Origin of the sequence: Pseudomonas parafulva NBRC 16636 = DSM 17004 (genome assembly GCF_000730645.1) — a bacterium.
In the GTDB taxonomy this organism is placed as follows: domain Bacteria; phylum Pseudomonadota; class Gammaproteobacteria; order Pseudomonadales; family Pseudomonadaceae; genus Aquipseudomonas; species Aquipseudomonas parafulva.
In genome coordinates, this window is the sequence record NZ_BBIU01000003.1 from 56,358 (window position 1) to 111,169 (window position 54,812).

The window sequence follows — 54,812 nt, forward strand, 5'->3', positions numbered from 1 at the left end:
TGGCTCGCTATACTTGTCCACATTCCTGCACCTCTTCGGAGTAGCGCCATGCTCAAGGCTGCGATTGTGCTGATGCTGTTGGCCACGGTTGCCAGCCTGTTCAGTGGCCTGGTGTTTCTGGTCAAGGACGATGAAAACTCCTCACGCCTGCTCAAGGCACTGACCGTGCGGGTCACCCTCGCAGCACTGACCATCGGCTTGGTGGCCTGGGGGTTCATCAGTGGTCAGCTGGTTTCACATGCCCCCTTTTAAGTGCCGGCCTTCAAACCACATACACAAAGATGAACAGCGCTACCCACACCACGTCGACGAAGTGCCAATACCAACTGGCCGCCTCGAAACCAAAGTGTTTTTCCGGGCTGAAATGCCCACGCAGAATGCGCACGAACATCACCAGCAGAATGATCGTGCCCAGGGTCACGTGGGCGCCGTGAAAACCGGTGAGCATGAAAAACGTCGCGCCATAGATGCCGGAGCCCAAGGTCAGCCCCAGTTGCGTGTACGCCTCGTGGTACTCGTAGGCCTGCAAGGCAATGAAGCTGGTGCCTAGCACCAGGGTCAGTGCCAGCCACAGTTTCAGCGCAGTGCGGTGCCCCCGGCGCAGGGCATGGTGGGCCAGGGTGATGGTGATGCTGGAACTGACCAGCAGCACCGTATTGATCAACGGCAGGTGCCACGGGTCAATGACGCGCTTGGGGGGCGGGAACAGCTTGGGGTCCGGCGTGTGCAGCAACGGCCAGGTGAATTCGAAGCTTGGCCACAGCATGTGCGCCACCCCCTTGGCGCCATCGCCGCCCAGCCAGGGCCCGGCCAATACCCGCACGTAGAACAGCGCACCGAAGAAGGCCAAAAAGAACATCACCTCCGAAAAGATGAACCAGCTCATGCCCCAGCGGAACGAGCGGTCCAGCTGCGGGCTGTAGAGGCCGGCCCGGCTCTCGCGCACCACAGCACCGAACCAGCCGAACAGCATGTAGGCCAGCAGCAATGCACCGATGAAGAAGATCAACGGCCCATGGGAGCCAGCGTGCCCGGCCTTGATGTCATTGAACCAGGTACCCAGCCCGAACACCGTCACCAACAGCCCGAGCGAGGCGATGATCGGCCACTTGCTCTGCGCCGGAACGTAATAGTGCTGGTGGTTTGCCATGACGGTGCTCCTTCCCTCAGCGGGCGCGCCCTGGGTCACCCGCCGAGGCCTGGGCGACGGGCGGGTGACGGGCGGTGATGTCGAACAAGGTGTAGGCCAGGGTCAGGTGCTTCACGCCGGTAGGCAGGTCACGGTCGACGATGAAACGCACTGGCATCTCGATGCGCTCACCGGGCTGCAATACCTGCTGGGTAAAGCAGAAGCACTCGGTCTTGTGGAAATACGCTGCAGCCTCGGCCGGGGTGATGCTGGGAATGGCCTGGGCGCTCATCGGCCGGTCGGTGGGGTTGTGGGCAATGAAGATCATCTGGTTCACCGCACCCGGGTTCACCTGCAACTGGTCGTCGCTGGCGTAGAAGTCCCAGACCATGTCACTGGCATTGGTGGACATGAACTGCACCCGCACCGACCGGGTTGTATCAGCCAGCTGGCTACCCTCGTACTGCCCGCCGGTCTTGCCATTGATACCAAAGGCCTTGCACATCACGTCGTAGAGCGGCACCAGGGCAAAGCCAAAGGCGAACATCACCACCGTCAGCATCAGCAGGCGCAGCACCAGGCGTTTGAGCGACAGGCCGTTCATGGCGATGGGTTACTCCACGTCAGGTGGCGTCTGGAAGGTGTGGTAGGGCGCAGGGGAGGGGATCGACCATTCAAGCCCCTCGGCCCCATCCCAGGGTTTGGCAGGGGCCGGCTCGCCGCCCCGTATGCACTTGATGACGATGAACAGGAAGAACACCTGCGTGGCGCCAAACAGAAACGCGCCAACCGAAGACACCATGTTGAAGTCGGCAAACTGCAGGTTGTAATCCGGAATACGCCGCGGCATGCCGGCCAGCCCGACAAAGTGCATGGGGAAGAAGGCCATGTTCATGCCGATGAACGACAGCCAGAAGTGCAGTTTGCCGAGGGTTTCGTCGTACATGTGGCCGGTCCACTTCGGCAGCCAGTAATACGCCGAGGCGAAGATGCCGAAAATGGCGCCGGGCACCAGTACATAGTGGAAGTGCGCCACCACGAAGTAGGTGTCGTGGTACTGGAAGTCGGCGGGGGCGATGGCCAGCATCAACCCCGAAAAGCCGCCGATGGTGAACAGGATGACGAAGGCAATGGCAAACAGCATAGGCGTTTCGAACGTGAGCGAGCCCTCCCACATGGTACTGACCCAGTTGAACACCTTCACCCCGGTAGGCACCGCAATCAGCATGGTGGCGTACATGAAGAACAGCTCGCCCACCACCGGTATGCCCACCACGAACATATGGTGCGCCCACACGATGAAGGACAGGAAAGCAATGGCGCCTGTGGCATACACCATGGAGGTGTAGCCAAACAGCGGCTTGCGGGAAAACGCCGGGATGATCGAACTGACCGCGCCGAAGGCCGGCAGGATCATGATGTACACCTCGGGGTGGCCAAAAAACCAGAACACGTGCTGGAACAGCACCGGGTCACCGCCACCGGCAGCGCTGAAGAAGCTGGTGCCGAAGTGGATGTCCATCAGCATCATGGTCACCACGCCGGCCAGCACCGGCATCACCGCGATCAGCAAAAATGCGGTAATCAGCCAGGTCCACACGAACAGTGGCATCTTCATCAGGGTCATGCCCGGTGCGCGCAGGTTGAGGATGGTGGCGATCACGTTGATTGCCCCCATGATCGAACTGATCCCCATCAGGTGGATGGCGAAGATGAAGAAGGTGACGCTGGCCGGTGCATAGGTGGTGGACAAGGGCGCATAGAAGGTCCAGCCAAAATTGGGCCCGCCGCCAGGGGTGAACAGGGTCGAGACCAGCAACAGGAACGCCGCCGGCAGCAGCCAAAAGCTGAAATTGTTCATGCGCGGCAGGGCCATGTCCGGGGCGCCGATCATCAGCGGGATCATCCAGTTGGCCAGCCCCACGAAGGCGGGCATCACTGCACCGAACACCATGATCAACCCGTGCATCGTGGTCATCTGGTTGAAGAAGGCCGGCTCCACGATCTGCAGGCCGGGCTGAAACAGCTCGGCGCGGATCACCATGGCGAACGAGCCACCCAGCAGGAACATGGTGAAGCTGAACCACAGGTACAGGGTGCCGATGTCCTTGTGGTTGGTGGTGAGCACCCAGCGCATCAGGCCCTTGGCCGGCCCATGCGCATGGCCCTGGGCGTGGTCATCGATCACTGCACTCATGTCCTGTCTCCTGCAACCTGTTGGTCGCCAAGGCCCCGGCGGTTCATTGCGCTTGCGCTTGCTTGATGGCCAGCACATCCTGCGGCGTGACCATGTCGCCCTTGTTGTTGCCCCAGGCGTTGCGCTCGTAGGTGACCACTGCCGCAATGTCCACTTCGGAGAGCTGCTTGCCAAACGCCGCCATGGCAGTGCCCGGCTTGCCGTTGAAAACGATATTGAGGTGGCCTTCCTTGGGCCCGGTGGCAATTTTGGAGCCCTTCAGCGCCGGGAACATCGGCGGCAAGCCCTGGCCCTCGGCCTGGTGACAGGCCACGCAGGTGGTGTGGTAGACCTTGTCGCCGCGCGCCGCCAGCTCTTCGAGCGTCCACTGCTTGCTGGTCAGCTCCTTGAGCTTGGCCGCGTCGGCCTTGCGCTCACTCAGCCAGGTGTCGTAATCGGCCTGGGACTTCACCTCCACCACCACCGGCATGAAGCCGTGGTCCTTCCCGCACAGTTCGGTGCACTGGCCACGGTAGATGCCGGGCTTGTCGATGCGGGTCCAGGCCTCGTTGACGAACCCGGGTATGGCGTCGCGCTTGACGGCAAAGGCGGGCACCCACCATGAATGGATCACATCGGCAGCCGTCACCAGAAAGCGCACCTTGGCACCCACTGGCAACACCAGGGGCTGGTCCACTTCGAGCAGGTAATGTTCGTCTTTGGGGGCGTTGTTGTGAATCTGCTCGGCAGGGGTGGCCAGGTTGCTGAAGAACTCCACGTCCTGGCCCAGGTACTTGTAGTGCCACTTCCACTGGTAGCCGGTTACCTGGATATCGATGTCCGAGTCGCTGGCGTCGTAGATATGCAACAGGGTGCGCGTGGCCGGGATGGCCATCGCCACCAGAATCAGGAAGGGGATGACCGTCCACAGGATCTCGACCCGGGTGTGCTCATGGAACTGTGCCGGCTGCTGGCCGGTGGAGCGGCGGTGCAGCACCATGGACCAGAACATCGCGCCGAACACCACCAGGCCGATGATCACGCAGATCCAGAAGATGGTCATGTGCAGGCTGAAGACGGCGTTGGACACTTCCGTCGCCCCAGGGTGCATGTTCACGGTCCAGGCCCCATTGGCCCGCCCCAGAACCGACCACAACAGCAGACCCATCCACGCAGATGGATGTCGCATCATTGCGGGTTCCCCTACTTGTTCTTGTTTTTCCGGAGGCAGGGCCTGCGGCAAGAGGGAACGGCGGTCAAGACTGCCTGGCTTCGACGACCGAGCCCCAGCTGAAAGCAGTCGGGCCTCATCAACGAATCACGTTCTACGGGAGTATAGACAGCAGCCGATGGGCCGCAACGAGGGCCCGGCCCGCCGAGGGGCGCTCAGCCCGTATCACGTGTGCTTGAAGGCCTAAAGCCCGGTGGTTGGCCCTGTATATGCTGAGCAAAACACAGATTGGATCCCTTTATAACAAATGAATCTTAAGTATTTTGAATATCCAGCTAAGTTAGTGTCTTCCGTTTGAAACGTTTTGTCCCTGGAGTTGTCATGAACATCGCTGCTGTACGCGAGCAGGTGAGCCAAGCCCATCAACATGAAGGCCAGACCGGCCAGCTGAAACAGCGCCTGGCGCTGCAACTGCCGCACCTGCATCCCTCCATCCAACTGCCGGAGCAGGACGCCCAAGGTACGTTGGCGCGCTTCGTCGGTGCCTACATCGACCAGGTGCCGGAGCTGCTGGAAGCCGCCCACGAAGTCGCCCGCGAGGCCGGCATCGAATCGCAGATCAAACCCGTATTGAAAATTGCAGAAGCCTATTTCCTGCAGCCACCCAGCGTGATGCAGGGGCATGTGGGCCTGGATTGCCTGCTGGACGAAGCCTACCTGGCGCACCGCCTGGTGGAAGAGGTCAATGACCTGTACATCCGCCACTTCCAGCAGCCGCTGATCCCGGTCGACACCACCGTGGCCAACCTGATCGCCCACCAACTGATTGGCGAGGCCTTCGCCAACCAGCTGGACGAAGTGGTGCACCACTCGGTAGACGAGATGCTGGATGACGAAAGCTTTGCCGCAGAGTCGGTGGAAAGCTACCGCCACAAACTCAGCAGCCCGGAAACCGGCGCCGCCTGGAAGCGCTGGCCGTGCCTGTCGCGCCAACTGGGCGTGGAACTGGGCCAGCCGGCCTGAGCCATCGCCCCCCTGCTGGCTGGCCCTTCGCGGTGTTACCCGCCGAGGGCCAGCCCACGGCTAAGCCCCAACCCCTGCGGTAGTGCGCAAGCGCCCCTCCACCCGCCGCTTCAGGCGCCTGTGCTCGATGCGCAGCCGTGAGCCATTGGCTGCATTGCTGCGGCTCCAGTCTTCAAGCAGTTCCAGGCATGAGTGGTCGATGTAGCTGAGGTTGCCCAGGGGCACATGCAATGTTGTGCCTGCCGGTACGCTGTCCAGCACCTTGGTCAACGCCGGCACCTTCAGGAAGGTGGCCGCGCCGCTGAGCCGCAGCTCCATATGGCCGGCCTTGGGCAGGCTCACCAGGTTGATCTTCAGCCGCGCGGCCTTGAAGGCCAGCTTCAGCAAGGTCAGGGCAAAGCCCAGCAGCACGCCGGTGAGCAGGTCGGTGAAGATGATCGCCAGCGCGGTTGCCGCGTAGGTGAACATCGGCATGCGGCCATAACGCCCCAGGCCGCGGAACGCCTTGAAGTCCACCAGCTTGACCCCGGTGAACACCAGTACCCCAGCCAGGCTGGCGACGGGGATCTGTTGCAGCACACTGCTCAGCACCACCACGAAGGCCAACAGCCAGATGCCGTGCAGAATCGCCGAGGCCCGCGTTTGGGCACCAGCCTGCACATTCGCCGAGCTGCGCACGATCACCCCAGTCATTGGCAGCGCCCCCAGCACACCACACAGCATGTTGCCGATGCCTTGGGCGGACAGCTCGCGGTCGAAGTCCGAACGCTGGCCGCTGTGCATGCGGTCCACGGCCGCAGCCGAAAGCAGCGTTTCGGCGCTGGCGATAAAGGCCAGGGCAAAAGCGGCCACCAGCAGGGCAGGGTCGGCCAGCTTCATCAGGTCATCGGGGCGTATCCAGTCGATCGCTTCCGACAGGTCGGCGGGCACCTGCACACGGTTGACCGGCAGCGCCAGCCACATGCTGATGGCAGTCATCGCCGCCACCCCCAGCAACGCCCCGGGGATAAACCGCAAGCGCTGTGGCCGAAGCCGTTCCCAGCCCCACATGATGAGGATGGTGCCCAGGCCCAGGGCACCGGCTTGCCAACCCATGCCGGCGCTTTCCAGCGGCAGGGCAGCGGCCACCGTTGCCGGGAACTCCAGCAGGTTCTGCAGGCCCGACGGCTGGGGCGCGGTGTCGAACATCACATGCACCTGCGACAGCACGATCAGCACGCCGATGCCCGCCAGCATGCCGTACACCACAGCAGGCGCCGTAACCCGGAACCAGCAACCCAGGCGCAGACGCCCGGCCAGCAGTTGCAATACCCCCGCCAGCAGCAGGATCGGCCCTAGCATGGCCATGCCATGCTGGCGCACCAGCTCGAACACCAGCACCGCCAAGCCTGCCGCAGGCCCGCTCACCTGCAACGGCGAGCCGGCCAGAAACCCAACGACGATGCCACCGATGATGCCGGTGATCAGCCCCTTGGCTGGCGGCATGCCCGAGGCGATCGCGATGCCCATGCACAGCGGCAACGCCACCAGGAAGACCACCACCGAGGCCAGCAACTCACGCGGCAAGGCCGCTTTCAGCTGTGTAATGTTCACCGTATTTCTCCTTTCTCGATCACATGGCCATTCCGCTGGCCATGGGCACGTTTGGGCCCCGACATGCGCGCAGGCGCGGGCTGCCAGCAGACAATGCCGGCACGCCAGTCAGGGAATTCAAGGCAGCCGAAGGCCGCGCCGCACGCCCGCAGGGTGCAGCCGGCTATTCAAGGCTCAGGGGTGTCAGGGTCGCTTAGTAGCGGCCTCTCGGAGTGGCGCAGGGGACGGGCTCGCCGGCCGCCAGGGGCATGAAGCTGTCGCTGGCCGCGTCATAGGCTTCGATCTTGCTGGTTTCGATGTCGTAGACCCAGCCGTGGATATACAGCTGGCCTGCGGCAAGGCGCGATGCCACCGAGGGGTGCGTGCGCAGGTGATGCAGCTGGGCGATGACGTTTTCCCGGGTCAGCACCTGCATGCTTTCGTGCTCACTGCCACACGAGCAGTTGTTCTCGACAACCGTGCGGGCCACCTCGGCATGGCGCAGCCAGGCGCCAACGGTCGGCATCTTGGTCAGCGACTGGGGGTTGAGCACGGCGCGCATGGCGCCACAGTCGGAGTGGCCACAGATGATGATGTGGTGCACTTTCAACGCCATCACGGCGTATTCGATGGCGCTGGATACACCGCCGTTCATCTGGCCATAGGGCGGCACCACGTTGCCGACGTTACGGGTCACGAACAGGTCGCCGGGCGAGCTCTGGGTGATCAGCTCGGGGACGATGCGCGAGTCGGCACAGGTAATGAACATGGCGCGCGGTGTTTGCGCCGTGGCGAGCTTTTTGAACAGCTCTTGCTGCTCGGGGAAGACGTCATGGTGAAAGCGCAGGAAGCCGTCGACGATGTGCTTGAGGGCAGCATCGGCGCTTTCCGCGGGGACCTGCGGTACGGCCTTGGATGGGTCCTTTACAGGCATGATTCATCCTCTTGACGGTGAGTAGGTAAACCCAGTTTACCGGTGAAAGATTCTGGCTATGCAGGGATTTAGATGACAGGCATTTGCCATAAATCACAGTCGGTGTGGACTGATTTCCTACGCTAGCGGGGAAAACTTAACTGAAACTTAATTCGGAGGCTCTAGAACGGCTGTTCCAGATGAAAAGGCGGGAGGTGGATAATATCAAAAAAACATCAGCTGCCAAGTGTCATTAGTGTAATTCCGTGCAAGCATTAGCCAGGCTGCGACTAGCCGTCAGAACAGTGCCATTTGAGCGCCCGGCACCGAAAAGGCAGTGCAGTCCAACGCCAGGCCTTCGCGCCCGTCGAAACCCAAGCGCCCCATGGCCCTGGCGAAACGCTGGGCCAGCAAGTCGGCAAAAACCCCCTCACCCCGCATCCGCGTGCCAAAGCGGCTGTCATACAGTTCACCCCCTCGGCTTTGCCGAATCAGGCTTAGTACATGGCTGGCACGCTGCGGGTAGTGGTCCTGCAACCACTGCTCGAACAACGGTGCCACCTCCAGTGGCAGGCGCAGCATCATGTAGGCAGCACTTTGTGCACCGGCCTGCCTGGCAGCCTCCAGCAGGTGCTCCAGTTCGCTGTCGTTGATCATCGGGATGATCGGCGAGCACAGCACCCCCACGGGGATACCGGCCTCGCGCAGCACCCGTATCGCCCGCAGCCGTGCATTCGGGGAGGCGGCCCTTGGCTCGAGTACCCGCTTGAGGTCGGCGTCCAGCGTGGTGAGGCTGATCATCACCCGCACCAACCGCAGGCTGGCCATTTCTGCCAGCAGGTCGAGGTCTCGCAGGATCAAAGCACCCTTGGTGACGATGGTGACCGGGTGGCGAAAGCGCAGCAGCACCTCCAGCAGCCGCCGGGTGAGCATCTGCTCCCGTTCGATGGGCTGGTAAGGGTCAGTGTTGGACCCCAGGTTGATGGGTGCGCAGACATACCCCGGCTTGCTCAACTGCTGCGCCAGCACCTCGGCGGCGTTGGTCTTGGCAATCAGCTTGGTTTCGAAGTCCAGCCCGGGGGAGAGGTCCCAATAGGCATGCGAGGGCCGGGCGTAGCAGTAGATACAGCCGTGCTCACAGCCCCGGTAGGGGTTGATGGAGCGATCGAAAGGCAGGTCGGGGGAGGTGTTGCGGCTGATCACCGTTTTGGCGATTTCTACCCTTACCTCCGTGCCTTGGGTTGGCGGCACTTCCTGGTGCCAGCCATCATCCTCCATCACCGACTGGTGGGAAGCGAAGCGGTTATGCGGGTTGCACGCGGTGCCCCGACCCTTTTGCGCTGATGGAGGAATCATGACAATAACCCTTACTGTATTTATATACAGTAATCGGATAAGTTGGCGGTGACCACCCCCTCTCGTCACTCCACGCCATGCCACCGAAGATACGGCTGCACACTTGGCTTGCGCCCCAGAAACACCTGCAGCCCCTCATGCAAGGGGCGTGAGGCGCCGGGGGCGATCACTGCCTGGTGAAGTGCCTGGCCGGTGGCGCGATCAAGCAGGCCCACCTGCTCGAAGCGGGCGAAGATGTCCATCGCACAGGCGTCAGCCCAGAGGTAGGCGTAATAACCCGCATCATAGCCAGTGACCAGGTAATCGAACGCGTGAGCCGGGTGTTCAAACGCGGCAAGTGGCCAGTAGCTACATTGCTCGCGGGCGTGCCCAAGCCGCTGGCGCACGGTTGTGCCGTCATTCGGGTTGGCATGCAGATCCAGGTCGAACAATGCCAGGCTCAGGTCGCGTGCTGTTTCGCCGATGGCTTCACGCTGGTAGCGCTCGATGCAGCGCTGCATCCGCCCGTGGCTGATGCGACGGTCATCAAGGTGATGCGCCGAAATACCCACCAGGTAATCCACGTTCCAGACCCAGCGCTCGAACAGCTTACCCAGCAGTTCGGTGCCGTCGGTGCCCAGCTCGCTGACACTGGACAGCACCTGGTTGCCCGTGCGCACCAGCAGGTGGTGCAGGGCATGGCCAAATTCATGGAACACTTTGCGCAAGGCGCGGTGGTCCAGCAGGGGCTCGTCACCCTCGGGGGGCGATGGGATGTCGCTGTACATCATCACCACGGCTTGCTGGTAGATACCCTCGGCATCCACGCGGCGGTTATGCACATAGGTGGTGTACACGGCGTCGGGTTGCTTGCCAGGGTGCTGAACGGCGTCGAGGTAGAACAGGCCGAGCAGCGCATGGTCCTGCCAGGCCTCGAACGTGAGCACGCTCGGATGCCAGGCAGGCAAGCGCACGGCGCGCAGTTCCAGGCCGAACAACTGCTGCGCCAATTGGAGCAAAGCCCGGACCACCGCGCTGAGCGGGAAGAACTCGCGCACGGCGTCGTTGGACAGCACCCGGGCAGCGTTTCGGGCCTGCGCCTGCAGAAAATCCCTGTCCCAGGGCTGGGCTTGTTCAAGCCCCGCTGCCTGGGCCGCAGCCTCAAGCGCGGCACGCCAGCGCAACACGGCAGGTGCGATGCCGCCCGCCAGCGCCTGTAGAAACTGGCGCACCTGTTGCTCCGGGCCTGCGCTCTTGCGCTGCAGGCTCAGCGTCACGTGGCTGCTGAAGCCGAGCAGCTGCGCCCGCTCATGACGCAAGGCTGCCAGACGCTGCAAAACGCTGGCGTTGTCTTTTTCAGGGTCGGTGTGCACACCGCGCTCATGGTAAGCGCGGTAGACACGCTCGCGAACAGTCCGGTCGAGGGCCTCTTCCAGCACCTTGTCGGTGGCCCAGGCTTCACATGGGATCAACCAGCCTGCGCTACCGTTTTGCTGGGCTTGCAGCGCCAGCTCGGCCAGGCCCCGTTCGGCAATGCCACGCAGTTGGTCGACGCTATGGATCAGCAGCCCCGGCCTCGCCATGTTGCCCAGGAACGCTTCCTCCAGCGCCGTAATCTGCTCTTGCAGTTGTTGCAGCCGTTGCTTTCGCGGCGCCGACAGGGAAGCCCCGTTGACGCGAAACTTTTCAAGGTGCCAGCGCAACGTAGCCCGTTGCTGCGCGTCGAGGTTGAGGCCCACGTTGCTGGCAGCCAACCGGTCGTAAAGCGCAAACAGCCGGCCATTGCCATACCGGGTATTCAGGGCTGCATTCATGTTGAGGTAGAACTGCAAAATAGCGTCGTTCCACGCCGCATCCTTGCCTATCAACGGCGAGGCCGCGTAGAACACGCCCAGTAGCTGTGCATCCAGGCCGTCGACCGCCAGGACCAGATCGTCCCACGTGGGTAGGGCCTGCTGGTGTTCGATGACGTACTCAACGCCCAAGGCATAGGTATGCAGCACATGGTCAAACGCGGCCTGCATGTTTTCGAGGGTGATAGCGTGATAGTCGACAGCGGTACCGCTGCCTTGCAGAAGGGGGTTGCTCATGGCACTGACTCGCTCGTTTTCAGGAGCGTGCCAGCGTGCAGCGGGGCAAGCGGGGAAGGGCGCGATTAACTACTACCCGGGCGTTGCGCCCGGGCAGTACGGCGATCATTCAGCAGGCTTTTTCAGCTTGGGGTTGGGGAAGAACTGCACGGTCTGGACCTTCGCCGGCGCCGCCTTGGGCGCCTGGTGGTTCACCCGAGTGCCCAGCTCCCTGGGCACCGACAGGCCCTGCTCGTTGAGGGTGTCGGTAAAGCCACAGGCCACGCACTCACGGTGAGGTACGCCGTCTTCGTTCCACATCATCAGCTTATCCGGCTCGCTGCAGGCCGGGCATACCGCCCCGGCAATGAAGCGCTTCTTGGTCTTGTTCACGGCATCCTCACTCATGCGGCCGCTTCTTCAGTGAGGCCGCTGTGGCGCAGCAGCGCATCGATGGATGGCTCACGGCCACGGAAGTCGACGAACAGCACCATTGGCGCACGCGAGCCACCCCGGGCCAGGATCGCCTCGCGGAAGGCACGGCCGGTTTCGGCATTGAACACGCCTTCTTCCTCGAACCGCGAGAACGCATCGGCCGACAGCACTTCAGCCCATTTGTAGCTGTAATAGCCCGCCGCATAGCCGCCGGCAAATATGTGGGCAAAGCTGTTGGGGAAGCGGTTGTACGCAGGCGGGCGCATCACCGTGACTTCGTCGCGCACACCTTCGAGCACCTGCAGCACCGTGCGGCCGTCGCCATGGCTGGCGTGCAGCTCAAAGTCGAACAGCGAGAACTCCAGCTGGCGCACCATCATCATGCCCGACTGGAAGTTCTTGGCCGCCAGCATCTTGGCCAGCAGGTCCTGGGGCAGGGCTTCGCCGGTTTCGTAATGGCCGGAGATCAACGCCAGGCCCTCAGGCTCCCAGCACCAGTTTTCCATGAACTGGCTGGGCAGCTCCACGGCATCCCAGGCCACACCGTTGATACCCGACACACCGGCATGCTCGATGCGGGTCAGCAGGTGGTGCAGGCCATGGCCGAACTCATGGAACAACGTGGTGACTTCGTCATGGGTAAGCAACGCCGGCTTGCCAGGCGCCGCGGGGGTGAAGTTGCACACCAGGTTGGCCACCGGGCTCTGCAACTGGCCACCTGCGGTGCGGCGGCGGTCGCGGGCACCGTCCATCCAGGCGCCCCCGCGCTTGTTGGCGCGGGCATACAGGTCGAAGAAGAAGCGGCCCACGTGCTGGCCGTTTTCCTTGATCTCGAACAGGCGAACATCCGGGTGCCAGGTATCGAAGCCCTTGAGTTCGGCGATTTCAATGCCGTACAGGCGCTGCACGATGCTGAACAGGCCACTCAGCACCTTGTCGATCGGGAAGTAAGCGCGCAGGGCTTCCTGGGACACGCTGTAGCGCTGCTCGCGCAGTTTCTCGCCAAAGTAACCGGCGTCCCAACTGGCCAGCTCGGGGCAACCCTGCTCGGCCGCGTAGGCCTTGAGCTGGGCGAGGTCCTGGGCGGCGAATGGCTTGGAGCGCTTGGCCAGGTCGCGCAGGAAGCTCAGCACCTGGTCGCTGGACTCGGCCATTTTGGTGGCCAGGCTCAGCTCTGCGTAGTTCTTGTAGCCCAGCAGCTCGGCCAGCTCCTGGCGCAGGTCGAGAATTTGCTGCATCACCGGGCCATTGTCGAACTGGCCAGCGTTCGGGCCCTGGTCCGAGGCACGGGTGCAGTAGGCGGCATACAGTTCTTCGCGCAGTGCGCGGTCGCTGGCGTAGGTCATCACCGCGTAGTAGCTGGGGAACTCCAGAGTGATCAGCCAGCCATCGAGCCCCTTGGCCTGGGCAGCCGCAGCCATCTGCGCCTTGGCAGAGTCGGTCAGCCCGGCCAGGGCCGCTTCGTCGGTAACATGCTTGCTCCACGCCTGGGTGGCATCGAGCAGCTGGTTGGAAAAGCGGCTGCCCAGCTCGCTGAGCTTGCTTTGCACCTGGGCGTAACGCTGCTGCTGGTCTGCAGGCAGGTCGATACCCGACAGGCGGAAGTCACGCAGCGCATGCTCGAGGATGGTTTTTTGCGCCACGTCGAAGCCGCCGGCCTCAGGGCTTGCAGCCAACGCCTGGTAGGCGTCGAACAGGGCACGGTTCTGCCCCAGCTCGGTGGAATAGGCGCTCAGCGCCGGCAGGCACGCCTCATAGGCCTCGCGCAGCTCCGGGCTGTTGCACACCGCATTCAGGTGGCTGACCGGGCTCCAGGCCGCACCCAGGCGGTCGTTGAGTTCGTCCATGGCCAGTACCAGGCCGGCCCAGGTGGGGTTGCTGCCCTGGGTTTCCAGGATCTGGGCAATAGCTGTACGGTTGTCGGCCAGGATCGCTTCGATCGCCGGCAACACGTGTTCGGCACGGATTTGCGAGAAGGGCGGCAGATCGTGGGATTGCAGAAGCGGGTTGTTCGCAGTCACGGTTTGGATACCTTGGCAGAAGAAACACTGCCCCATCTTAATTACAATCGACGCCGACCGCAGCAGGCAGCCAGCCTATCGGCACAGATGAGGGAGGCTATCATGGCCATTCGAAGTTTCCGGCAACATACGCCAAGGCTCGCCGCCAGGGCCTTCGTGGACCGCTCGGCGGTGGTGCTGGGGGACGTGGAGATCGGTGAGGACAGCTCGGTGTGGCCCATGACGGTGGTCAGGGGCGACATGCACCGCATCCGCATCGGCGCGCGCACCAGCGTGCAGGACGCCAGCGTGCTGCACATCACCCACGCCGGCCCGTTCAACCCGGATGGCTTCCCGCTGATCATCGGCGACGAAGTCACCATCGGCCACAAGGTCATGTTGCATGGCTGCACCCTGGGCAATCGCATTCTGGTGGGGATGGGCAGCACCATCATGGACGGTGCCATCGTCGAGGACGAAGTCATCATCGGTGCCGGTAGCCTGGTGCCACCGGGCAAGCGGCTGGTCAGCGGCTATCTGTACATGGGTAGCCCGGTGAAGCAGGCACGGCTGCTGAACGATCAGGAGCGCGCGTTCTTTTCATACAGCGCGGGCAACTATGTGAAGCTCAAGGACCAGCACCTGGCCGAAGGCTACGACCAACCCGAATGACCACCTCGCAGGTTTACCCGCGACAAAGCCATACAGCACACAAGCGGAACGGTATACATGCACCAGCAAAACATCCTGTTTGACCTCGACGGCACCCTCACCGACCCGCGCCTGGGCATCACCCGCTCCATCCAGTACGCGCTGGCCAAGCTGGGCATCGATGAACCCGACCTGGTGCGCCTGGAGCACTTCATCGGCCCGCCGCTGCTGCAGGCATTCATGCAGTTTTATGAATTCGACGAGGCCAAGGCCTGGGAGGCGGTCAACTTTTACCGGGAACGCTTCCGCGTGACCGGGCTATACGAAAACCAGGTGTTCGAGGGCGTGCCCGAGTTGCTCGAGGCCTTGAATGCGCAGGGGCGAACCCTGTTCATCGCCACTTCCAAACCCTGGGAGTTCGCCCGCGAAATTGCCCGGCACTTTGCGTTCGACCGCCATTTCAAAGTGATCTACGGCAGCGAGCTGGACGGCACCCGCACCAACAAGGTCGAGCTGATTCGCCACCTGTTGGACGAAGAAGGCCTGGACCCGGCACAAACGCTGATGATCGGCGACCGCAAGCATGACCTGATCGGGGCACGCAGCAACGGGGTGCAGGCCGTGGCGGTGGGGTATGGCTTTGGTAGCCAGCAGGAGCTGATGGCCGAGTCGCCTGCGTTCCACTTCGCCACGCTGGCCGAGATGCATCAGGCGTTCGTCAAGGCCTGAGCGGCGGGCATGAGTTGCTGTAGTGCGGCTGTTCTGGCCGCTGCAGGCAGGCGTGCCAGGTGCTCGACTTCCAGGTAAAAACGGGCCCAGTCGCCGTTCACCTTCTGGAACAACGCGGTGAACGCGGGCACCCACTGGTCATACAGCCCAAACGGCAGGAGCTTGGCGTTGTTCAGCGGGGCGTATACCCAGGCGTCGTAGCGGGTGTCGCCTGACCACTGGCTGTCACGCAGTTGCCGGTATTCGCGCCTCAGGCGCTGGAATTCGGCCTGTTTGGCCAAGCGCTTGTGCACATCGTCCAGCGGGCCCCTGTAAATGGCCTGCAGGCGCTCGCGGCTGGCCAGCACCAGGCGGATGAACTGCTCGCGCTGCTGTCCCTGCGGTTCGCCATCGGCCGCAAGCCCCCTTGCCAGCCGCCACTGGCGCGTGCCTTGCTGCTCGACGAAGGTCGCAAACGACTCGTTGAACGCCGTGTCATCCTGCACGTAGACACGCTGGTGGGCCAGCTCGTGGAAAATCAGCGTGGCCAGCCGCTCATCGCTCCAGCCCACCATGGAGGACAGGATCGGGTCGTCGAACCAGCCCAGTGTCGAATACGCCTCGACGCCGCCGACATACACATCCAGGCCCTGCTCGCGCATCAACGCCGCCGCTCCACGGGCGGCGCCCTGGCGATAGTAGCCCCGGTAGGCCACGCAGCCCGCGATTGGAAAACAGTGGGTAACGGGTTGCAGGGAGAGCTCGGGGGTGGCGAACACATTCCATACCACGAACGGGCGGCCCAGGTTGGCGTACACCCGGTAACTGCGGTTGTCGGGCAAGTGCAACTGCTGGCTGGCGAAGTCCCGCGCCTGCTGCGCGTGCAGCAGGCGGGCGCGCAATGCTGCAGGTGTGGCGGGGTCAGCCACCACCTGTGCCACCGGCTGGCGCGCACGCAACAGCGCCAACTGCCCCTCGGCCAGTTGGCCGTAATAGCGGGCACTGGTGCAGCCGTTCAGCAGAGCAGCTGCCAACAGCGGAACCAACAGGGTGAAAACGCGGTCGAGTGGCCCAGGGCCTGAGCGCTGCAAATGTGAACGTTCAACCATCCTGATTCACTCACGGCCTGTTTGCCTGAAGACTATCTCGCCAAAGGGGAAATTCGCCATGCGTGCACTATGGGTTGCTGGGTCACTGCTGATGGTTTCGGCATGCTCCACCTTGCCGGACCCTGACCCGAACCAGGCCTGGATCGACCTTGAACCCCGCAAAGATACGTCCCTGGATGCGCTCCAGGTAGATGAGCGCGACTGGGCCGACAGCCGCTACTTCGAAGTGCAGCCCGGTAACCATGAGCTGACCGTGCGCTATCAGTTCCCGGTCACGCCCAGCAATATCGGGCCTGTGAAAGAGCCGCTGTGGCGTGATTGCCAAATCAAGCTGGCATTCAACGACTTCAATGCCGGCCAGCGTTACCAGTTGCAGGCGGGCAGCATTGGCTTCAGGCCGTGGATCAAACTGTATGACCACCAGCAAAAACTGGTAGGCCAAGGGCTGCCAGCGGGTTGCCAACGTACCTGAAGCGCGCAACGGCGCTATGCTTAGAGCCTGTACATTGCAAATGAGAAACCCGCCATGCGCCAGCCCATGATGCTGATCGCCCTCAGTGCACTGGGCGCTTGCGCCAGCCCACTGCCCCCGGTAGACCCCAAGCAAGCCTGGGTCGACTTGTACACCATGACCCCTGGCAGGGTCATCATGGCTGATCGGCTCGATGGCAAGCGCCTGGACGATGGCCGCTACTTCCAGGTAACCCCCGGCAAGCACGAACTGGTGGTGCGCTTCGATTACGAGATTTACGCAGGCGGCTTTACCACCGACCCCAGGGAACGAACCTGCTACCTGACCGTGCGCTTCAACGACTTCAAGGCGGGGGAACGCTACCGGCTTGAAGCGCGGGCACCAGTGATGGAGCCGCAGGTACTGCTTTATGACGCCAGCCGCACAGTAGTGGTGAACAAGCCGAGCCAGGTCTTTTGTATCCCCTGACCCAAGGCATGGCCGCCGCGATAACGTACGCGGTTACTGATCGTTCTTTTGGTAGATGATCTTCTGGGTGCCGCCGTTACAGGTCCCGACTACCATGTTGGGGTCTTGCACCTCGCTGTTCGGCACGATTTCAAGCGTGTACGACGCAACGCCCTGCGCCTGGATCTTCGCTTCAATCTCGGCTTTCAGCTCTTCGCAGGGCTTTACCGCTGCCAATGTGCAGGTTGCAGTTAAAGAGGCGAGAACAGCGACTGCGAGGCGAATCATGGGGGCGGCTCCTGTAGTGGCAGCGATGCTGCCGAGGGTTGCTAGATTACCGCAAACCGCCCCCGATTCATGCATCAGCCAACCAAGCTGGCATCCAGGGTAATTTTTGCGTTAAGCACTTTGGATACCGGGCAACCGGCCTTGGCCTTGTTGGCGATTTCCTCGAACTGCTCGGCACTTGCACCGGGCACCTTGGCCCTCAGTACCAAGTGAACAGCCGTGATCGCATAACCATCCGGCTGCTTGTCCAGCGTGACTTCTGCAGCGGTGTCGATACGCTCAGGCGTCAAACCTGCGTCGCCCAACATCATCGACAGGGCCATCGAGAAGCAGCCCGCGTGCGCAGCGCCGATCAATTCTTCCGGGTTGGTGCCCGGGGTATCTTCGAAGCGGGTGTTGAAACCGTAGGGGTTCTGCTTGAGGGCGCCGCTTTCGGTAGAAAGCAGGCCTTTACCGTCTTTCAGACCACCTTGCCAGATCGCCGATGCTGTCTTTTTCATGATGCCTCCTGGTCATTGGTTACATACCTAAGGGTTCAGAGGCACGCTGCTGCGTGAGAGTTCAGCGCAATCTGACCGCAGGCATTGAATCCAACGATTGCGCCCATACACAGTCAATAAGGCTTCTGGCCAACCAATTTTTGCGGAGGCTCCATGACGCAGTTGCGTGATCTGAACATTTCCACCCTCGACCTGGTACCGGTACGAGCCGACGCTGGCCCAGCCCAGTCGTTGCGTAACTCGCTGGACCTGGCGCAGCACGTCGAGCGTTTTGGCTACAACCGTTTCTGGGTAGCCGAACACCACAACATGGACGGCATCGCCAGTTCGGCCACCTCGGTGCTGATCGGTTACCTGGCGGGCGGTACTTCGCGCATCCGCGTGGGGTCTGGCGGCATCATGCTGCCCAACCATGCCCCATTGGTGGTGGCTGAGCAGTTCGGCACGCTGGCCAGCCTGTACCCGGGGCGCATCGACCTGGGCCTGGGCCGCGCGCCGGGGTCCGACCAGATGACCGCCTATGCGCTGCGCCGCGACCGGGCCGGCAGCGCGGACGACTTCCCGGAGGACGTAGAAGAACTGGCACGCTACCTGGGCCCGCGCACCGACGACCAGAAGGTCATCGCCGTGCCAGGGCATGACACCGAAGTGCCCATGTGGCTGCTCGGGTCCAGCTTGTTCAGTGCCCAACTGGCAGGCATGCGCGGCATGCCCTATGCGTTCGCCTCGCACTTTGCCCCGCGTTACATGCATGAGGCCATTCGTGTGTACCGCAACCACTTCAAGCCATCCACTGCGCTGGACAAGCCCTACGTGATGCTGGGTATCCCCATGGTGGTGGCGGAAACAGACGAAAAAGCCGAATACCTGGCCACCTCGGTGTACCAGCGCATCCTGTCACTGATCCGTGGGCAGAGCCTGATGCAAAAGCCCCCGGTCGAGAGCATGGACGGCTTGTGGCTACCCCATGAGCGCGATGCGGTGGGCAGCTTCCTGGGCCTGGCGATGATAGGCAGCCCGCAGAAAGTCCGAGCCAAGGTTGAAGTGCTGCTGGAGCAGACTGGGGCAGATGAGCTGATGTTCACGTGCGACCTGTATGAGCATGCGGATCGCATCAGGTCGTATGAGTTGCTGGCGCAGGCGTTGCAAGCGGGCTATTGACCCCTGCCAATCGCCGGCTTGCCGGCGATTGACGGCGACGTTAGCTGCGGCGGTACACGATTTCCTTGGTGCCGCCTTCACAGCTGCCTACAACCTTGCCTGCAGGCTCGCCTTTGTTGACGACTTCCAGGGAGTACCCCTGAACACCCTTGGCATCCAGCTTGGCCGCGATTTCAGCCTTGAGCTCCTCGCAAGGCTTGCCAGCCGCCAGCGCGCCACCGGCCAGGCTCATCAGGCCCAGCGCCAGAATCAGTTTGTTCATTACTCGCTTTCCTTGTGCAATGAAATCGGAAAAGGCGCCCGGTCAGGCGCCTCCCGTATTGATACCCCATAGCGCCAGGCGCTTCCAGCCTGGAAATGTGTCAGCTGTTGGTGATGCGGAAACCGACTTTCATCGTGACCTGGAAGTGCTCGACCTTGTTGTCGCGAATATGCCCACGGGTGCTGACCACCTCGAACCATTCGAGCATCTTGATGCTCTTGGACGCCTCCGCCAGCGCATTCTGGATCGCGTCCTCGATGCTGCTGGTGGACGAACCTACCAACTCGACCATTTTGTATGTGTGGTGATCGGACATGTGCTCTCTCCTCGGATATTGACCTGGAGCCTGGCAGGCAGGCCTGGTTTACCTGCGAGCCGATAAACCAACAGAAAGTTCGATCGCACTTTCGCCTCGCGCAGCAGTCGCATTTTCTACAGCCCACAACGCGAAGGAGAGTCAACATGCCACGCAACTCGCTGCGAAAAACATCCCTGGAAAGCATGGAAGCCGAGATCGAGAGCCTTCTGAAAAGCCTGGAAAACCTCAAGAATGACGCCTCGGAAGAGTCGCAGAAATCCCTGAAGGCCATCCGCAGCAACGCCGAAACAGCACTGCGCCATTCCCGTAGCCTGGTAAGCGACGCCTACGAAGAAGTGAAACACCGCACCCGTCAAACCGGCATCGCCACCCGCGACTATGCCCAAGAACACCCCTACACCACCGCCGGCGTCGCCATTGGTGCGCTGGGCCTGCTGGCGGCCTACCTGCTGTGCAAGCGCAACTAAGCGCTCTGCCTGGCCAATTCGGCGCGTAGCCAACGCGCCAGCTGCTCGGCGCGCCCATCTGCGGCGCGCCGTGGCACCCACAGCGCCAATGCTGCGGGTGTACGCGTAAATCCCCATGGCGCGCTCAAGCGGCCAGCACGCAAGTCATCCGCCACCAATGCCTGCGGCGCAATCGCCACGCCAAGCCCCGCGCACGCAGCTTCCAGCAAGTAGTACAGGTGCTCGAACGCCTGGCCATAGTGGATACCCTTTGGGTCCAGCCCATGCTCCATCGCCCAGGTAGGCCACGCCTGTGGGCGCGATGTGGTGTGCAGCAGCGCTTCGTCCAGCAGGCGGTCAACGGGCGCCCCTTGCAGCCGTGAGAAGCCGGCAAAATGTGGGCTGAGCACCGGCCCGATACGTTCCTCGGCCAGTACATGCACGTGCATGTCGGCAGGCCATGGTGGCTCGGCGTACACCAACAGGGCATCCAGGCCGGGGCGACGCGGGTCCAGGTCACCCTCACCGGCTGACAGGTGCAGGCGCAACTCCGGCAAGTCAGCCTTCAAGCGCCCCAACCTGGGTATGAACCAGCGCGCCAGCAGGCTGCCTGAACAGCCGAGCACGAACGCCGCCTGGTCTCCCTCGCGGCCAAGCTCACCACACACGCTGCGCAGCCGGTCAAAGGCTTCGCCACTCACATCGCGCAGGCGAATGCCGGCATCTGTGAGTTTGATACCGCGCCCGTCCTTGACGAACAGGGCAACGCCCAGGTGCGTCTCCAGCACCTTGATCTGCCGGCTTACCGCACCATGGGTCACATGCAGCGCTTCGGCCGCCAGGCTTACGCTGTTAAGCCGGGCAGTGGCTTCAAATGCCCGCAGGGCATTGAGGGGAGGAAGATCCTGGGCCATGTTACCTGTGAGTTTTTCTGACAAGTTTGCGCAATCTTATCGGTTTTCAGCGGCGCCTGCCGTGGTTACAGTAAAGCCCATCATTCATTCGATATGCCTTGGAGCGCCTCATGACCCAGTCCCAGTACCGCCCCGGCCCAGACGCCAACGGCCTGTTCGGCTCGTTCGGTGGCCGCTACGTGGCCGAAACCCTCATGCCGCTGGTGCTGGACCTGGCCCGCGAGTATGAAGCGGCCAAGGCAGACCCTGCATTCCTCGAAGAGCTGGCGTACTTCCAGCGCGATTACATCGGCAGGCCAAACCCGCTGTATTTTGCCGAACGCCTGACCGAACACTGCGGCGGTGCAAAAATCTTCTTCAAACGTGAAGAGCTGAACCACACCGGCGCCCACAAGGTGAACAACTGCATCGGCCAGGTGCTGCTGGCCAAGCGCATGGGCAAGAAGCGCCTGATCGCTGAAACCGGCGCTGGCATGCACGGTGTGGCCACGGCCACCGTGGCGGCGCGCTTCGGCCTGCCTTGCGTGATCTACATGGGCGCCACCGACATCGAGCGGCAGCAGGCCAACGTGTTCCGCATGCGCCTGCTGGGCGCTGAAATCGTGCCGGTCACCGCCGGCACCGGCACCCTGAAAGACGCCATGAACGAGGCGCTGCGTGACTGGGTCACCAACGTGGAAGACACCTTCTACCTGATCGGCACCGTAGCCGGCCCGCACCCGTACCCGGCCATGGTCCGCGACTTCCAGTCGATCATCGGCAAGGAAACCCGCGCCCAGTTGCAGGAAAAGGAAGGCCGCCTGCCCGACAGCCTGGTCGCCTGCGTCGGCGGGGGCTCCAATGCCATGGGCCTGTTCCATGAATTCCTCGAAGAACCAAGCGTGCAGATCATCGGCGTTGAAGCGGGTGGCCACGGCGTGCACACCGACAAGCACGCTGCCAGCCTGAACGGGGGCGTACCGGGCGTGCTGCATGGCAACCGTACCTACCTGTTGCAGGATGCCGACGGCCAGATTACCGATGCCCACTCCATTTCCGCAGGCCTGGACTACCCTGGCATCGGCCCGGAGCATGCCTACCTGCACGAAGTGAAACGGGTGGAGTACGTCAGCATCACCGATGACGAGGCGCTGGATGCATTCCATGCGTCCTGCCGCCTGGAGGGCATCATCCCGGCCCTGGAAAGCGCCCACGCCCTGGCCGAAGCCATCAAGCGCGCGCCCAGCCTGCCCAAGGATCACCTGATGGTCGTGTGCCTCTCGGGCCGCGGCGACAAAGACATGCAAACCGTCATGAGCCACATGGCCGCCCAGGAGAAACAGGCATGAGCCGTCTCGAACAACGCTTCGCCGAGCTGAAAGCCGAAGGGCGCTCGGCACTGGTCACCTTCATCACCGCTGGCGATCCGGGCTACGATGCGTCGCTGCAAATTCTGAAGGGCCTGCCCGCAGCGGGCGCGGACGTAATCGAACTGGGCATGCCGTTCACCGACCCGATGGCTGACGGTGTGGCCATTCAGCTGGCAACCCTGCGCGCCCTGGATGCCGGGCAGACCCTGGCCAAGACGCTGCAGATGGTGCGTGACTTCCGTACCGGCAACCAGACCACGCCCATCGTGCTGATGGGCTACTACAACCCGATCCACCGCTTTGGCGTCGAAGCCTTCGTGGCCCAGGCCAAGCAAGCCGGTGTCGATGGCCTGATCATCGTCGACCTGCCGCCCGAGCACGATGCCGAACTGGCAAGCCCCGCCCAGGCTGCCGGCATCGACTTCATCCGCCTGACCACCCCGACCACCGACGATCAGCGCCTGCCACGGGTATTGGAGCGCAGTTCCGGGTTTGTCTACTACGTATCGGTAGCAGGCGTGACCGGCGCAGGCTCGGCCACAACCGAGCACGTCAGCGAAGCCATCGCGCGCCTGCGTCGGCACACCGACCTGCCGATCAGCGTTGGTTTCGGCATTCGTACACCCGAGCAAGCCGCCGCCATCGCACGCCTGGCCGATGGCGTGGTGGTGGGTTCGGCACTGGTGGACAAGATCGCCCAGGCCGAGCGCCCGGAACAGGCTGTAGATGACGTGCTCAGCCTGTGTGCGGCGCTAGCAGAAGGCGTGCGCGGCGCGCGGCGCTAAGCTGGCTTGCCCTTACTGCCAGTAAGCTGGCAGTAAGGGCCGCCCGGGCATTACCCACCGAATAGCGAAAGGTCCAGCGGGCGCACCGCCCCCATCCAGATTGCATGGTCGCGGTGGTCGGCCAGCTCATCCCCGGTCAGCGGGTGCATGAACACCACCAACCCCTTGCGGTTGAGCGCCAGCCACGGCAACACCACGCCGACGATTTCCGGCTCGAACGCCAGCTGGCAACTCCAGTCCGGGTGCGGCCCCACTCGCTTCTGGTGCAGGCGGCCCATGGTCACCGGGAACAGCCGCGCGGCTTCCTCGCAGAGCTCACGGGCCTGTTCCAGGGTGGCGGCATCGTAATAAACGTGGGCGTGGTAACCCTTGATTCTCTGCATGCTTACCTCCGCTGCTGCAATGGCCATGACTATACCCGGCCAAAACCGATGAGCGCCCTGGAAATCACCGCTCGCGCTCCTGCTCCAACCAGCTTACAAAGCGTTCTATCAGCGCACCACGGCGCTTGCGCGGCGGCAGCACGGCGTAATACCCGCGTGCCGACCGCAGGCTGCCTTGCAATGGCCGGCAGAGCAGGCCTTGGTCCACCAGGCTGTCCACCAGGTGCCCCCAGCCGATCGCCACCCCTTGCCCGGCAATGGCAGCCTGAATCAGCAGTGTGTAGTTGTCGAAGCGTAGCTGCCCCGGCGGCGGCGGGCTGGCCACACCCAACCCATGAAACACCCCCGCCCAGTCGAACCAGCGGCTGGACTGCTCGCCCTTCAGGTGCAACAGGGGCAAACGTTGCAAAGCCTCGGCTGACAAGGGTTTGCCACCGATCAGCCCAGGGCTGCACACGGGGAAAACCTCTTCATCGAACAGCCAGCGGCTTTCCCCCTGGCGGAAGCGGCCATCGCCGAACAGCACGGCCACATCGATGTCCGGGCGCATCATGCCTTGGCTGCGTTCCCCGGTCACCAGGCTGACATCTACCTGTGGATAAGCCTCATGAAAACGCTGCAGGCGGGGCATCAGCCAAAAGGCAGCGAAAGCAAAATCGGTCGCCACCTGCAATACCTCGCGCTGGTGGCGCCCACTGGCCTGGGCGATTCCGTCATTCAGCGTGTGCATGGCCTGGCTCACGTGCGCGAACAGCAGTTGGCCAGCCTCGGTTAGCTCGATGCCGCGATAGATGCGGTCGAACAAGCGGGTGCCTAGCTGCGCCTCCAGCCGTTTAACCTGCTGGCTGACCGCTGGCTGAGTAGTGCCCAGCTCCAACGCGGCTGCGGTAAACCCACGCAATCGCGCTGCCGCCTCGAACACGCGCAAGGTATCCAGCGACACGTCGGCCAAGTGCTCAAACATAAGTGCAGCTAATCCCAGTCATTGCCCGCCATGGGCTTTACCCATGTTATCCACAGTCGCATCTTGTTAGGCAAGCGGTTCGCATAACCCTCGACGATGGAAGCTTCCCATGACGCGCCCCAATATCCTGTTCATCATGGCCGACCAGATGGCGGCGCCGCTACTGCCCATCTACGGCCCGTCCCCCATCCAGATGCCCCACCTCAGCCGCCTGGCCGAGCAAGCCGTGGTATTCGACTCGGCCTACTGCAACAGCCCACTGTGTGCACCCTCACGCTTCACTCTGGTGAGTGGCCAGCTGCCCAGCCGTATCGGCGCCTACGACAATGCCGCCGACTTCCCCGCTGACGTGCCCACGTATGCCCACTACCTGCGCCGCCTGGGCTACCGCACGGCGCTGTCGGGCAAGATGCATTTTTGCGGCCCCGACCAATTGCACGGCTATGAAGAACGGTTTACCAGCGACATCTACCCGGCCGACTACGGGTGGGCAGTGAACTGGGACGAGCCCGACGTGCGCCCCAGCTGGTACCACAACATGTCATCAGTGCTGCAAGCTGGGCCGTGCGTGCGCACCAACCAGCTGGATTTCGATGATGAGGTGGTGTTCAAGGCCCGCCAGTACCTGTACGACCATGTACGTGAAAGCGACGGCCGGCCGTTCTGCCTGACGGTGTCCATGACCCACCCGCACGATCCCTACACCATTCCCAAGCGCTACTGGGATCGCTATGAAGGTGTGGAGATCCCCATGCCCCGCGCCGAGTTCAGCCAGGCAGAGCTGGACCCCCATTCGCAGCGCCTGCTGAAGGTGTACGACCTCTGGTACAAGGCGCTGCCTGAAGAGAAGGTCCACGATGCTCGCCGTGCCTACTTCGGCGCGTGCAGCTACATCGACGACAACATCGGCCAGCTGCTGCAAACCCTCGAAGAATGCAACCTGGCCGATGACACGCTGATCGTGTTTTCCGGCGACCACGGCGACATGCTTGGCGAGCGCGGCCTCTGGTACAAAATGCACTGGTTCGAGATGTCCGCCAGGGTGCCCCTGCTGGTCCATGCACCAAAGCGCTTCAAGCCTGCCCATGTCGATGCGTCCGTATCAACCTGTGACTTGTTACCGACCCTGGTGGAGCTGGCCGGTGGTGCTGTGGATAAAAACCTGCACCTGGATGGCCGCTCCCTGCTTGGCCACTTGCAAGGGCACGGCGGCCACGATGAAGTGATTGGCGAATACATGGCCGAAGGCACCGTGGGCCCGCTGATGATGATCCGCCGTGGTGCCTACAAGTTCGTGTACAGCGAAGACGACCCTTGTTTACTCTATGACCTGAGCCACGACCCGCACGAGCGGGAGAACCTCACCAGCAGCCCGGACCATCAGGCGCTGCTGCAGGCATTTGTCGAGGAAGCCCGCCGGCGCTGGGACATACCCACCCTGCGCCAGCAGGTGCTGGCCAGCCAGCGCCGCCGCCGCCTGGTCGCCCAGGCACTGGCCATCGGCAAACTGAAAAGCTGGGACCACCAACCCATGGTGGACGCCAGCCAACAGTACATGCGTAACCACATCGATCTCGATGACCTCGAGCGCAAGGCACGTTACCCACAGCCCGCACCCATGGATTGAGAAGAGAGGCCGCCATGCACAAGTTCTCCGCTACCGTGTTGACCCTGGCCATCGGCCTGGGCACCATCACCGCTCACGCCGCTGACAGCAGCGACCAATGCACCACCGTGAAAATGGCCGACCCCGGCTGGAGTGATATCGCCACCACCAATGCCGTCGCCCGCCTGCTGTTGGAAAGCCTGGGCTACAAGGTCAAGGTCGACAGCCTGGCCGTACCGATCATCTACGGCGGCCTGAAGGATGGGCAAGTCTACGCCTTCCTCGGCAACTGGATGCCAGCGCAGCAAGGTTTTCATGACAAGTTCGTCGCCAACGGCGATGTTCTACAGCTGTCGCGCAACCTTGAAGGCACGGAGTTCACCCTGGCAGTGCCGGACTACGTGTGGAATGCCGGGGTGAAGGACTTCGCCGACCTGCAAAAGCACGCCGACAAGTTCGACAAGAAGCTGTATGGCATTGGCTCCGGGGCGCCGGCCAACCTGTCGCTGAAAGAGATCATCGACAAGAACGCGTTCAACCTGGGGCAATGGAAGCTGGTGGAATCCAGCGAACAGGGCATGCTGGCGCAGGTTGATCGCGCGGTGAAAAAGCAACAGTTCATCACCTTCCTGGGCTGGACACCGCACCCCATGAACGTAAAGCTGAACATGCATTACCTCACAGGGGGCGAGCAATGGTTTGGCAGCAAAGGCGATGTCTACACGCTAACGCGCAAAGGGTATCCACAGGCGTGCCCCAATGCTGCCAAGCTGTTGGGTAACCTTAAGTTCACACTGGACATGGAAAACAGCATCATGGCCAATGTGCTGGACCAGAAGATCAGCTTCGATGAAGCCGCCAAGGCCTGGGTCAAAGCGCACCCCGGGATGCTGGACGGGTGGTTGGCCGGAGTTACAACCAAAGCTGATGGCAATGCCGTGGAGGCTGTCAAAGCCAAGCTGTAATACCCCGTAGTGCGGGGTATCTGTGGGGGCCAGGTTTTTTCTAACATTGTGGATAACTCATGCATCGCATTCTGCACCTGCTGCCGTTCCTGAGCTGGCTACCCCGTCAATCGGGTCGCAGCCTGCGCCAGGACCTGCTGGTGGGGCTGAGCGGTGCAATCCTGGCCCTGCCACAATCCATTGCCTATGCATTGATCGCCGGCTTGCCCGCCGAGTACGGCCTGTACGCCGCCATCGTCCCCGTGCTGGTCGCCTGCCTGTGGGGCTCGTCCTGGCACCTGATTTGCGGGCCTACCGCTGCCATTTCCGTGGTGCTCTACGCCAGCATCAGCCCACTGGCCGTGGCTGGCAGCGCCGACTACGTGACCTTGGTGCTGCTGCTGACGTTCCTTGGCGGCGTTTTTCAATTGCTGCTGGGGCTGCTGCGGTTCGGGGCAGTGGTCAACTTCGTTTCCCATTCCGTGGTGCTGGGTTTCACCCTCGGCGCAGCCATCGTGATTGCCTTGGGGCAATTGCCGAACCTGCTGGGCATGGACCTGGCCAGCCAGGCCACGGCATTGAAGACCGTTCAGGAACTGGCCCACCACGCCGGGGAGGTAGACCTGCCATCCTTGCTGCTGGGTTTGGCCACGGTGGTGCTGGGCGTCACCCTCAAGCTCTGGCGCCCACGCTGGCCCAGCCTGCTGATCAGCCTGGTGGTGGTGAGCGTGCTGGCCTGGGTGCTGCCAGGGTACTTCGGCCATGTGCCACGTGTAGCAGCATTCGCCGGGCAACTGCCTCCGTTCAGCCCACTGCCTCTGCTTGATGTGGAACTGATCCTGCGGCTGCTGCCCAGTGCTGTGGCGGTGGGCATGTTGGGGCTGGTGACCAGCCTGTCGATTGCCCGTTCGCTGTCGGCACGCTCGGAGCAGATGCTCGACCCCGACCAGGAAATCCGCGCACAGGGCCTGTCGAACATCGCTGGCGCCTTTTGCTCGGGCTACCTGTCTGCAGGCTCGTTCACCCGCTCGGGCCTGAGTTACGAGGCCGGCGCTCGCTCGCCCATGGCAGGCGTGTTTTCGGCGCTGTGGGTGGCGGTGTTCGCCGTGACGGGGGCAGGGTTGATCGCACAGCTGCCCATCCCGGCCATGGCCGGTAGCATCCTGTTGATTTGCTGGGGGCTGGTGGACCACAAGGCAATACGCGCACTGCTGCGCGTCAGCCGTTCGGAGTTCCTGGTGATGGCACTGACCGCCGCAGCCACCTTGTTGCTCGAACTGCAGACAGCCATCTACGCCGGGGTACTGGCGTCGCTGTTCTTCTACCTCAAGCGCACCTCCCGGCCACGGGTGCAGCAGAGCCGGGAAGGGGACGCGGATGTGCTGCGGGTGGGCGGGTCAATCTTCTTTGGCGCGGCGCATTACCTGCAGGTGAGGTTGCAACGCTGCCAGGGGCCCCATGTGGTGATCGATGCCCGGCAGGTGAACTTCATCGACTACTCGGGTGTGGATATGCTGCATCGGGAGGCGCGGCGCCTGCAGCGGCTAGGTGGCAGCTTGACCCTTCATCACGCCAAGACGCACGTAGTCGAAGATTTGCAGAAGCTGGAAGGCGCCGACCGGTGCCCCATTCGTTTCGCAGAATGAGCGCCACAGGCCCGAAGGGGCCGCAAAGCAGCCCCGGGCACCCTCAACCCCGCGCCAGCTGCCGGCGCAACTCGGCCAGCACCGGTGCAGTATCAGGCCGCACACCACGCCAGATGAAGAACGCCTCAGCCGCCTGCTCGGCCAGCATGCCCAAGCCGTCCAGCACCTTCGCCGCGCCCAGGTTGGCTGCCCACTGGCAAAACGGCGTGGGCGCCTTGGCGTACATCATGTCGTAGCAGGCCGTACGCCCCGCCTCGACAAGGCTGTCGGCAATCGGTGGCAGCTCACCTGCCAGGCTCGCCGAGGTGGCGTTGATGATCAGGTCCACCGGCTCATGCAGCCAGGCGAAACCGCTGGCCACCACCGGCCCAAGTTCATCGAACTCATGCGCCAGTTGCTCGGCCTTTTCCACCGTGCGGTTGGCGACTACCACCGACTGCGGCTGGTGCGCCAGGAGCGGCTCCAGTACACCCCGCACGGCGCCGCCGGCACCCAGGATAAGAATGCGCTTGCCGGCCAGCTCAACACCCGCATTCACCGTAAGGTCACGCACCAGGCCAGCGCCATCGGTGTTATCGCCCTGCAACGTGCCGTCTTCCAGCTTGCTGAGGGTGTTCACCGCACCGGCGCGCTGGGCACGGGGTGTGAGGCTGTCGCACAGGCGGTAGGCCTCTTCCTTGAAGGGTACCGTGACGTTGGCGCCGCTACCTTGTTTGAAGAAACCCCAGGCGCAATCACTGAACGCGTCCAGCGGTGCCAGCAAGGTGGCGTACTCCAGGTATTCGCCGGTCTGCTCGGCAAACAGGCGGTGGATAAGTGGCGACTTGCTGTGGCCAATGGGGTTGCCAAACACAACGTACTGGTCCATGACGGCTCCTTGGGTTGCCACGGGCTTACTGGCCAAGCCAGTCACGGTCTTGCAGGAAGTATTCGGTCAGGCGAGCTTCCTCGGTACCCGGTTCGGCCTTCCAGTCGTAACCCCAGCGTACCTGGGGCGGCAGCGACATCAGGATCGATTCGGTACGCCCGCCCGATTGCAGGCCAAACAGCGTGCCACGGTCGTACACCAGGTTGAATTCCACGTAACGGCCACGGCGGAACTCCTGGAATTCGCGCTGCTGCGCGGTGTAGGCCATAGCCTTGCGGCGCTGGACGATTGGTACATACGCCTGGATGTAGGCATCACCGATGGCGCGGATAAAGGCGAAGCAGGTGTCGAAGTCCCATTCGTTGAGGTCATCGAAGAACAGGCCGCCGATGCCCCGTGGCTCGCCGCGGTGCTTGAGGTGGAAGTAGCGGTCGCACCAGGCCTTGTAGCGGGGGTAGACGTCGGCACCGAACGGCGCGCAGGCCTGCTCTGCCACGCGGTGCCAGTGGATGCAGTCTTCTTCGATGCCGTAGAAGGGCGTGAGGTCGAAGCCACCGCCGAACCACCACACCGGCTCTTCACCTTCTTTCTCGGCAATGAAAAAGCGCACATTGGCGTGGGAGGTGGGCACATGCGGGTTGTGCGGGTGGATCACCAACGATACGCCCAGCGCCTGGAAGCCACGGCCGGCCAGCTCAGGGCGGTGGGCACTGGCCGACGGCGGCAGGCCGGTGCCGAACACATGGGAAAAGTTGACCCCGCCCTTTTCAATCACCTGACCGTCACCAATCACCCGCGTACGGCCCCCGCCACCGGCTTCGCGCACCCAGGCGTCCTCGACGAAGCGGGCGCCGCCGTCTTCGGTTTCGAGGGCAGAGCAAATGCGATCTTGCAGGTCGAGCAGGTAGGCTTTCACGGCCTCGGTGCGGCTAATCATCGGGTCACCAGGAACGGGCAGGGAAGAATTCGCGCGTAGCATACCATCGCCGGCCGGCACACCGCAGTTGACGGCAGTCAAGCAAAGGCGTCCGATAGAAGGCCTTTCCCGATCCCGAAACCAGGAGTAGCAGATGGCCAAGCGTATCCAGTTCAGCCAGCACGGCGGCCCTGAAGTGCTGCAGTGGGTGGAGTTCGAGCCCGCCGCGCCCGGCCCGCAGCAAGTGCGCGTGCGCAACCATGCAGTCGGCCTGAACTTCATCGATACCTATTTCCGCAGCGGGCTGTACGCGCCACCATCACTGCCATCGGGCCTGGGTACCGAGGCAGCGGGTGTGGTGGAAGCCGTGGGCGAGGGCGTTACCCGCCTCAAGGTGGGCGACCGCGTGGCCCATGCTGGTGGCCCACTGGGGGCGTACAGCGAGGTGCACACGCTGCCAGAGGCCAACCTGGTCAAGCTGCCGGACGCTATCAGCTTCGAGCAGGCCGCAGCGGTAATGCTGAAGGGTTTGACCGTGCAGTACCTGCTCAAGCAAACCTACGCCGTACAGCCTGGCGACGTGATCCTGTTCCATGCGGCGGCGGGCGGTGTAGGCTCATTGGCCTGCCAGTGGGCAAAGGCGCTGGGTGCCAAGTTGATCGGCACCGTCAGCTCCGCGCAAAAAGCCGAACGCGCCAAGGCCCTGGGTGCATGGGCGACCATCGATTACAGCCACGAAGACGTCGCCCAGCGCGTGCTGGAGCTGACCGACGGCAAGAAGTGCAAGGTGGTGTATGACGGCGTGGGTGCCGACACCTGGCTGACCTCGCTGGACTGCCTGCAGCCACGGGGTTTGATGGTGAGCTTCGGCAATGCCTCGGGTGCGGTGAGCGGGGTCAACCTGGGGATTCTGTCGCAGAAAGGCTCGCTGTACGTGACCCGGCCGACCTTGGCGACCTACGCCAACAACGCGCAGAACACCCAGGCCATGGCCGATGACCTGTTTGCGATGATTGCCAGCGGCAAGCTGGTGGTGGATATCCAGCAGCGGTATCCGCTGAGCGAGGCGGCCAAGGCGCAGGCGGAGCTGTCGGCGCGCAGGACGGTGGGGTCGACTGTGTTGCTGCCTTAAGCCGAATAAATCCCCTACAACCAGCAGGTTTACCCGTGAACAAGAAGCCGCTGTGCAGGGCACCGGCTTTGCCGGTGTTCGCGGGTAAACCCGCTCCCACAGGTATTGAGTCAGCCTGGCTTAATTGTCGTAATGATATCGGCACTGCAGGATTGTCATTTGCCCACCTTCAAAAAGGTAAACCAGCCGATGCTCGCGGGTAATGCGGCGAGACCAGAATCCTGAAAGGTCGCCCTTGAGCGGTTCAGGCTTGCCCGTCCCTTTGAACGGTGTACGAAGGCACTCCCTGATCAGTGCGTTGATCGTCGCGAACACGTCAGCGTCAGCGTCTTTCCAATAGCAGTAGTCTTCCCATCCTTCTGAAGTAAACGCAACGCTTACAGAATTGCGAGCCTCAGTCTTGTTGCGTTGCTTTGACTTCATGTTCATCTATCGGCAGCTCATGGGTAGCAGCGTTACTCGACCGCAGCTGATCAATGGATGCCCGCAAGCGCTTGGCATTGGCTGAAGAACCCAACAGGTACAGGGTTTCTTGCATGCCGTTGTAGTCTTCGAGCGAGATCATAACCACCGGCTCACCGCGCTGGCGGGTAATGATCGCGGGTTCGTGATCCCGACATACATCGTCCATCGTCTGCTTCAGGTCAGCGCGAGCCTGGCTAAAAGTCAGTACATGCATTTACTCAAATCCCTCCGAGGCAGGGCTCGGATCAGGTGTTTTCGACCCATTCAACATGGCTGAATGGCCGCTAGGCTTGATGGCTTCCGCCAGGCACTTGGCAGAAACCAACTCAAACATTGTACAAGCCTAGGTACAAACCTCAACACCCCATGGTCGGGAAGCCTTGAGAATGCAGAGCATAAATTGGATGTCTTCTGGTAGGCAGGTGATTGCTTTCGACGAAGCCTGTAGGAATTTGCGAGGCCAGGCTTGGTTTGTGTGGTGAAGCGCAGACCGAGCGCCGCGCGGGCGGCCCTCTTCGCGCAGGTAATCCAAGGCTTTGTAGCCGATTTCATAGGCGCCGCGCAGGTACAGGGCTACATGAACCAGGGCGTCTTCAGCAGAGATATTGGGGTTTACGGTGAAGAGGTGGTCATAGCCGGCGTCGCAGCGGCCAAATGCGTGGGTGGAGGTGCAGGGGAGGGGTGGATCGGGGACAATCTTCTTCATGGTTTGCTCCAGACGATGAAGCTGGCGCCAAGCCATTACCACATGGTTAAGGCGGCAGCTGTACGCGAGGTGGTAAACCGGGCTAGAGCGATCCCGGCAGGCATGACGCCTCCCGCGCACAGCTGCCATAGCTGTGACGCCCCAGGTACATCCGGGTTACCACACCCGATCGCCAAGTTATTCGGCGACGGCTGAAGCCTATGGGTGACGGTTCCCACTGAAAAGGTGATGGCAGGGGACGCGGGTCGTAGGGTATTTCCTAAATGGCTGGCCGGACAGCCATTCGGGTAAGAATCAGGAAACCCTGACGATCGATCTCACAGGCGAAAACACCATCAAACCGGGCACCTCCGGCATCACCCCGGCCGAACAACTTCCCCGGTCGCCAAGTTACGAATCACACTCGGGTTTTTCCGCCCCCCCAACGCACCACCCAGCACCAGGTCCAGCTGGCCGTGGAAATATTGCTCCACCCGCAACCGGGTTTTCGCGGCCGGGCGCCCGCCAGGGTTGCAGGAAGTGGAGATAAAAGGCCCAACCAACGCGCACAATTCACGCACTACCGGGTGGTCGCTGACCCGCAGGGCAACGGTGTCGTGCTGGCCCGTCACCCACTCGGGTAGCAGGTCCTGATGGGGCACCAGCCAGGTGTTGGGCCCAGGCCAGGTACTGGCCATTCGGTCAATCCAGTCTTCAGGAAAGTCTTCGAACAGAAAATCGAACTGGCGGATGTTGTCGGCGATCAGGATCAGCCCTTTATCCACAGGCCGTGACTTGAGCGCCAGCAGGCGATACACCGCGTCCTCGTTCCACGGGTCGCAGCCCAGGCCCCAGACCGCCTCCGTCGGGTAGGCGATCACTGCGCCCGCCCGGATCTCACGTGCGGCTTGTTGCACACGAAAACTGCTCACCATTGATGTTTCTCCACCTAGGACATTGCTTGGGAGCAGTGTACTTAGCCCACGCGGGCAAACCAACGCCCGGCTTGATTGCTGACCCGCCCCTGCAGCTCCAGTTCGGTAAGCTGCGCCAGCACATCGGCCAGGGCCTGCTCGCTGCAGTGGGCCAGGCTTTCGGTGGTTTGCGGGGCGGCGTGCAGCAATGCCAGCAGCGGGTGGTCGAATGCGTCCGTCACTGCCGGTGGCAGGTTCTGCCAGCCTTTGAGGCTGTCCATGATCTGCTCCACGTTCTCCACCAACAGCGCGCCGTCGCGAATCAGCTGATGGCAGCCCTTGGCACCGGGGTGGTGAATCGACCCCGGTATGGCGTACACCTCCCGCCCCTGTTCCGCGGCAAGGCGGGCAGTGATCAGCGAGCCACTGGCCAGGCTGGCCTCTACCACCAGTACCCCCAACGACAAACCGCTGATGATGCGGTTGCGGCGGGGAAAGTTGCCGGGCTGCGGCCCGGCGTCCAGGGGGTACTCAGAAACCAGTGCACTGCCGCCCTCAATCATCGCCTGCGCCAACTGTACGTGCCGCTGTGGATAAAGTTTTTGCAAGCCCGTGCCCAGCACCCCGATAGTGGCACCCCCGGCCTGCAACGCAGCCCGATGAGCGGCACCGTCGATGCCAACGGCCAACCCGCTGGTAATCACAAAACCTGCCTGCGCCAGGTACCTGGAAAAGGCCCCCGCCGTATCCACAGCAGGTGGCGTGGCACGGCGGCTGCCCACAATCGCCAGCTGTGGGCGGCTGAGCAAACACGGGTTCCCCGCGACAAAAAGCAGCGGCGGGGCATCGTCGATTTCGGCCAACAGCGGCGGATAACCGTCGCCATCCCACATCAGCAAATGCTGCCCAGGCCGCTCCAGCCAGGCCATTGCGGCATGTGCGCCCTCGCGCACCTCGGCACTGCGCCTGGCGTCGATGCTGGCTTGGGGGATGCCCAGTGAGCGCCAGGCAGAGCCCGGCGCACTCAAGGCGCAGGAGGCACTGCCGAATGCGTCGAGCAGGGTTTTGAAGCGGCGCAGCCCTGTATCGGGCAAGCGGTGCAGGCGCAACCGCGCCTCGAGCTCGGCGGGTGGGCAGAGCGGAGAATGGCAAACTGGCATAGGGATCGTCCTTGATCTGAATCAGGTTATCTACCCACTACAACCTGTGGATAACTCTGTGGGTAATACTTTGAAAAGCTGTCCATTGGCTGGGGGCTATCGAGCCAATAGTCACCCTAGTCGAGCTAGCCAGGTGCCGAAATCCGCGTTTCCCTTTATTATGTGTGCTCAGTTTTCAACCAAACGCACAGTGACTGCCTGACCTTATGGCCATTCTGAACATTCTCGAATTCCCGGACCCGCGCCTGCGCACCATCGCCAAACCGGTGACGGCGTTCGACGACGCCCTGCGCCAGCTGATCGATGACATGTTTGAAACCATGTACGAAGCCCCTGGCATCGGCCTGGCTGCCACCCAGGTCAACGTGCACCAGCAGGTGGTGGTGATGGACCTCAGCGAAGACCGCAGCGAACCGCGCGTCTTCATCAACCCATCGGTCGAGGAACTGACCCACGACATGGGCCAGTACCAGGAAGGCTGCCTGTCGGTCCCTGGCTTCTACGAGAACGTCGACCGCCCGCTGCGGGTGCGCATCAAGGCGCAGGACCGGGACGGCAAACCGTTCGAGCTGGAGTGCGAAGGCCTGCTGGCGGTATGCGTACAGCATGAATTCGACCACCTCAACGGCAAGCTGTTCGTCGACTACCTGTCGCAGCTCAAGCGCGACCGGATCAAGAAAAAGCTCGAAAAACAGCACCGCCAGCAGGCCTGACCCCCACCTTGCAGAAGGCTTGCTCCGGCAAGCCTTTTTCTTTTTGAAGCGAGAACTCCATGCGCATCGTCTTTGCAGGCACTCCCGAGTTTGCCGCCGAACACCTCAAGGCCCTGCTCGACAGCCCGTACGAGATCGTGGCCGTCTACACCCAACCTGACCGCCCTGCAGGCCGTGGGCAGAAACTGATGCCCAGCGCGGTGAAGGCGCTGGCCGTGGCCCATGACATCCCGGTGTTCCAGCCGCCGACGCTGCGCAATGCCGAGGCCCAGGCCGAGTTGGCGGCACTGAAGCCCGACCTGATGGTAGTGGTTGCCTATGGCCTGATCCTGCCGCAGGCCGTGCTCGATATTCCGCGCCTGGGCTGCATCAACAGCCACGCCTCACTGCTGCCACGCTGGCGCGGTGCAGCGCCCATCCAGCGCGCCGTGGAAGCCGGCGATGCCGAAAGCGGCGTGACCGTGATGCGCATGGAGGCCGGCCTGGACACCGGGCCAATGCTGCTTAAGGTCGCCACCCCGATCAGCCCTGAAGACACCGGCGGCAGCTTGCATGACCGCCTGGCCGAGATGGGCCCGCCTGCCGTGATTCAGGCCATTGCCGGGCTGGCCGACGGTTCGCTGCAGGGTGAAGTGCAGAACGATGCACAGGCCACCTACGCGCACAAGCTGAACAAGGACGAAGCCCGTATCGACTGGCACCGCCCAGCCGTCGAGCTGGAGCGCCTGGTGCGCGCTTTCAACCCTTGGCCGGTGTGCCACAGCACCCTGGATGGTGAAAGCCTCAAGGTGCTGGCCGCCAATTTATCCACAGGCCAGGGCAACCCGGGCGAGATCCTGTCCGCCAGCAAGGATGGCCTTGTCGTTGCGTGCGGTGACCAGGCCCTGAGCCTGACCCGCGTGCAGCTGCCGGGTGGCAAGGCCTTGAACTTCAGCGACCTGTTCAACAGCCGCCGCGAGAAGTTCGCCGCCGGCAAGGTGCTGGGCCAATGAACCCTCGCCTCGCCGCCGCCCGTGCGCTGGCCGCTGTACTCAGCGGCAAGGCTTCGCTCAACAGCTCACTGCCGGCCCAGCTGGACAAGGTGGATGAGCGCGACCGCGGGCTGACTCAGGACCTGGCATTCGGCACTGCACGCTGGCAGCCCAGGCTGGAACTGCTGGCCGCCCAGTTGCTGCAAAAGCCCTTCAAGGCCGCCGATGTCGATGTGCAGGCCCTGTTATTGGTGGGCCTGTATCAGCTGTTCCATACCCGTATTCCCGCCCACGCGGCCATTGGCGAAACCGTTGGCTGCGCCGACAAGCTAAAAAAGCCTTGGGCCAAGGCACTGCTCAATGCCGTGCTGCGCCGGGCACAGCGCGAAGGTGAAGCACTGCTGGCTGACATGCAGCGCGACCCGGTGGTGCGTACCGCGCACCCGCGCTGGCTGCAAAAGGCCCTGAAGGCCTTCTGGCCTGAGCAATGGGAAGCCATCTGCGCCGCCAACAACGCCCACCCGCCGATGATCCTGCGGGCCAACCGCCGCCACCACAGCCGCGACGCGTACCTGGCATTGCTGGGTGAGGCTGGCATCAGCGCCAGCCCTTGCGTGTACAGCCGTGACGGCATCGTGCTGGCCGAAGCGTGCGACGTGCGCAGCCTGCCAGGCTTCGCCGAGGGCTGGGTGAGCGTACAGGACGAAGCCGCACAACTGGCCGCCGACCTGCTGGAACTGGCCCCTGGCCAGCGCGTGCTCGATGCCTGCTGCGCCCCGGGCGGCAAGACGTGCCACCTGCTGGAAGCCGAGGCCGGGCTGGGCCACGTGGTCGCCGTCGATCTGGAAGCCAAGCGCCTGACGCGCGTGCGCGAAAACCTCGAGCGCCTGCAACTTCAGGCCGAGCTGATCGCCTGCGATGCCCGCGACACGGCCAGCTGGTGGGACGGCAAGCCGTTCCAGCGCATCTTGCTGGATGCACCGTGCTCGGCCACCGGCGTGATCCGCCGCCACCCGGACATCAAGCTCACCCGCCAGGCCGATGACATTCCGGCACTCGCCGCTTTGCAAGGCGAGCTGCTCGACGCCTTGTGGCCCACCCTGGAAGTGGGGGGCATGCTGTTGTACGCCACCTGCTCCAGCTTGCCGACCGAGAACACCGAGGTAATCGACGCCTTCCTGGCGCGCACCCCGGGTGCCCGCGAGCTGGACCTGGCCACCCAAGCCGGCCTGCGCCAGCCCCACGGCCGCCAGTTGCTGGCCCAGGAAGGCGGCCACGATGGCTTCTACTATGCCAAGCTGATCAAGATCGCCGCCGCGCGCGATTAAGCACAACGGGTAGGGAGTAGCGGATGAAGATCATCATCCTCGGCGCTGGCCAGGTAGGCGGTACCCTGGCCGAGCACCTGGCCAGCGAGGCCAACGACATCACCGTGGTGGACACCGACGGTGACCGCCTGCGCGACCTGGGCGACCGCCTGGACATCCGCACCGTACAGGGCCGCGGCTCGCTGCCCACGGTGCTGCGCCAGGCTGGCGCCGACGATGCCGACATGCTGGTGGCGGTCACCAACAGCGACGAAACCAACATGGTGGCGTGCCAGGTGGCCTACTCGCTGTTCCACACCCCCACCAAGATCGCCCGGGTGCGTGAAACGGCTTACCTCACCCGCGAAGAGTTGTTCGACAACGACCACATCCCCGTGGATGTGCTGATCAGCCCCGAACAGGTGGTTACCAACTACATCAAGCGCCTGATCGAGCACCCAGGCTCCCTGCAGGTGATCGACTTCGCCGAAGGCAAAGCGCAGTTAGTCGCAGTGAAGGCCTACTACGGCGGGCCGCTGGTAGGCCAGCAATTGCGCCAGATTCGCGCCCACATGCCCAGCGTCGACACCCGGGTGGCGGCCATCTTCCGCCGCGACCGCCCGATCACGCCGCGAGGCGATACGGTGATCGAGGCCGACGACGAGGTGTTCTTCATTGCCGCGAAAAAAGACATTCGCGCCGTGATGGGCGAGCTGCGACGTATCGATGAAACCAACAAGCGCGTGGTCATTGCGGGCGGCGGGCAGATTGGCGAGCGCCTGGCCGAGGCCATCGAAAGCCGTTACCAGGTAAAGATCATCGAGATGAACCCGGCCCGCTGTCGGTACCTGTCCGACAACCTGGATAGCACCGTAGTGCTACAGGGCAGCGCCTCTGACAAAGACCTGATGCTGGAAGAAAACATCGCCGATGCGGATATTTTTCTGGCCCTGACCAACGACGACGAAGCCAACATCATGTCGTCGCTGCTGGCCAAGCGCCTGGGCGCGCGCAAGGTGATGACCATCATCAACAACCCGGCCTACGTCGACCTGGTGCAGGGCGGTGAAATCGACATCGCCATCAGCCCGCAGCTGGCCACCATCGGCACCTTGCTGGCCCATGTGCGCCGGGGCGACATCGTCAGCGTGCACTCCCTGCGCCGTGGCGCTGCCGAGGCCATCGAGGCGGTGGCCCATGGTGATTCCAAGTCGAGCAAGGTGGTTGGCAAGGCCATCGAAGCCATCGACCTGCCGCCCGGCACCACCATTGGCGCCATCATCCGTGACGAAGGCGTGCTCATTGCCCATGACGCGACGGTGATCGAGTCCGGGGACCATGTGATCCTGTTCGTTGTGGATAAAAAGCATATTCGCGATGTGGAGAAGCTGTTCCACGTTGGCTTGAGTTTCTTCTAGGAGCGGGGCACATGCGTGAGTCACTGGAAAAGATGCTGGCCAAGGGTGTGGATAACCCGCTGCTGAGGTTTGGCCTGGGCAAGGCCTGGCTGGATGAAGGCAACAGCGCAGAGGCGGCCGTTCACCTGGCGGTGTGTGTGCAGCAGGACCCGAAGTACTCCGCAGCCTGGAAGCTGCTGGGCAAGGCGTACCAGTTGCAGGGCGACCTGCCGGCGGCGCGCAAGGCCTGGGAGGACGGGATGGTGGCGGCACAGGCCCATGGGGACAAGCAGGCCGAGAAAGAGATGACGGTGTTTCTGAAGAAACTCGATAAAGCAGCGGGTAACGCGGACCCAGTGGGGGCGGGTTAACCCGCCCCCACTGGGTATCGGCTACAGCAGGCTGACTCAATACCAGCGCGGTTCGCCTTCCGGGCGCTTCTTGAAGCGCTTCATGCTCCACATGTACTGGCTGGGGTACTCGCGCACATAACGCTCCACCACCTTGCTCATCGCCGCCGCCGACACGTTCACATCGGTGCTGTACATGTCCTGCGGGGCTGCCTCCAGGAACACCTTGAAGCCCGAACCGTCGGGCAGGCGCAGCGCATGCAGGAACACCCCCACCGCCTTGCCGCCGGCCAGCATGTTCGGCACAAACTTGCTGGTCAGCGCCTGGGTGCCGAGAAACGGCACGAACACGCCTGCCGATTCCGCAGGCTCTGGGTCGGCCGGGATACCCACCTGGCCGCCACGGCGCACTTCCTTGATCACGCTCAGGATGCCTTCCTTGGTCGACGGCGCCACGCGGTTGCCCATCTGCACCCGTTGCTCGCGCAGCAGGTCGTCCACCGCCTTGAGCTTGGGCGGGCGGTAGAAAATGATCGGTTTGCACTGGTTGCAATAGAAGTGGTTGAGCACCTCCCAGTTGCCCAGGTGGCTGGTGATGCCAACCACCCCTTTGCCCGAAGCCAGGGCCTGCTGCAGTACTTCCAGGCCATGCACTTCTTTCACCAGGTCCAGGGAGCGCTGCGGTGGCCAGATCCATGCACAGGCGCTTTCGACGAAGGACTTGCCGATGTCACGCAGTGCCTGGCCAACCAGTTGCTCACGGGCAACCGGGTCCATTTCCGGGAAGCATTTGGCCAGGTTGATGCGCACCACATTGCGCGACCCGTTGGGCACTTTCCACATCAGCCAGCCGATACCAGCGCCCACGCGCTGCACAGCGCCCCAGGGTAGCTTGGCGAACAGGCGCAGCACCCCGACCATCAGGGCGCCCTTGAACTTTTCCACAGGCTAATTCCTTATTTCAGCAAGGCGCGCATTGTAACCCTTCAGCGGCACAAGGCGGGGTAGCGATCACAATCGGTGGTGTGGTCCATGACCATGCCGGTGGCCTGCATGAAGGCGTAACAGATGGTGGGCCCGACAAACGTGAAGCCGGCTTTCTGCAGCGCCTTGCTCATCGCTTTGGCTTCCTCGGTCACGGCAGGTATGTCGCTGCGCCCGGTGAAATGGTTGATTTTCGGTTCACCGCCCACGAACGACCATAGCCATTGGCCGGGGTTATCCACAGCCAGCCAGGCCTGAGCGTTGCGCCGGGCGGCCTTGAGCTTGAGGCGGTTACGAATGATGCCGGCGTCCTGCATCAGTACGTCGATGCGGTCGTCGTCCATGGCCGCCAGTTTCACCGGGTCGAAGCCATACAGCACCTCGCGGTAACGCTCGCGCTTGCGCAGCACGGTGATCCACGAAAGGCCAGCCTGGAACCCTTCGAGCAAAAGCATCTCGAAGAGCAACGCCGGGTCACGCTGGGGTGTCCCCCATTCCTGGTCGTGGTAGGCCTGGTACAACGGGTCGTCGGTACACCAAAAGCAGCGTGGCATAAGGCTCCAATGAGTAGAGGGCGAGGCGAATCAGGTTATACTCCCGCTCTTTACATCCGCATCCCCAGATACAGGTGAATTTCGTGAGCCAGCCTACGCCAGCCGTGCGTACCTTCCAAGACCTGATCCTCGCCCTGCAGAACTACTGGGCCGAGCAAGGTTGTGTGGTGCTTCAGCCCTACGATATGGAAGTAGGCGCCGGCACTTTCCACACCGCCACGTTCCTGCGCGCCATCGGCCCAGAAACCTGGAACGCCGCCTACGTGCAGCCTAGCCGTCGCCCTGCCGACGGGCGGTATGGCGAGAACCCCAACCGCCTGCAGCACTACTACCAGTTCCAGGTAGTGCTCAAGCCCAACCCGGCCAACTTCCAGGAGCTGTACCTCGGCTCGCTGAAAGCCATCGGCCTGGACCCGCTGGTGCACGACATCCGCTTCGTCGAGGATAACTGGGAATCGCCAACCCTCGGCGCCTGGGGCCTGGGCTGGGAAATCTGGCTCAACGGCATGGAAGTCACCCAGTTCACCTACTTCCAGCAGGTAGGCGGCATCGAGTGCTACCCGGTTACCGGTGAAATCACCTATGGCCTCGAGCGCCTGGCCATGTACATCCAGGGTGTGGATTCGGTGTACGACCTGGTCTGGGCCGACGGCCCGTTCGGCAAGGTCAGCTACGGCGACGTGTTCCACCAGAACGAAGTGGAGCAGTCCACCTACAACTTCGAACACGCCAATGTGGAAAAACTGTTCGAGCTGTTCGACTTCTACGAGAGCGAAGCCAACCGCCTGATCAAGCTGGAGCTGCCGCTGCCGACCTACGAAATGGTGCTGAAGGCTTCTCACACCTTCAACCTGCTGGACGCCCGCCGCGCCATCTCGGTGACCGAGCGCCAGCGCTACATCCTGCGTGTGCGTACCCTGGCCCGGGACGTGGCGCAAAGCTATCTGCAAGCCCGCGCACGCCTGGGCTTCCCGATGGCCACCCCTGAACTGCGTGACGAAGTGTTGGCTAAGCTGGAGGCTGCACAATGAGTGCTCAAGATTTCCTGGTAGAACTGGGCACCGAAGAGCTGCCACCCAAGGCCCTCGCCAGCCTGGGCGAGGCGTTTCTGGCAGGCATCGAAAAGGGCCTGCAGGCCGCCGGCCTGAACTACACCGGCAAGTCCATGTATGCAGCGCCGCGCCGCCTGGCCGTGCTGATTCGCCAGCTGGACGTGCAGCAGCCCGACCGCAGCATCAACATCGACGGCCCGCCCCTGCAGGCAGCCTTCAATGCCGAAGGCGAACCAACCCAGGCCGCCCTGGGCTTTGCCAAGAAGTGCGGCGTGGAGCTGGCCGATATCGACCAGAGCGGCCCGAAGCTGCGCTTCTCCCAGCACATCCCGGGCAAGGCGACCGCAGGCCTGCTGCCGACCATCGTCGAAGATTCGCTCAACGACCTGCCCATTCCCAAGCGCATGCGCTGGGCGGCAAGCCGTGAAGAGTTCGTGCGCCCAACCCAGTGGCTGGTGATGCTGCTGGGCGATCAGGTGGTCGACTGCACCATCCTGTCGCAAAAAGCTGGCCGTGATTCCCGTGGCCACCGCTTCCATCACCCGGAAAACGTCGCCATCACTGCCCCGGCCAACTACGTCGAAGACCTGCGCAAGGCCCATGTGCTGGCAGACTTCGCCGAGCGTCGCGACCTGATCGCCAAGCGCACCGCCGAATTGGCCATGCAGCAGGAAGGCACTGCCATCGTGCCGCCGGCGCTGCTGGACGAAGTGACCGCGCTGGTCGAGTGGCCAGTGCCACTGGTGTGCTCGTTCGAGGAACGCTTCCTCGAAGTGCCACAGGAAGCACTGATTACCACCATGCAGGACAACCAGAAGTATTTCTGCCTGCTGGACAGCGAAGGCAAGCTGCTGCCGCGCTTCATCACCGTGGCCAACGTCGAGAGCCGTGACCCCAAGCAGATCGTGCAGGGTAACGAGAAGGTGGTCCGCCCACGCCTGACCGACGCTGAGTTCTTCTTCAAGCAGGACAAGAAGCAGCCGCTGGAAACCTTCAACGAACGCCTCAAGAACGTGGTATTCCAGGCCCAACTGGGTACGGTCTACGACAAGGCCGAGCGCGTTTCCAAACTGGCAGCCTTCATTGCCCCGCTGATCGGTGGCGATGCCCAGCGCGCTGGCCGTGCCGGGCTGCTGTCCAAGTGCGACCTGGCCACCGAAATGGTCGGCGAGTTCCCCGAGATGCAGGGCGTTGCCGGCTACTACTACGCACTCAACGACGGTGAGCCACAAGACGTCGCTTTGGCACTGAACGAGCAGTACATGCCCCGCGGCGCGGGTGCCGACCTGCCGCAGACCCTCACCGGTGCTGCCGTGGCCATCGCCGACAAGCTCGACACGCTGGTGGGTATCTTCGGTATCGGCATGCTGCCCACCGGCAGCAAAGACCCGTACGCCCTGCGCCGTGCAGCGCTGGGTGTGCTGCGTATTCTGATCGAGAAACAGCTGGACCTGGACCTGACCGGTGCAGTGCAGTTCGCGGTCAAGCATTACGGCGCCAAGGTCAAAACTGCCGGCCTGGCCGAACAGGTACTGGAATTCATCTTCGACCGCCTGCGTGCGCGCTACGAAGATGAAGGCATCGATGTTGCCACTTACCTCTCGGTACGCGCCCTGCAGCCAGGTTCGGCCTTGGACTTCGACCAGCGCGTCCAAGCCGTGCAGGCGTTCCGCAAGTTGCCCGAAGCCGAAGCGCTGGCTGCCGTCAACAAGCGTGTGTCGAACCTGCTGAGCAAGGCCGAAGGCGCCATTGCCGAACAGGTCGAGCCCAAGTACTTCGACAACGCCAACGAGTTCTCCCTGTACTCGGCCATCCAGCAGGCCGACCAGGCCGTGCAACCGATGGCTGCAGCGCGCCAGTACAGCGAGTCGCTGGCCCGCCTGGCGGCCCTGCGTGATCCGGTCGACGCCTTCTTCGAGGCGGTCATGGTGAATGCCGAGGATGCCAAGGTGCGTGCGAACCGATATGCCCTGCTCAGCCGCCTGCGCGGTCTGTTCCTGGGCGTGGCTGATATTTCGCTGCTGGGGTAAGCCGTGAAGCTGCTGATACTCGATCGTGACGGGGTGATCAACCATGACTCCGACGCCTACATCAAGACGCTGGACGAGTGGGTACCCATCCCAGGTTCGATCGAGGCGATCGCGCAGCTGAGCAAGGCGGGCTGGACGGTGGCCGTGGCCACCAACCAGTCCGGTATCGCCCGTGGCTATTACACCGTCGCCACCCTTGAGGCCATGCACGCGCGCCTGCGCGCGCTGGTGGCCGAGCAGGGTGGCGGGGTGGGCCACATTGTTTATTGCCCGCACGGGCCCGACGAGGGTTGCGACTGCCGCAAACCCAGGCCGGGCATGCTGCGGGCCATCGCCAGCCACTACAAGGCCGACCTTCAGGGCGTGTGGTTCGTTGGCGACAGCACCGGTGACCTTCAGGCCGCGCTGGCCGTGGGTGCCCAACCTGTGCTGGTGAAAACCGGCAAAGGTGAACGAACCCTGGCGAAGGGCGTTCCAGAATCCACCTTGATTTTCGACGACCTGGCGGCTATCGCCAGAGAACTAATCTAAACAGTGCGCCGCCAGGCGCATTTTCATGCAGCGGGCAGGCCCCGCAATGGTACAAACCACTATGTCGATCCTGCAGGCGATCAGAGTCTTTCTTTTTTACCTGCTGCTGGGCACCAGTTCGTTGCTGTGGTGCTCGCTGAGCTTCTTCATCGCGCCGTTTCTGTCGTTCCCCAAGCGCTACCGGTTCATCAACGTGTATTGGTGCCGCTGCGCGGTGTTCCTCGCCCGCGTGATGGTTGGCATCGATTACAAGATCACAGGCGCCGAGAACGTGCCGGCTGTGCCCTGCGTGATCCTGTCGAACCACCAGAGCACCTGGGAGACGTTTTTCCTGTCCCAGTATTTTTCGCCCCTGAGCCAGGTGCTCAAGCGCGAGCTGTTGTACGTGCCGTTCTTTGGCTGGGCCATGGCCATGCTGAGGCCCATCGCAATCAACCGTGACAACCCCAAGGAAGCGCTGCGGCAGGTCGCCAGCAAAGGCGATGAATTGCTCAAGCAGAAAACCTGGGTGCTGATTTTCCCGGAGGGTACACGTGTGCCGTTTGGCACCGTCGGCAAATTCTCCCGGGGAGGTACGGCCTTGGCGGTCAATGCTGGGTTGCCGGTGCTGCCTATTGCCCACAACGCAGGTAAATACTGGCCCAAGACAGGCTGGGGCAAACGTGCTGGCACCATCGAGGTGGTGATTGGCGAGCCCATGTATGCCAACGGCACGGGCCCGCGAGCCATTGCGGAGCTGAACGACCGCGCCGCTGCCTGGAACGAAGCGACGCAACGTGCGCTGGGATCGCTGCCGCCTGTTGAGGAAAACGCTCAGGTAAACGGTGCCTCCTGATCTGTGGATAACGTGTGTGCAATTTATGGATCAATTGCAGGAAATCAAACCTAACTAACTGAATTAATTACATATTTCCTTGTATGGTTTTTTCGGGAAAATCGTGCATAAGTTTTTTAGGGCATAAAAAAACTGGCCGTTAGGTCCTGGGCCAGTTTGAGGTGACAGGGGCTGCGCTGCAGCCCCCACTTAGTGTGGTCGGCTTCACACCTTGTCGATATCTACATCCTTGGTCTCTTTCAGGCAGAAGATCCCCACCACCAGGCTGATGCCAGTAATCAGCACCGGGTACCACAGCCCGTAGAAGATATCGCCGGTATACACCACCAACGCAAACGAAACCGTCGGCAGAAACCCGCCGAACCAGCCGTTGCCAATGTGGTAGGGCAGCGACATCGAGGTGTAGCGGATGCGGGTAGGGAACAGTTCCACCATCACGGCGGCCAGCGGACCATAGGTCATGGTAGCGATCAGGATCATGGCTACGATCAACACCACCACCATCACCTGGTTCACCTGAGCAGGATCAGCCTTGGCAGGGTAACCCGCTTGTTCAACGGCGGCGCGCATGGCCGTTTCATCATAGCCATTGATGGTCTTGTCACCGATGTTCACCACCACGTCGCTACCGGCCACTGCCACAGAGCTATAGGGCAGGCCCTGTTTCACCAGGAATGTCTTGACCTTGTCGCAGGGGCTGTCGAAGCGTGCCTTGCCCACAGGGTCGAACTGGAAGGTACAGCCTTTAGGGTCTGCGGTCACAACGATGGGCGCCTGTCGGCTGGCGTTGTCGATCTGAGGGTTGGCGTAAAAACTCAAGGCTTTGAACAGCGGGAAGTACAGCACCGTGGCCAGCAGCAACCCGAGCATCAGGATGGGTTTACGGCCGATTCTGTCCGACAGCCAGCCGAAGAACACGAAGAAGGGCGCGCCAATCACCACGCTGATGATCAACAGGGTATTGGCCTGGGCCGCATCCATTTTCAGCATCTGGGTCATGAAGAACAGCACGTAGAACTGCGCTGTATAGAACGTGACCGCCTGCCCGGCGTTGATGCTGAACAGCGCCGTGAGTACCACTTTAAGGTTGGGCCAGGACGTGAACGATTCACGAATAGGCGACTTGCTGACCTTGCCTTGGGCCTTCATTTTCACGAACGCAGGCGATTCGTGCATGCTCATGCGGATCCAGGTCGAAATACCCAGCAGCACGATCGACAGCAGGAACGGCAAGCGCCAGCCCCAAGTTTCGAACTGGTCGCCACTGATGTACCGGCTACCCAGCACCACCAGCAATGACAGCAACAGGCCGAGGGTGGCCGTGGACTGAATGAACCCGGTATGGAAGCCGCGCTTGCCGGGCGGCGCATGCTCGGCTACATAAGTGGCCGCGCCCCCGTACTCACCACCCAAGGCCAGCCCCTGCAGCATGCGCAACACCACCAAAATGATGGGCGCGGCGATACCGATACTGGCGTAGGTGGGCAACAGCCCCACGGCGAAGGTGGACAGCCCCATCAGCACGATGGTGATCAGGAAGGTGTACTTGCGGCCGATCATGTCACCTAGCCGGCCAAACACCAGTGCCCCGAAGGGCCGCACAAGGAAGCCTGCAGCAAATGCCATGAGGGCAAAGATGAAGGCGGTGGTGTCGTTGACGCCGGCGAAAAACTGCTTGCTGATAACGGCTGCCAGCGCGCCATAGAGAAAAAAGTCATACCACTCGAAAACCGTCCCGAGGGATGACGCGAAAATGATCTTGCGTTCTTCACGACGGCTGGGGCTGCTGGCCGGCGCGTCCTGCTCTTGAATGTAGTCCGACATCGTTGCTGTCCTCGGCCCGCAGGGCCACAGTGATTATTCTTGTTGTTCCACTGTCGGCAGCTTTCGACCGCAAGCTACCGGTGTTGCACGCACCCTGGTCAGGGCGTCGGTAGTGCGTTTTCGCTCACGTAGGTTGGGGTATTGGCTCCTTTGAGAATCATCTGCGCCGCTTTCTCGGCGATCATCAAGGTGGGTGAGCAGGTATTGCCGGAGGTGATCTGCGGCATGATCGAGGCATCCGCCACACGCAGCCCGGGGATGCCATGCACACGCAGCTGGTTATCCACAACGTCCAGCGTGCCACTGCCCATGCGGCAGGTGCCGCTGGGGTGGAAGATGGTGGTGCCGATCTTGCCAGCCGCCTCGATCAAGTCTGCCTCGCTGTGCAGGGCCGCACCTGGCAGGTATTCCTTCGGCGCGAAGGCGGCGAGGGCAGGGGCCTGGACGATACGGCGGGTAAGGCGAATGGCTTCGGCAGCCACGCGCAGGTCCTGCGGGTCGCTGAGGTAATTGGGGTCGATCAGCGGTGCACTGTTCATGTCCGTGTCACGGATATCGATACGCCCGCGGCTGGCCGGGCGCAGGTTGCACACCGAAGCGGTAAAGGCGGGGAACGTGTGCAGAGGCTCGCCGAAGCGTTCCAGCGATAAAGGCTGTACATGGTATTGCAGGTTGGCACTGGCCTGCTGCGCGTTCGACCTCACGAACGCCCCCAACTGGCTGGGGGCCATGGCCAGCGGGCCGCTGCGATCGTAAAGGTAACGCAGGCCCATGCCCATCTTGCCCCACAGGCTGTTGGCCATCTGGTTGAGGGTACGGGTGTTGCCGATCTGATAGATCAGGCGCAGTTGCAGGTGGTCCTGAAGATTGCCGCCAACGCCAGGCATGGCATGGCGCACACCGATGCCCAGGCGGGTCAGCAACTGGCTTGGGCCCACCCCGGAGCGCTGCAGGATACCGGGTGAACCCACCGCTCCCGCACACAGAATGATTTCACGGCGCGCCGCAAACTCGTGCCAGCCACCTTGCCAGAACGCCTTCACCGCCCGCGCGCGGGTATTGTTCAGCAGCACCTGGTCCACCTGCACACCGGTCAGCACCGTCAAGTTGGGCCGGTGCCGGATCGGGCGCAAGAATGCCTTGGCAGCATTCCAGCGCACACCACTGCGCTGGTTCACCTGAAAATATCCACAGCCTTCGTTGTCGCCTGTGTTGAAGTCATCCACCTTGCCGATGCCAACCTGCTCAGCGGCATCGCGGAAGGCGTCGAGGATCGGCCAGCTGTAGCGCTGGCGCTCCACCCGCCACTCGCCGCTGGCGCCGTGGAACTCACTGGCGCCAGCGAAGTGGCTTTCACTGGCCTTGAACAGCGGCAGTACATCTTTCCAGGCCCAGCCTGCATTGCCTTGCTCGGCCCAACCGTCATAGTCGGCGGCCTGGCCGCGCATGTAGATCATGCCATTGATGGAGGAACAGCCACCCAGCACTTTGCCCCGAGGGTAACCCAGTGCTCGGCCAGCCAGCCCTGGCTGGGCTTCGGTCTTGAAGCACCAGTCGGTGCGCGGGTTGCCGATGCAGTAAAGGTAGCCGACGGGAATATGAATCCAGGGATAGTTGTCACGGCCCCCGGCCTCCAGCAGCAGAACACGGCTGGAAGGGTCGGCAGACAGCCGGTTGGCAAGCAGGCAACCCGCAGGGCCAGCGCCCACGACCACGTAGTCAAAGGCAGAATCGGTTGATGGCATTGGCGACCTCTGAACCGTTTTTATTCTTGTCCTGATCCAGCTTAGTGAGTAATTTCGTGGAATAAAGACGAGATTTCGCGCAGCCGCTGTGCGTTTTAGCACAACGGTAACCATGGCAACGCCCAGGCTGAGTGGGCGTTCGAACGTACAGGGATCGGCATGTTCGACTGGAACGATTTGCGGTTTTTCCTGGAGTTGCAGCGCAGCGGCCGCCTGCTGACAGCAGCCAAGCGGCTTAACACCACCCACAGCACCGTCGCCAGGCACATCGAGAATATCGAGCAGAGCCTGGGCACCGCGCTGTTTGTCCAGCATGCCCAAGGCTATGAACTGACCCCGTCGGGGCATGCGCTGCTCAAGCATGCCGAGGCCATGGAAAACGTCGCACTGCTGGCGCAGGAAGAAATCACCCAGGCCATTGCCCCCCTTGGCAAGATTCGTCTGGGGGTAACCGAGGGCATCGGCATCATGTTCTTCACGCCACGCATGAACGCCCTGTTCGAACGCTACCCCGGCCTTGAGGTTGAACTGGTTGCGGTACCGCGCTTTGTGAGCATCTTGAACCGCGAGGCCGAAATCAGTATTCACCTGGAGCGGCCCAGCGCCGATCTGCTGATTACCCGCAAACTCACCGACTACCGCCTGGCACTGTACGCAAGCCAGGCCTACCTGGACCGCTCGGCGCCGTTGGGCACCCGCGAAGACCTGGCCCGGCATAGCTGGATCGGGTATGTGGACGATCTGTTGTTCAGCCAGGAACTGCTGTTTCTCAACAGCTTTTGCCGTTCACCCAACGTGGTGTTTCGCAGCACCAGCGTGATCGCCCAGCAGGTGGCGGCGCGGGCCGGGCTGGGCATCGCCGTACTGCCCAACTACATGGCCCGCCATGATCCAACCCTGGTGCGCGTACTGCCGGGCGAAACCATCCAGCGCAGCTACTGGATTTGTACACGCCGCGAACTGCACAAGTCGGTGCGCCTGCGGGTGGTCTGGGACTACCTGCTGGCATTGTGCGCTGCAGAGCAGGACGAACTGCTAGCCCAGTAACGCCTTGCCCATCAGCATCAGAGCTGCGGCCCAACCGGCTAGCGCAAACAGTTGCTGCAAGCGTGGCCCCGCCAGCCTTGCTGCCAGGGGCCGCGCCATTAACAACCCGACCACTGCCCCCAGGGCAAAAGGCGCGCCCACCTGCCAGTGCATCACACCTGCCAGGGTGGCGCTGATAACGCTGCCAGCCGATACCAGCGCGATCACCGCCAGCGATGTTGAAACGATGCTGGCCATGCGCAGGTTGGTATAGCGGTTCAGGGCAGGGATGATGACAAAACCACCGCCCACACCCAGCAGCCCTGACAGCAGACCGGACAACGCCCCCGTGCCGGCGAGCGCCCTCGCGCAGGGCAGCGTCCAGCGCAGCCGGCCCTGCAGCGGGTTGAGCACACAGGGCTCGATCAGCCGGTGTGCACCCACGGTTTCACCCTTCAGCTCGCGGGCAGCCTTGCGCCAGATCCGCAGGCAGGCGTAGACCAGCACGCCGCCGAACAGCAACTGCAGTGGGGTGTTGGGTAAGTGATGGGCCAGCATGAGCCCCAATGGTGCGAACAGCACGCCCACCGCTGCGATGAGCAATGCCGCACGGTAGCGCACTACCCCTTGGCGCAAGCCAATAATGGCCCCCACAGCGGCTGCCAACCCAACCGCCAGCAGGCCGATGGGGGCAGCTTCAACCATCGTCAGCCCCAGGCCGAACACCAGCAGAGGCACAGCGAGAATGCCGCCCCCGGCACCGGTCAGTGCCAGCACCGCACCAATGATCGCGCCCAGGCCTGCGCCCAGCAGCTGATGTTCGATCACTGCGCGCCCTCGGTGGCCAGCGGTGCCGGCCTGGCTAGCCATTCGCGCCCTTTAAGCATGCCTTGCCAATACAACGGTGGCAGTACACGGGCCTTGAGCAACCAGGCCAGGCGGGTCGGCTGCCGGCCGTCGAGTAGCCATGTGGGGAGGCTGGGCGCCAGCTTGCCGCCGTAGGTGAATTCAGCCAGCACAATCTTCCCGCGCTCGACGGTGAGCGGGCATGAGCCATAACCGTCGTACCTGGCCAGGCCCGTGCGCCTGCCCAACGCTACCAGCACATTGTTGGCGACCACCGGTGCCTGCTTGCGGGCGGCGGCAGCAGTCTTGGCATTGGTGGTGTTGGCGACGTCGCCCAAGGCATGCACATTGGCGTAAGTACGATGGCGCAGGCTATGGGGGTCTACATCCACCCAGCCGTTGCTGTCAGCCAGGGGGCTGTTGCGAATGAAGTCCGGCGCCACTTGTGGCGGCACCACATGCAGCATGTCGAAAGGTTCGGTGTGGCGCTCGCTGCTGCCATCAGGCAGTGTTCGCACGAATGTGGCACGTTTGTTCGGGCCATCCACAGCTACCAGACGCTGGGAGAAATGCAGGTCGACGTCGTATTTCTCAATGTACTTCATGAGCGCAGGCACATAGTCAGGCACACCGAACAGTACGCCGCCGGCGTTGTAGAAACTCGCCTTGATCGCGCCCAATCGGCCGTGACGCAGCCAGTGGTCGCACGACAGGTACAACGCCTTTTGCGGCGCGCCGGCACACTTGATCGGCATGGGCGGTTGGCAGAACAGCGCGCGGCCCTGCTTGAGGTTTTGCACCAGCTCCCACGTGTAAGGTGCCAGGTCGTAGCGGTAGTTGGAGGTGACGCCATTGCGGCCAAGGGTGTCTTCAAGGCCATCGATGGCGGCCCAGTCCAGCTTGAGCCCGGGGCACACCACCAGTTGCTCGTAGCTGATGGTCCGCTCGCCCTCCAGCACCACGTGCCGGCTAACCGGGTCGAAGCCCGTGACCCGGGCTTGCAGCCAGCGCACGCCGCGAGGGATGGTGGACGCCATGGTGTGGGCAGTACTGGGTGCATCGAATACACCGGCACCTACCATGGTCCAGCCTGGCTGGTAGTAATGCACCTCGGCAGGGTCGATCAACGCCACATCCAGCGACGGGTCGCGGCTGATAAGGCTCGAGGCAGTGGCGATGCCGGCGGCACCGGCGCCGACAATCAGCACCTGATGATGTGTGCAGGTGGCAGGGGACAACAAGGCAGGCATGGCAATGAATCCTGAGTTCTGGTTATGGGGCAAAGCGGTTACAGGGCGTTGATCGGGATTTTCAGGTACCGCACGCCGTTGTCTTCCGGCGCGGGTAACTGGCCGCTGCGCATGTTCACCTGCACCGACGGCAAGATCAGCACAGGCATGTCCAGGGTTTTGTCTCGCGCTTCGCGCATGGCAACGAAGCTATCTTCGTCGACACCCTGGTGAATATGGATGTTGTGGGCACGCTGCTCGGCTACGGTGGTGACGTACCGCAGGGCCCGGCCCTCAGGCAGGTAGTCGTGGCACATGAACAAACGGGTGGTGTCGGGGAAGGCCAGCAGGCGGCGTATCGAGCGATACAGCGTGCGTGCATCGGCGCCAGGGAAATCGCAACGGGCGGTGCCGTAGTCCGGCATGAACAGGGTGTCCCCCACAAACAGTACTGTCTCGCCGGCATCCTCGATCATGAAGCTCATGCAGGCGGGTGTATGGCCCGGTGTGTGCAGGGCGCGAGCATGCAGGTTGCCAATGCGAAACCCTTCTTCATCCTCAAGCAGGGCATCGAACTGGCTACCGTCCCGGGCAAAGTCGGGCTCCGCGTTGAACAGGGCACCAAACACTTTCTGCACCTGGGTGATGTGCGCGCCGATGGCCGTACAACCACCCAGCTTGCCTTTCAGATAGGCCGCTGCCGAAAGGTGGTCTGCATGCACATGGGTTTCAAGCACCCACTGCACCTTGGCATCGAGTGCTTCGACCCGCGCGATCAGCTGGTCCGCAGAAGCAGTGCTGGTACGGCCAGCCTTGGGGTCGTAGTCCAGCACACTGTCGATCAGTGCGCACTGGCGCGTCTCGCGGTCCATCACCAGATAACTGATGGTCGAGGTTGCCTTGTCAAAGAAGGCTTCCACTTGAAGGTTGTTACCGATGATCATCACGTTCTCCAATTGTCCACCGGGCTCGTACGGACACAGGTGGTAGGGGAAGGGTTATCAAGATGCATGCCAGGCGCCTTCAAGCGAATACAGGCTGCTTCAGGGCAGGTGTCACTGGCCTCGTCACCCTTTGGCAGCCGAAATGGCAGGCTGGCTGTCAGCCGATGGCAGTGTTTGGCAGTCCTTGTTACCCTCGACCGGGTTATCAGACCGGTGCCGTCATGCCTGAACCACATCCTCTTATTCTGGCCTTGGTGTCTTACCTGGAACACGATGCGCTGCCCACCATCGTCCTGGACACCGACTACAACATCCTGGCCGCCAATGCTGCCTACCGCCGTCAGTTTGGCCGCGACGATCAGGCGCCGCTGGGCGAGAAATGTCACAAGGTATCTCACCACTATGCAGTGCCCTGCGATCAGGCCGGTGAGCACTGCCCCCTGCGCAAAGCCTGGGGGAGCAAGCAGCCTGAGCGCGTCCTGCACATTCACCACACGCCACGGGGCCCGGAGCATGTGGATGTAGAGCTGCGGCCGATTCTCGACGAGCAGGGCAGGGTGGTAGCGTTTGTCGAGCGCCTCACCAGCATAGCCCTCGCCTCGGCGCAGCCCCAGGAGCAAGGGCTTGTCGGCCGGGCGCCGGCCTTCAAGGCTGCCCTTGCCAGCCTGCAACGTGCAGCGCCGGCGCAGATCCCGGTCTTGCTGCAGGGCGAGTCGGGCACCGGCAAGGAGCTTTTTGCCCGCGCCGTGCATATGGGCAGCCCCAGAGCTAACGGCCCGTTGGTGGTAGTCGACTGCACGGGCCTGACCGATTCACTGTTCGAGAGCGAGTTGTTCGGCTACGAGAAGGGTGCCTTCACCGGGGCAAACCAGCGCAAGATCGGCCTGGCCGAAGCGGCCCATGGCGGCACGCTGTTCCTGGACGAAATCGGGGAAGTGCCGTTGCCGATGCAAGTAAAGCTGTTGCGGCTGATCGAGACAGGCAGCTTTCGCCCGGTGGGCAGCCTGCGTACGGTGCACTCTGATTTCCGCCTGGTATCGGCCACGCACAAACCGCTCAAGCAGATGGTGGCTGACGGCACATTCAGGGAAGACCTGTACTACCGCATCAGCGGCTTCCCCATTCGCCTGCCGGCACTGAGGGAGCGGGTAGAGGATCTGCCCCTGCTGACCGAGAGCTTGTTAAAACGCATGGCAGGTACACCCACTGCCAGCGTGGATGAGGCGGCATTGCAGCAACTGGCGCTGCATCCGTTCCCCGGCAATATCCGTGAACTGCGCAATATTCTGGAGCGGGCGAGGTTGTTTGCTGATGACGGCGTGATCAAGCCTGAGCATTTACCGGAGGACGTTGGCGCGAACATGGGCGCCGGAAGTTGGGATGGGAGGGGGGCTGGCCAGTTGGGGAATCTGGCGCAGGCGCTGGCGCACTTCAACGGCTCGCGCAGCGAACTGGCACGGCACCTTGGCGTAAGCGAGCGCACCCTGTATCGGCGGTTGAAGGCGCTGGGGGTTAACCCCGCGACGTGACCTGTCATCTGTCTTTTATTCAAACAGC

57 protein-coding genes are annotated in these 54,812 nt (G+C 62.5%); 25 read left to right on the forward strand and 32 right to left on the reverse strand.

From position 1 onward, the window contains the following. Positions 1-48: 48 nt before the first annotated feature. The gene (locus PPA02S_RS01750) at positions 49-252 is read left to right on the forward strand and encodes a twin transmembrane helix small protein (RefSeq protein ID WP_028633138.1); all 204 of its coding nucleotides are present in this window, start codon (positions 49-51) and stop codon (positions 250-252) included. 10 nt (positions 253-262) lie between these two features. Here PPA02S_RS01750 and PPA02S_RS01755 read toward each other — a convergent pair whose 3' ends face one another. Genes PPA02S_RS01755 through coxB form a run of 4 tightly spaced genes read right to left on the reverse strand, consistent with a single transcriptional unit; the run spans position 263 to position 4,497 of the window. Next, positions 263-1,150 (reverse strand): cytochrome c oxidase subunit 3, encoded by an 888-nt coding sequence (locus PPA02S_RS01755; protein ID WP_028633139.1) that lies wholly within the window; start codon positions 1,148-1,150, stop codon positions 263-265. A gap of 16 nt (positions 1,151-1,166) precedes the next feature. Next, complete coding sequence (locus PPA02S_RS01760; RefSeq protein WP_028633140.1) at positions 1,167-1,733, reverse strand: cytochrome c oxidase assembly protein; 567 nt, start codon at positions 1,731-1,733, stop codon at positions 1,167-1,169. A gap of 9 nt (positions 1,734-1,742) precedes the next feature. Beyond that, a complete protein-coding gene (gene ctaD, locus PPA02S_RS01765; RefSeq protein ID WP_028633141.1) occupies positions 1,743-3,326 on the reverse strand; it encodes a cytochrome c oxidase subunit I in 1,584 nt (527 codons plus the stop codon). 43 nt (positions 3,327-3,369) lie between these two features. After that, positions 3,370-4,497 carry a cytochrome c oxidase subunit II gene (gene coxB / locus PPA02S_RS01770; protein WP_028633142.1) on the reverse strand — a complete coding sequence of 376 codons (1,128 nt, stop codon included), beginning with the start codon at positions 4,495-4,497 and terminating at the stop codon, positions 3,370-3,372. A gap of 360 nt (positions 4,498-4,857) precedes the next feature. On the opposite strand from coxB, the gene PPA02S_RS01775 reads away from it, so the two are divergent. Then, positions 4,858-5,499 (forward strand): hypothetical protein, encoded by a 642-nt coding sequence (locus PPA02S_RS01775; RefSeq protein WP_028633143.1) that lies wholly within the window; start codon positions 4,858-4,860, stop codon positions 5,497-5,499. A 60-nt stretch (positions 5,500-5,559) separates the two neighbouring features. Here PPA02S_RS01775 and PPA02S_RS01780 read toward each other — a convergent pair whose 3' ends face one another. From PPA02S_RS01780 to prlC, 6 genes are all read right to left on the reverse strand, one after another. After that, positions 5,560-7,092 carry a SulP family inorganic anion transporter gene (locus tag PPA02S_RS01780; RefSeq protein ID WP_028633144.1) on the reverse strand — a complete coding sequence of 511 codons (1,533 nt, stop codon included), beginning with the start codon at positions 7,090-7,092 and terminating at the stop codon, positions 5,560-5,562. Positions 7,093-7,285: 193 nt separating this feature from the next. After that, complete coding sequence (locus PPA02S_RS01785; protein ID WP_028633145.1) at positions 7,286-8,005, reverse strand: carbonic anhydrase; 720 nt, start codon at positions 8,003-8,005, stop codon at positions 7,286-7,288. Positions 8,006-8,281: 276 nt separating this feature from the next. After that, a complete protein-coding gene (locus tag PPA02S_RS01790) occupies positions 8,282-9,340 on the reverse strand; it encodes a PA0069 family radical SAM protein (RefSeq protein WP_028633146.1) in 1,059 nt (352 codons plus the stop codon). A 65-nt stretch (positions 9,341-9,405) separates the two neighbouring features. Continuing rightward, a complete protein-coding gene (locus PPA02S_RS01795) occupies positions 9,406-11,409 on the reverse strand; it encodes a M3 family metallopeptidase (RefSeq protein WP_028633147.1) in 2,004 nt (667 codons plus the stop codon). Between the two features lie 105 nt (positions 11,410-11,514). Next, the gene (locus tag PPA02S_RS01800; protein ID WP_028633148.1) at positions 11,515-11,796 is read right to left on the reverse strand and encodes a YheV family putative zinc ribbon protein; all 282 of its coding nucleotides are present in this window, start codon (positions 11,794-11,796) and stop codon (positions 11,515-11,517) included. Next, positions 11,793-13,844 (reverse strand): oligopeptidase A, encoded by a 2,052-nt coding sequence (gene prlC, locus PPA02S_RS01805; RefSeq protein WP_245614625.1) that lies wholly within the window; start codon positions 13,842-13,844, stop codon positions 11,793-11,795. The genes PPA02S_RS01800 and prlC overlap by 4 nt, the downstream gene beginning before the upstream one ends. Before the next feature lie 102 nt (positions 13,845-13,946). Between prlC and PPA02S_RS01810 the strand changes: the two genes are divergently transcribed. Continuing rightward, complete coding sequence (locus PPA02S_RS01810) at positions 13,947-14,495, forward strand: gamma carbonic anhydrase family protein (protein WP_028633150.1); 549 nt, start codon at positions 13,947-13,949, stop codon at positions 14,493-14,495. 57 nt (positions 14,496-14,552) lie between these two features. Continuing rightward, positions 14,553-15,203 carry an HAD family hydrolase gene (locus PPA02S_RS01815; protein ID WP_028633151.1) on the forward strand — a complete coding sequence of 217 codons (651 nt, stop codon included), beginning with the start codon at positions 14,553-14,555 and terminating at the stop codon, positions 15,201-15,203. Here PPA02S_RS01815 and PPA02S_RS01820 read toward each other — a convergent pair. Next, a complete protein-coding gene (locus PPA02S_RS01820) occupies positions 15,182-16,273 on the reverse strand; it encodes an aminopeptidase (RefSeq protein WP_028633152.1) in 1,092 nt (363 codons plus the stop codon). The two genes, PPA02S_RS01815 and PPA02S_RS01820, sit on opposite strands and share 22 nt — an antisense overlap. A 76-nt stretch (positions 16,274-16,349) precedes the next feature. Between PPA02S_RS01820 and PPA02S_RS01825 the strand changes: the two genes are divergently transcribed. Together PPA02S_RS01825 and PPA02S_RS01830 are read left to right on the forward strand one after the other, a co-directional pair. Then, the gene (locus PPA02S_RS01825; RefSeq protein ID WP_028633153.1) at positions 16,350-16,763 is read left to right on the forward strand and encodes a PA0061/PA0062 family lipoprotein; all 414 of its coding nucleotides are present in this window, start codon (positions 16,350-16,352) and stop codon (positions 16,761-16,763) included. A 54-nt stretch (positions 16,764-16,817) separates the two neighbouring features. After that, positions 16,818-17,231 carry a PA0061/PA0062 family lipoprotein gene (locus PPA02S_RS01830; protein ID WP_028633154.1) on the forward strand — a complete coding sequence of 138 codons (414 nt, stop codon included), beginning with the start codon at positions 16,818-16,820 and terminating at the stop codon, positions 17,229-17,231. 33 nt (positions 17,232-17,264) lie between these two features. On the opposite strand, the gene PPA02S_RS01835 is transcribed toward PPA02S_RS01830, so the two are convergent. Both PPA02S_RS01835 and PPA02S_RS01840 read right to left on the reverse strand, forming a co-directional pair. Further along, the gene (locus PPA02S_RS01835) at positions 17,265-17,498 is read right to left on the reverse strand and encodes a DUF1161 domain-containing protein (protein ID WP_028633155.1); all 234 of its coding nucleotides are present in this window, start codon (positions 17,496-17,498) and stop codon (positions 17,265-17,267) included. 74 nt (positions 17,499-17,572) lie between these two features. Continuing rightward, positions 17,573-17,998: an OsmC family protein gene (locus PPA02S_RS01840; RefSeq protein WP_028633156.1), complete on the reverse strand. Its 426-nt coding sequence runs from the start codon at positions 17,996-17,998 to the stop codon at positions 17,573-17,575. 153 nt (positions 17,999-18,151) lie between these two features. Here PPA02S_RS01840 and PPA02S_RS01845 point away from each other — a divergent pair, with 153 nt between their 5' ends. Further along, positions 18,152-19,159, forward strand: coding sequence for an LLM class flavin-dependent oxidoreductase (locus PPA02S_RS01845; protein WP_028633157.1), 1,008 nt, complete (start codon positions 18,152-18,154; stop codon positions 19,157-19,159). 40 nt (positions 19,160-19,199) lie between these two features. Here PPA02S_RS01845 and PPA02S_RS01850 read toward each other — a convergent pair whose 3' ends face one another. Together PPA02S_RS01850 and PPA02S_RS01855 are read right to left on the reverse strand one after the other, a co-directional pair. Next, positions 19,200-19,421, reverse strand: coding sequence for a DUF1161 domain-containing protein (locus tag PPA02S_RS01850; protein ID WP_028633158.1), 222 nt, complete (start codon positions 19,419-19,421; stop codon positions 19,200-19,202). A gap of 100 nt (positions 19,422-19,521) precedes the next feature. Next, on the reverse strand, positions 19,522-19,737 hold the full coding sequence (locus PPA02S_RS01855; protein ID WP_028633159.1) for a dodecin: 216 nt from the start codon (positions 19,735-19,737) through the stop codon (positions 19,522-19,524). 146 nt (positions 19,738-19,883) lie between these two features. Between PPA02S_RS01855 and PPA02S_RS01860 the strand changes: the two genes are divergently transcribed. After that, complete coding sequence (locus tag PPA02S_RS01860; RefSeq protein WP_028633160.1) at positions 19,884-20,207, forward strand: ElaB/YgaM/YqjD family protein; 324 nt, start codon at positions 19,884-19,886, stop codon at positions 20,205-20,207. Here the strand turns inward: PPA02S_RS01860 and PPA02S_RS01865 are convergent. Continuing rightward, on the reverse strand, positions 20,204-21,100 hold the full coding sequence (locus PPA02S_RS01865; RefSeq protein ID WP_028633161.1) for a LysR family transcriptional regulator: 897 nt from the start codon (positions 21,098-21,100) through the stop codon (positions 20,204-20,206). The genes PPA02S_RS01860 and PPA02S_RS01865 overlap by 4 nt on opposite strands. Before the next feature lie 110 nt (positions 21,101-21,210). Here PPA02S_RS01865 and trpB point away from each other — a divergent pair, with 110 nt between their 5' ends. Both trpB and trpA read left to right on the forward strand, forming a co-directional pair. Continuing rightward, positions 21,211-22,428 carry a tryptophan synthase subunit beta gene (trpB, locus tag PPA02S_RS01870; RefSeq protein ID WP_028633162.1) on the forward strand — a complete coding sequence of 406 codons (1,218 nt, stop codon included), beginning with the start codon at positions 21,211-21,213 and terminating at the stop codon, positions 22,426-22,428. Further along, complete coding sequence (gene trpA, locus PPA02S_RS01875) at positions 22,425-23,234, forward strand: tryptophan synthase subunit alpha (protein ID WP_028633163.1); 810 nt, start codon at positions 22,425-22,427, stop codon at positions 23,232-23,234. The genes trpB and trpA overlap by 4 nt, the downstream gene beginning before the upstream one ends. Before the next feature lie 50 nt (positions 23,235-23,284). Here the strand turns inward: trpA and PPA02S_RS01880 are convergent, their stop codons facing one another. Both PPA02S_RS01880 and PPA02S_RS01885 read right to left on the reverse strand, forming a co-directional pair. Next, entirely contained in the window at positions 23,285-23,617 is a 333-nt protein-coding gene (locus tag PPA02S_RS01880) for a DOPA 4,5-dioxygenase family protein (protein WP_028633164.1), read from the reverse strand. A gap of 64 nt (positions 23,618-23,681) precedes the next feature. Next, entirely contained in the window at positions 23,682-24,581 is a 900-nt protein-coding gene (locus PPA02S_RS01885) for a choline sulfate utilization transcriptional regulator (RefSeq protein WP_028633165.1), read from the reverse strand. 109 nt (positions 24,582-24,690) lie between these two features. On the opposite strand from PPA02S_RS01885, the gene betC reads away from it, so the two are divergent. From betC to PPA02S_RS01900, 3 genes are read left to right on the forward strand one after another with little or no spacing between them, the layout of a single operon-like run. Then, on the forward strand, positions 24,691-26,208 hold the full coding sequence (betC, locus tag PPA02S_RS01890) for a choline-sulfatase (RefSeq protein WP_028633166.1): 1,518 nt from the start codon (positions 24,691-24,693) through the stop codon (positions 26,206-26,208). A gap of 14 nt (positions 26,209-26,222) precedes the next feature. Then, complete coding sequence (choX, locus tag PPA02S_RS01895) at positions 26,223-27,152, forward strand: choline ABC transporter substrate-binding protein (protein WP_028633167.1); 930 nt, start codon at positions 26,223-26,225, stop codon at positions 27,150-27,152. A gap of 59 nt (positions 27,153-27,211) precedes the next feature. Next, on the forward strand, positions 27,212-28,777 hold the full coding sequence (locus tag PPA02S_RS01900) for a SulP family inorganic anion transporter (protein WP_028633168.1): 1,566 nt from the start codon (positions 27,212-27,214) through the stop codon (positions 28,775-28,777). Between the two features lie 43 nt (positions 28,778-28,820). Here the strand turns inward: PPA02S_RS01900 and aroE are convergent, their stop codons facing one another. Both aroE and hemF read right to left on the reverse strand, forming a co-directional pair. After that, on the reverse strand, positions 28,821-29,645 hold the full coding sequence (gene aroE, locus PPA02S_RS01905; protein ID WP_028633169.1) for a shikimate dehydrogenase: 825 nt from the start codon (positions 29,643-29,645) through the stop codon (positions 28,821-28,823). Between the two features lie 25 nt (positions 29,646-29,670). Next, a complete protein-coding gene (gene hemF, locus PPA02S_RS01910) occupies positions 29,671-30,582 on the reverse strand; it encodes an oxygen-dependent coproporphyrinogen oxidase (protein WP_028633170.1) in 912 nt (303 codons plus the stop codon). 133 nt (positions 30,583-30,715) lie between these two features. On the opposite strand from hemF, the gene PPA02S_RS01915 reads away from it, so the two are divergent. After that, entirely contained in the window at positions 30,716-31,693 is a 978-nt protein-coding gene (locus PPA02S_RS01915; RefSeq protein WP_028633171.1) for an NADPH:quinone reductase, read from the forward strand. Between the two features lie 120 nt (positions 31,694-31,813). Here PPA02S_RS01915 and PPA02S_RS22420 read toward each other — a convergent pair whose 3' ends face one another. The 5 genes from PPA02S_RS22420 to dprA form a co-directional block, all read right to left on the reverse strand. Further along, entirely contained in the window at positions 31,814-32,122 is a 309-nt protein-coding gene (locus tag PPA02S_RS22420; protein ID WP_080667836.1) for a Txe/YoeB family addiction module toxin, read from the reverse strand. Next, positions 32,088-32,372, reverse strand: a complete 285-nt coding sequence (locus tag PPA02S_RS01920; RefSeq protein ID WP_028633172.1) for a type II toxin-antitoxin system Phd/YefM family antitoxin — start codon at positions 32,370-32,372, stop codon at positions 32,088-32,090. Before PPA02S_RS01920 ends, PPA02S_RS22420 begins: the two co-directional genes overlap by 35 nt. A 129-nt stretch (positions 32,373-32,501) precedes the next feature. Beyond that, positions 32,502-32,864, reverse strand: a complete 363-nt coding sequence (locus tag PPA02S_RS23265; RefSeq protein WP_245614626.1) for a hypothetical protein — start codon at positions 32,862-32,864, stop codon at positions 32,502-32,504. Between the two features lie 356 nt (positions 32,865-33,220). Further along, positions 33,221-33,778, reverse strand: coding sequence for an L-threonylcarbamoyladenylate synthase type 1 TsaC (gene tsaC / locus PPA02S_RS01930; protein ID WP_028633174.1), 558 nt, complete (start codon positions 33,776-33,778; stop codon positions 33,221-33,223). Positions 33,779-33,819: 41 nt separating this feature from the next. Continuing rightward, a complete protein-coding gene (gene dprA, locus PPA02S_RS01935; RefSeq protein ID WP_028633175.1) occupies positions 33,820-34,917 on the reverse strand; it encodes a DNA-processing protein DprA in 1,098 nt (365 codons plus the stop codon). 206 nt (positions 34,918-35,123) lie between these two features. Here dprA and def point away from each other — a divergent pair, with 206 nt between their 5' ends. From def to PPA02S_RS01960, 5 genes are read left to right on the forward strand one after another with little or no spacing between them, the layout of a single operon-like run. Beyond that, positions 35,124-35,630 (forward strand): peptide deformylase, encoded by a 507-nt coding sequence (gene def / locus PPA02S_RS01940; RefSeq protein ID WP_028633176.1) that lies wholly within the window; start codon positions 35,124-35,126, stop codon positions 35,628-35,630. Positions 35,631-35,689: 59 nt separating this feature from the next. Further along, positions 35,690-36,622: a methionyl-tRNA formyltransferase gene (fmt, locus tag PPA02S_RS01945; protein ID WP_028633177.1), complete on the forward strand. Its 933-nt coding sequence runs from the start codon at positions 35,690-35,692 to the stop codon at positions 36,620-36,622. Beyond that, on the forward strand, positions 36,619-37,929 hold the full coding sequence (gene rsmB / locus PPA02S_RS01950; RefSeq protein WP_028633178.1) for a 16S rRNA (cytosine(967)-C(5))-methyltransferase RsmB: 1,311 nt from the start codon (positions 36,619-36,621) through the stop codon (positions 37,927-37,929). Before fmt ends, rsmB begins: the two co-directional genes overlap by 4 nt. A gap of 23 nt (positions 37,930-37,952) precedes the next feature. Beyond that, complete coding sequence (trkA, locus tag PPA02S_RS01955) at positions 37,953-39,326, forward strand: Trk system potassium transporter TrkA (RefSeq protein ID WP_028633179.1); 1,374 nt, start codon at positions 37,953-37,955, stop codon at positions 39,324-39,326. Between the two features lie 11 nt (positions 39,327-39,337). Beyond that, positions 39,338-39,676, forward strand: a complete 339-nt coding sequence (locus tag PPA02S_RS01960) for a tetratricopeptide repeat protein (RefSeq protein WP_028633180.1) — start codon at positions 39,338-39,340, stop codon at positions 39,674-39,676. A 36-nt stretch (positions 39,677-39,712) separates the two neighbouring features. Here the strand turns inward: PPA02S_RS01960 and PPA02S_RS01965 are convergent, their stop codons facing one another. Together PPA02S_RS01965 and PPA02S_RS01970 are read right to left on the reverse strand one after the other, a co-directional pair. Continuing rightward, positions 39,713-40,600 carry a lysophospholipid acyltransferase gene (locus tag PPA02S_RS01965; protein WP_028633181.1) on the reverse strand — a complete coding sequence of 296 codons (888 nt, stop codon included), beginning with the start codon at positions 40,598-40,600 and terminating at the stop codon, positions 39,713-39,715. 41 nt (positions 40,601-40,641) lie between these two features. Then, positions 40,642-41,193 carry a DNA-3-methyladenine glycosylase I gene (locus PPA02S_RS01970; protein WP_028633182.1) on the reverse strand — a complete coding sequence of 184 codons (552 nt, stop codon included), beginning with the start codon at positions 41,191-41,193 and terminating at the stop codon, positions 40,642-40,644. 83 nt (positions 41,194-41,276) lie between these two features. Here PPA02S_RS01970 and glyQ point away from each other — a divergent pair, with 83 nt between their 5' ends. The 4 genes from glyQ to PPA02S_RS01990 are packed head-to-tail and all read left to right on the forward strand — an operon-like array spanning position 41,277 to position 45,641. Continuing rightward, a complete protein-coding gene (gene glyQ, locus PPA02S_RS01975; RefSeq protein ID WP_028633183.1) occupies positions 41,277-42,224 on the forward strand; it encodes a glycine--tRNA ligase subunit alpha in 948 nt (315 codons plus the stop codon). After that, positions 42,221-44,275, forward strand: coding sequence for a glycine--tRNA ligase subunit beta (gene glyS / locus PPA02S_RS01980; protein WP_028633184.1), 2,055 nt, complete (start codon positions 42,221-42,223; stop codon positions 44,273-44,275). Before glyQ ends, glyS begins: the two co-directional genes overlap by 4 nt. 3 nt (positions 44,276-44,278) lie before the next feature. Further along, positions 44,279-44,806 carry a D-glycero-beta-D-manno-heptose 1,7-bisphosphate 7-phosphatase gene (gene gmhB / locus PPA02S_RS01985; protein ID WP_028633185.1) on the forward strand — a complete coding sequence of 176 codons (528 nt, stop codon included), beginning with the start codon at positions 44,279-44,281 and terminating at the stop codon, positions 44,804-44,806. A gap of 46 nt (positions 44,807-44,852) precedes the next feature. Continuing rightward, the gene (locus PPA02S_RS01990; protein WP_028633186.1) at positions 44,853-45,641 is read left to right on the forward strand and encodes a lysophospholipid acyltransferase family protein; all 789 of its coding nucleotides are present in this window, start codon (positions 44,853-44,855) and stop codon (positions 45,639-45,641) included. A 204-nt stretch (positions 45,642-45,845) separates the two neighbouring features. Here the strand turns inward: PPA02S_RS01990 and PPA02S_RS01995 are convergent, their stop codons facing one another. Then, positions 45,846-47,465, reverse strand: coding sequence for an MFS transporter (locus PPA02S_RS01995; protein ID WP_028633187.1), 1,620 nt, complete (start codon positions 47,463-47,465; stop codon positions 45,846-45,848). A 98-nt stretch (positions 47,466-47,563) separates the two neighbouring features. Further along, positions 47,564-49,210, reverse strand: coding sequence for a GMC family oxidoreductase (locus PPA02S_RS02000; protein WP_028633188.1), 1,647 nt, complete (start codon positions 49,208-49,210; stop codon positions 47,564-47,566). 159 nt (positions 49,211-49,369) lie between these two features. On the opposite strand from PPA02S_RS02000, the gene PPA02S_RS02005 reads away from it, so the two are divergent. After that, positions 49,370-50,257, forward strand: coding sequence for a LysR family transcriptional regulator (locus tag PPA02S_RS02005; RefSeq protein WP_028633189.1), 888 nt, complete (start codon positions 49,370-49,372; stop codon positions 50,255-50,257). Here the strand turns inward: PPA02S_RS02005 and PPA02S_RS02010 are convergent. The 3 genes from PPA02S_RS02010 to PPA02S_RS02020 are packed head-to-tail and all read right to left on the reverse strand — an operon-like array spanning position 50,246 to position 53,255. Beyond that, complete coding sequence (locus PPA02S_RS02010) at positions 50,246-51,064, reverse strand: sulfite exporter TauE/SafE family protein (RefSeq protein ID WP_028633190.1); 819 nt, start codon at positions 51,062-51,064, stop codon at positions 50,246-50,248. The genes PPA02S_RS02005 and PPA02S_RS02010 overlap by 12 nt on opposite strands. Continuing rightward, entirely contained in the window at positions 51,061-52,332 is a 1,272-nt protein-coding gene (locus PPA02S_RS02015) for an NAD(P)/FAD-dependent oxidoreductase (protein ID WP_028633191.1), read from the reverse strand. The genes PPA02S_RS02010 and PPA02S_RS02015 overlap by 4 nt, the downstream gene beginning before the upstream one ends. Positions 52,333-52,370: 38 nt before the next feature. After that, positions 52,371-53,255 (reverse strand): MBL fold metallo-hydrolase, encoded by an 885-nt coding sequence (locus tag PPA02S_RS02020; protein WP_028633192.1) that lies wholly within the window; start codon positions 53,253-53,255, stop codon positions 52,371-52,373. Between the two features lie 221 nt (positions 53,256-53,476). Between PPA02S_RS02020 and PPA02S_RS02025 the strand changes: the two genes are divergently transcribed. Then, on the forward strand, positions 53,477-54,784 hold the full coding sequence (locus PPA02S_RS02025; RefSeq protein WP_028633193.1) for a sigma-54 interaction domain-containing protein: 1,308 nt from the start codon (positions 53,477-53,479) through the stop codon (positions 54,782-54,784). Positions 54,785-54,812: the final 28 nt, after the last annotated feature.

Coding starts and splice junctions, on each gene's coding strand:
- PPA02S_RS01845 (WP_028633157.1), top strand. CDS start 18,152: ATGACGCAGTTGCGTGATCTGAACATTTCCACCCTCGACCTGGTACCG.
- PPA02S_RS01825 (WP_028633153.1), top strand. CDS start 16,350: ATGCGTGCACTATGGGTTGCTGGGTCACTGCTGATGGTTTCGGCATGC.
- rsmB (WP_028633178.1), top strand. CDS start 36,619: ATGAACCCTCGCCTCGCCGCCGCCCGTGCGCTGGCCGCTGTACTCAGC.
- PPA02S_RS01860 (WP_028633160.1), top strand. CDS start 19,884: ATGCCACGCAACTCGCTGCGAAAAACATCCCTGGAAAGCATGGAAGCC.
- PPA02S_RS01750 (WP_028633138.1), top strand. CDS start 49: ATGCTCAAGGCTGCGATTGTGCTGATGCTGTTGGCCACGGTTGCCAGC.
- PPA02S_RS01915 (WP_028633171.1), top strand. CDS start 30,716: ATGGCCAAGCGTATCCAGTTCAGCCAGCACGGCGGCCCTGAAGTGCTG.
- PPA02S_RS01970 (WP_028633182.1), bottom strand. CDS start 41,193: ATGCCACGCTGCTTTTGGTGTACCGACGACCCGTTGTACCAGGCCTAC.
- PPA02S_RS01990 (WP_028633186.1), top strand. CDS start 44,853: ATGGTACAAACCACTATGTCGATCCTGCAGGCGATCAGAGTCTTTCTT.
- def (WP_028633176.1), top strand. CDS start 35,124: ATGGCCATTCTGAACATTCTCGAATTCCCGGACCCGCGCCTGCGCACC.
- PPA02S_RS02020 (WP_028633192.1), bottom strand. CDS start 53,255: ATGATCATCGGTAACAACCTTCAAGTGGAAGCCTTCTTTGACAAGGCA.
- PPA02S_RS01855 (WP_028633159.1), bottom strand. CDS start 19,737: ATGTCCGATCACCACACATACAAAATGGTCGAGTTGGTAGGTTCGTCC.
- PPA02S_RS01880 (WP_028633164.1), bottom strand. CDS start 23,617: ATGCAGAGAATCAAGGGTTACCACGCCCACGTTTATTACGATGCCGCC.
- PPA02S_RS01885 (WP_028633165.1), bottom strand. CDS start 24,581: ATGTTTGAGCACTTGGCCGACGTGTCGCTGGATACCTTGCGCGTGTTC.
- PPA02S_RS22420 (WP_080667836.1), bottom strand. CDS start 32,122: ATGAACATGAAGTCAAAGCAACGCAACAAGACTGAGGCTCGCAATTCT.
- PPA02S_RS01850 (WP_028633158.1), bottom strand. CDS start 19,421: ATGAACAAACTGATTCTGGCGCTGGGCCTGATGAGCCTGGCCGGTGGC.
- PPA02S_RS01815 (WP_028633151.1), top strand. CDS start 14,553: ATGCACCAGCAAAACATCCTGTTTGACCTCGACGGCACCCTCACCGAC.
- fmt (WP_028633177.1), top strand. CDS start 35,690: ATGCGCATCGTCTTTGCAGGCACTCCCGAGTTTGCCGCCGAACACCTC.
- PPA02S_RS01830 (WP_028633154.1), top strand. CDS start 16,818: ATGCGCCAGCCCATGATGCTGATCGCCCTCAGTGCACTGGGCGCTTGC.
- PPA02S_RS01785 (WP_028633145.1), bottom strand. CDS start 8,005: ATGCCTGTAAAGGACCCATCCAAGGCCGTACCGCAGGTCCCCGCGGAA.
- PPA02S_RS01760 (WP_028633140.1), bottom strand. CDS start 1,733: ATGAACGGCCTGTCGCTCAAACGCCTGGTGCTGCGCCTGCTGATGCTG.
- ctaD (WP_028633141.1), bottom strand. CDS start 3,326: ATGAGTGCAGTGATCGATGACCACGCCCAGGGCCATGCGCATGGGCCG.
- PPA02S_RS01840 (WP_028633156.1), bottom strand. CDS start 17,998: ATGAAAAAGACAGCATCGGCGATCTGGCAAGGTGGTCTGAAAGACGGT.
- PPA02S_RS01810 (WP_028633150.1), top strand. CDS start 13,947: ATGGCCATTCGAAGTTTCCGGCAACATACGCCAAGGCTCGCCGCCAGG.
- PPA02S_RS23265 (WP_245614626.1), bottom strand. CDS start 32,864: ATGAAGAAGATTGTCCCCGATCCACCCCTCCCCTGCACCTCCACCCAC.
- PPA02S_RS02000 (WP_028633188.1), bottom strand. CDS start 49,210: ATGCCATCAACCGATTCTGCCTTTGACTACGTGGTCGTGGGCGCTGGC.
- hemF (WP_028633170.1), bottom strand. CDS start 30,582: ATGATTAGCCGCACCGAGGCCGTGAAAGCCTACCTGCTCGACCTGCAA.
- PPA02S_RS01835 (WP_028633155.1), bottom strand. CDS start 17,498: ATGATTCGCCTCGCAGTCGCTGTTCTCGCCTCTTTAACTGCAACCTGC.
- PPA02S_RS01755 (WP_028633139.1), bottom strand. CDS start 1,150: ATGGCAAACCACCAGCACTATTACGTTCCGGCGCAGAGCAAGTGGCCG.
- choX (WP_028633167.1), top strand. CDS start 26,223: ATGCACAAGTTCTCCGCTACCGTGTTGACCCTGGCCATCGGCCTGGGC.
- PPA02S_RS01790 (WP_028633146.1), bottom strand. CDS start 9,340: ATGATTCCTCCATCAGCGCAAAAGGGTCGGGGCACCGCGTGCAACCCG.
- trpA (WP_028633163.1), top strand. CDS start 22,425: ATGAGCCGTCTCGAACAACGCTTCGCCGAGCTGAAAGCCGAAGGGCGC.
- dprA (WP_028633175.1), bottom strand. CDS start 34,917: ATGCCAGTTTGCCATTCTCCGCTCTGCCCACCCGCCGAGCTCGAGGCG.
- PPA02S_RS01900 (WP_028633168.1), top strand. CDS start 27,212: ATGCATCGCATTCTGCACCTGCTGCCGTTCCTGAGCTGGCTACCCCGT.
- PPA02S_RS01795 (WP_028633147.1), bottom strand. CDS start 11,409: ATGAGCAACCCCCTTCTGCAAGGCAGCGGTACCGCTGTCGACTATCAC.
- betC (WP_028633166.1), top strand. CDS start 24,691: ATGACGCGCCCCAATATCCTGTTCATCATGGCCGACCAGATGGCGGCG.
- PPA02S_RS01995 (WP_028633187.1), bottom strand. CDS start 47,465: ATGTCGGACTACATTCAAGAGCAGGACGCGCCGGCCAGCAGCCCCAGC.
- PPA02S_RS01775 (WP_028633143.1), top strand. CDS start 4,858: ATGAACATCGCTGCTGTACGCGAGCAGGTGAGCCAAGCCCATCAACAT.
- PPA02S_RS01800 (WP_028633148.1), bottom strand. CDS start 11,796: ATGAGTGAGGATGCCGTGAACAAGACCAAGAAGCGCTTCATTGCCGGG.
- PPA02S_RS02015 (WP_028633191.1), bottom strand. CDS start 52,332: ATGCCTGCCTTGTTGTCCCCTGCCACCTGCACACATCATCAGGTGCTG.
- tsaC (WP_028633174.1), bottom strand. CDS start 33,778: ATGGTGAGCAGTTTTCGTGTGCAACAAGCCGCACGTGAGATCCGGGCG.
- PPA02S_RS01920 (WP_028633172.1), bottom strand. CDS start 32,372: ATGCATGTACTGACTTTTAGCCAGGCTCGCGCTGACCTGAAGCAGACG.
- PPA02S_RS02005 (WP_028633189.1), top strand. CDS start 49,370: ATGTTCGACTGGAACGATTTGCGGTTTTTCCTGGAGTTGCAGCGCAGC.
- trkA (WP_028633179.1), top strand. CDS start 37,953: ATGAAGATCATCATCCTCGGCGCTGGCCAGGTAGGCGGTACCCTGGCC.
- PPA02S_RS01865 (WP_028633161.1), bottom strand. CDS start 21,100: ATGGCCCAGGATCTTCCTCCCCTCAATGCCCTGCGGGCATTTGAAGCC.
- PPA02S_RS02025 (WP_028633193.1), top strand. CDS start 53,477: ATGCCTGAACCACATCCTCTTATTCTGGCCTTGGTGTCTTACCTGGAA.
- aroE (WP_028633169.1), bottom strand. CDS start 29,645: ATGGACCAGTACGTTGTGTTTGGCAACCCCATTGGCCACAGCAAGTCG.
- PPA02S_RS01960 (WP_028633180.1), top strand. CDS start 39,338: ATGCGTGAGTCACTGGAAAAGATGCTGGCCAAGGGTGTGGATAACCCG.
- coxB (WP_028633142.1), bottom strand. CDS start 4,497: ATGATGCGACATCCATCTGCGTGGATGGGTCTGCTGTTGTGGTCGGTT.
- trpB (WP_028633162.1), top strand. CDS start 21,211: ATGACCCAGTCCCAGTACCGCCCCGGCCCAGACGCCAACGGCCTGTTC.
- glyS (WP_028633184.1), top strand. CDS start 42,221: ATGAGTGCTCAAGATTTCCTGGTAGAACTGGGCACCGAAGAGCTGCCA.